A 57,671-nucleotide genomic window follows, 5' to 3' on the forward strand; every position below is an offset into this window, starting at 1 on the left:
TGACGTTTATGTACACATGATAGGTATAGACAACAGTCTGGATTTTACACAAGGTACTGTAAATGCCACAAATATAGTTACTACACTAAGTAACCTTAATCAGCGAACTCTTGGCATCGCCGCCGACTGGAAGTCTCAATGGAATGAAACTCACAGCAGTAATTTTGGTATCTACAGCTCATATTATAATGTAGATGGAAAAAATGAATCATTAGAATCGGGAGAAGTCGTAAAACAGCAAAATAAAATACAGGCACATGGTTTTCGGTTTAGCAATGTTACTATGCTCACCAATATGTACAGGTTGCATAGCGGTTATCAGTTTGACCAGTTGAGGGTAGAAAACATGGATATTATCAGTAATCCTGAATCGTTGCGGAATACTAATCAGGTATTGCGTACGCATGCTGTTATCGGGGAGATAGAATATAACCCTGATGAAGAAAAAGTATATGTACGAACAGGCTTACGGTTTAACTATATAGAAGAACTGGAAGCTATATATATGGAACCTCGCCTGCAATTTAATTATAAAATGGATGCTGCCTGGCAAATGGAAATACTTGCCGAACTGAAGAGCCAAACCACATCTCAGGTTGTAGAGCTTCAGGGTGATTTTTTGGGCATTGAGAACAGAAGATGGATACTGGCAAATGATATTGACGTTCCGGTGCAACACAGTAGTCAGATATCATGTGGATTTGCCTACAGGGATAAAGGATGGCTTATATCTATCGATAATTTTTATAAAAGGGTAAATGGTATTACTACCTATAGTCAGGCTTTTCAAAACCAGTTAGAAAAAGTAGAAGCCAGAGGTAATTACAGCGTTTATGGCACCGAATTTTTGATACAAAAACAGTATAGCAACTTTTATGCATGGCTAAGCTATACCTGGAATAATAATAAGTATCGTTTTGATGATATAGAACCGCAAAAATTTAGCAATAATTTTGAAATCAACCACAGTATAAACACAGCCGCTATATACGAATGGTACAATTTTAAAATTGCATTGGGGTCTAAATGGTTTACAGGTCGCCCTATAACCCAGCCCCTGCTCAACATACCCGTTTATGATAATAACGGAAACCCGTCAATATTATACGAATACCCTAACTCTGAAAACCTGGATAATTTTTTTCAGTTTAATTTCTCAGCTTCCTATCGTTGGGATATAAACCCTCAAGTGCGCATGCAGTTCGGGTTATCGGTGCTCAATATCTTTAACCGTCAAAACATTATTAACCGTTACTATCGTATTAATGCTAATGATGATATTGAGGTAGTAAATACTTATGCGTTAGAGCGTACGCCCAATGCTTTGATAAAAATTACTTTTTAATTGCATTACAAAAAGTCTGTCAAATAAAAATCCGCCACATTGTGGCGGATTTTCGAAACGTAAAATTAGCTAAAAAACTTTCTTACTTCTTAACAATTTTTCGTGTAGCCGTATTGCCATTGGCAAATGTTGCCTGTATGATATAGATACCGCTTTGTAACTGAGAAAAATCGGCGGTAGCTGTAGTGCCTGTATATACTGTTTGTCCTAATGTATTAGTAACATTTACTGCTTTTACCATTGTACCGTCAGTACTGTTTATAGTAACCAAATCTACAACAGGGTTAGGTGAAACACTAAATGTTGTAGCCTCAAAATTAGTAGTATTAAGCATTGGTGCAGCACCTTGTAGATATACTGACATTGGGAAATACCCCTGCCCGTCTGCAAACTGTGCATCCGGAACTTCTATCCTGAAACTGTGTTCTCCTGCGCTAAGATCTCCAAGTTCTATAATACGAATCGGGATTTTATCGCCGGGGCACCAGTTGTTCCAACTCCATGCAGCATCATTATCAGGTCTTGGATATGCCGGGGTAGTAGAACAATCATAATATATACAACTTGGCTGTGTGTTGTACTCAAAGAAAGGCGCACATGAAACACCTCCCGGTTTATACATTAAAACCTGCTCATCATCAAAATACACAAAGTGGTTACGTCTGATGTACTCCTCGCCTCCATTATTAGAGCCGTGATTGGAAGTTATAAGATAAAGTTTTACATCAGGAACATCCTGCTCTAAAGTAAAATTAATAGTCTTTACCGTTTCGCCTAATACATCAGTCCCGTCAAGCGTATAATTTTTTAGTTCATATTTATATACCAATGATTTTATGTAGTTATCCGTATCATCAATGGTATCGTCATACGTTGATGTAAACTCCAAACTACCCATATATACATCATTTCTGCCTTGACATCCGGGTATTTCTACCGCAGCACCACCCTGACCGGGACCGCCCTGATATCCATATACCTCAAGTTCTACCCAAAAATCAAAGTTTGATGTAATCGATTCATTATGAAACAGTTTTGTAAGATGATTTAATTCATATACATAAGGAACTGAATCCGGGTCAGTAACGTTTTTATCCATAAAAGGAGTAATAAAACGTCCTATTTCCAATCTTCCAACTTCTCCGTAAACGTATGAGGTTTGACCTTTAGGTACTAATACCAAGTTTACGTTACCAATCCTGTCATAATTATCGCAAAGCGGATTCAGGGTAACAGTCATTGTAAGGGTATTACCGAAAGAAGCCAACTGCTCTTCGGTTAGCATCTTGCCGTAAGATGAATTACTGTTTCTGATAGCTCCCTCAGGAACAGGTTCATCTACAGTAGCTTCATACATGCCGTAGTAAATAGCTTGGTCAAATACGGTAAGCGTGTAAGGGTCTTGTGCCCAAACTGTTGTAACAGTAAAAAACGATACGCAAAACGTTAATAATAGTAATGTTCTTTTCATTATATAGAAGTTTAAAGGCGTAATTTAAGAATTTTTTTAATTATTCTTTCTCATACAGTCCAATAAATTATACTATCAACTAAAAAGAAACTAAATATTTAAAATCTTTATGATTAAAACTGGAAATAAATAAAGGGTTGCGACTCCGCCGATGCAGTTGCATATACCAACCAGTAAATAAAACCAAGCAGTATCGCCTTGCCTATCAATGGAGTTCGGTTAAAAGATTGGCGTAAAGTATTAATTATGCTATCCGGCGTAAAATGCCATACATAACCTATAAAAATGAGTAAAAAAACATTTTTATATCCCATAATTATAGTTTTCCATTGCTCAGGGTCAAAGGTTACTTTCCCTATATTATTTATAACATCCAAGGCAAGGGTAAAATCTTTAGCACGGAAAAATATCCAGCAAAATGCCACAAAGTGAAACGTTATAACCACCGCTATAATTTTCCATACTGCGTCAAAAGCAGTTTTCTTGCCACTTGTTGCAGGGAAAAACTCGGTAACCATTTTATGTACCGCAAGCCCCATGCCATGCAATGCCCCCCATACTATAAAGCGAAGGCTGGGGCCATGCCACAAACCACCTAACAACATGGTAGTCATAAGGTTTACATTCGTAACCATTGTTCTTTGTTTATCCTTAACAAGTGCAAATGAGAGGATAAACAGTGCTAATGCACCACTACTTATAATAATAGGGTAATAACTGACATCGAGCATTATTATACCCCAAGCCATAGTGGCTATAAAAAACAATATAGGGAATAAAAACCCGGCAAAAGAACCGCGACGATTACCCCCTACAGAGATGTAAAGGAAATCTTTAAGCCAGGTGGATAACGATATATGCCACCTGCGCCAAAACTCGGTTATACTTGCCGATTTATAGGGCGTACGGAAATTGGGCGGAAGCTCGAAACCAAGCAGTAATGCTATACCGATAGCCATATCGCTATACCCCGAAAAATCGCAATATATCTGTATGCTATAGCCATATACCGCCATCAGGTTTTCGAAAGCAGTATAACTGTTAGGGGCATCAAAAACCCTATCGACAAAGTTGACAGATATATAGTCGGATATTATTGCTTTTTTGATGAGCCCTCCCACAATGAGGAATAATCCATAATTTACCTCCTGTTTTGTAATAATTAACTTCTCATAAATTTTAGGAATAAAATCTTTGGCACGCACTATAGGTCCTGCTACCAACTGCGGGAAGAATGATACGAAAAACAGGTAATCAGGAAAACTTCTGGCGGGTGTTATCTCTTTACGATAAATCTCCACCGTATAACTTATAGACTGAAAAGTATAGAACGATATACCTACAGGAAGAATTACATCTGAAAATGAAAAGTTACCGCTAAAAAGATCATTATATGTACCTATTAAAAAATTGGTGTATTTAAAATATCCTAAAAGGGTAAGGTTAATTACCACACTGAGTACCACATATACCTTTCGCTGCAACTCGCGTGTTTCGCGGTATAGAAAATAGCTCAGTGTATAATCTAATGTAGAAGTAAACATGAGCAGTAAGAAATACATACCACTGGACTTGTAGTAAAAGAACAACGAAAAGCATATCACGTAAAAAATACGGGCATGAAATGTTTTTTTCAGTGCAATATATAAAGCATAAAATACTACAAAGAACCCAAGAAACAATCCCGAATTAAATAACAAAGGACTTTTAGGGTTATAAGTAAACCACTGCTGTACATCCTGCCAACTCAACTGTGGCAAAATATCATTCCACATCACTCGCCATTGTTTTTAAAGTTATTATATGCATTCATAAAAGCTTCGGTAAACAGCATCCCCTGTTTTTGATATCCTTGTACGGAATAGTGTACTTTATCCGAAGACATTAACCCTTTTGCTGCATTCTTGTTTACACCATACAACCCGCCAAGCTCCGAGAACATATCCCATGAAGCATAGTTTTCATCTGCTTCCTGTAACACTATGTTTTTAGCATAGGCAGCTACAAAAGTATTAGGATATTTTCGTTTAAATAAAGATGGTGGTGGTGTCATTACCAACAAACAGACTTCAGGGTTTTTAGCCCGTATATTATTGATGAATGTGTTTAATTGTATAATATAATCTGCCACTTCAATTTTATCGAAAGACTCATTAGTACCCAACGATATAATAATAAGATCGGGGTTTAAAGCGGGTAGCTGTTCAAAAAAGAGGGGGTATTTATTATAATCAGATGCTTTTGCCCCGTTTACCCCTATATTATGGTATAAAACACCCGGAGCATCTTTTTCCAGTACCAAGCCGTTAAGGCTGTAAATTTCTGAAGAAGCGTTTGGCAGCAGGTATATTTTTGACAAAGGCGCATCGCTGTGGTAACTGTAAGCCGTGCCATCATTTTCGAGCGGTAGCGGTATAAACTCAGAACGTTTTACCTTGCGCTGCTCCATCTCGCCAGTGGGTATTTTTAATGTTTTACCTGCCCTGATGTTATCAGAACGCAGACCGTTAGCTTTTTTTAGCTGTGCTACCGTTACGTGATATTTACGGGCTATCGTGCCCAGTACTTCACCGCTTTTAATCTTGTGGTTAATTACCTTTGGCGCATCCGATTCGAGAATTATGGTCTTAGAGCTTGTGGCAGCATCAAAACAGCTTATGTTTACGGGAGTTATAATTTTTAATGTATTGAAAGCATAGGCAGTATCGCGGAGGCTCACCTCTATTACAAAATCCTTTTGCGTGGTGAGCCCTATACCGCTCAACCCGATGGGTATGCCGTTTTCCGGATAAATATTACGTCGGCTCTCCCATGAGGCATTGGAGGTGTATCGAACATAGCGACTGCCGTTGGTCTTTGCCATACTGTGCGGGAAAGAAAATCCAAGCCCCCCGTTCCCAAAGCGGGTTTGCAAATTTTCACGAATTGTTCCGCTAAAAAGATCTGCCTGTATATGCGAGTCCCCTATATGTACTATATTTATTTTTCCTGATTTTTGCTCTTCCAGCATTTGCAGCTTCTCAAAAAAAGCCTTCATAGCAGTGCTATTGCTAATAATGTTGGTTAGAGTGACTATCTCTGTTGTATCAGCAGATATACTGTCAATAACCACCTCGGTGGTATCAACCTGAGCGCACGCGGTTAAACTTATTGTACAAAAAAAGATACTGAGCAATTTATTCAGCATGGGTAGAATCGTTTTTACGTTTTAAAGAGTCCTTTTTTGCAGCCTGTGTTTTTGGCTTCGGTTGCTTTATACCTTTCATTTTTTTGTATTGCTCATAGCCCTGATTAATCTGCTCATAAATCAGCCCGCCTATTTTCTCCGAGCCACGAAAATTAAAGTGGGTATAATCTTTATTGGCAAGTGCCGGCACTTCTTCAACCCATTTTACCATAGAGCCTTCGCCACCCATAAGGGTGTAGAGATTTACAAATGCAGCGTCTGACTGTACTGCATAACGTTTTTGTGATAGTGCCAAAGGCATAACGGCACTATCGGTTTTCATCTCCATATCATATTTGGTAGATTTATCGGCGGTAGAAACTATAAGTATTGCCACACCGGGAAAACATTCCCTAATATGCTTTACTACTGTTTTCATGCGCTTCTCATACCAACTGTAATTATAGGTACCATAGTTTAGCACATTGGCACCATAATGCAGCACAATAAGGTCGTAGCCCAACTCTTTGTTAAATGCCTGCATTACCTTAGGATTGAATATGGATATGGGTAACCCTGAATTACCCCTGCTCGAAAAGTTATCTACATGCACGCCCTTGCCATCATCAAAATTAAATCCGTAAAACGGAATAGAATCCGTAGCTATAAACTCCGCTTTAAAAGCTTTCAGGTCATAAGGTGCAATGGTAATCGTGTTAAGCAGTTTATTGCCTTCAAGAGCTTTAACTATAGTATCTTTACCCGTTGTAATTACCACCTCTCCCTCTTTATTTTCAGACTTACCATAAAACAAGGTAGGGTCATTAAGCAATAAAAGATTATTAAAACGGTTCGCCCTGTACTTTACCCATGCGGGGTTAACAGTATCATGCTTTGTAAAAAATACTTGTCCGGTAATCCCGAAAGGGCTTTCGGGATGCTTTACATTAAGGTAGGAAACCGTTTTCCAATTATTGGAAAACTCATGTTTGAGGGTACTTCTTGACGAAGCCGACTCTGATGTTATATTGACAAAGCCAACCCCCATACCGCCGAAGCGTTCCTGTAGCTTAGCGCGAAAATCTTTTACAACCAAATCACCATCGGTCATAGAGTCGCCAAAGTAAGCAATCCTGACTTTACCTTTATCCTTCGTTTCAAGTTGCAATAATTTTTCATAAAAAGCGATAAGGTGCTGATATCCCCTATAGTCTTCAAAATCTTCGGGAGGAAACTGTATGCCTTTTTGCTTTTTGAATACTATTTTTTTCTCGCGCAGGGTATCCTCTGCAGTATCAACAATAGTAGTATCTACAGCCTGTACTGCTTCAAGGGCAAGGCTGTCTATCACTATATTTTTAGAAACGACTGTGGTTTCAGGAAAAATTTTTCGGGGTAAAAATTGTTTAAATACCGCGAACGCCGCTATAGACAATACTACGATTGTAAACGACTGGTAAAAATAAGGCTTATTGCGGTTCACAAAAATTGTGGTTTATTACATTCGTTCCGGTACATCGATACCCAGCAAACCAAAAGCAGATTTTATAGTATCGCCTACTTTTTTGGAAAGCTGTATTCTGAATACCTTTTCATTCATCACTTCCGAGCCTAATACGGGTACGCTTTGGTAAAAAGAGTTATACTCCTTAACCAAGTCATAAGTATAGTTGGCTATTAAAGCGGGGCTGTGTCCTGCTGCTGCATTTTGCACTACATCAGGATATTGTGCCAGTTGTTTTAATAACTCTTTTTCTTTTTCGTGCAGGGTTACATCCTGCGGTTGCAGGGTTATTGCATAATCAAAATCTGCCCTGCGTATTAAGGATTGTATCCTTGCATAGGTATATTGTATAAACGGTCCTGTATTCCCTGCAAAATCTACCGACTCCTTAGGGTCGAACAGTATTCGTTTTTTAGGATCTACTTTCAGTATATAATATTTCAACGCACCAAGCCCGATAATCTTATACAGTCTTGCTTTTTCTTCTTCCGAATAATCGTCGAGCTTACCCAATTCTTCCGATATTTTTTGAGCTGTTTCGGTCATTTCAGCCATCAGGTCGTCAGCATCTACTACTGTACCCTCACGGCTTTTCATTTTACCCGAAGGTAAATCTACCATTCCGTAAGACAGGTGATACAGACTATCTGCCCAGTCAAAACCAAGTTTTTTAAGAATAAGGAATAATACCTTAAAGTGATAATCCTGCTCGTTACCCACTGTATATACCATACCGCCTACATCGGGGAAATCTTTTACCCTTTGTATTGCCGTACCTATATCCTGTGTCATATATACCGCTGTACCATCTGAACGGAGTACTATTTTACGGTCAAGCCCGTCTTCGGTAAGGTCTATCCATACCGAACCGTCAGGGTCTTTTTCAAACACGCCTTTTGCCAGCCCGTCTGCTACAACATCTTTACCCAACAGGTAAGTGTTGCTCTCGTAGTAGTAACTATCAAAGTCCACACCTATATTTTTATAGGTTTCTTCAAAACCTTTATATACCCAACCGTTCATCATTTCCCAAAGGGCTACAACCTCAGGATCGCCTGCTTCCCATTTACGAAGCATCTCCTGCGCTTCTTTTAAAATTTCTACTCTTTGTGTTATATATTTTTCACCTTCTAATTTAGAGAGCAGTTTTTTATTTGCTTTTTTTATGTGTATGTGTAAATATTGTTCATCTTCATCAAGCTCTAATTCTGTATCTGTATCTAAAAAAGGTAATTTAGCAACTAACTCTTGCATTTTATCTTTTAAATGTTGAGCTAATTGATTAAGTTTCGTTTCCTTTAAAGTAGTATTTACTTCCCAAAAGACGTTCTTTTCAACTTCTTCTCTAGATACATTTAAAGTCTTTAAAATATATTCTCGGAATATTTCCTGATAGCTATTTTTAATTTTTGATATTAATTGAGTACTTTCTTTACTATCTATCGACTCAGATATTCCTGATCCAAAAACATAATCTACGTGAGTTGTAAATTCCTCAAAGGCAATTTTTTTTAGTTCCTCTTTATAAGCTTTATCAAAAGCCACATAATAATTCCCTACCAGTTTATCGCCTTTTATATTGGCACTTTCAGGTGTTTCGCCATGTCCGAATTTTTGGTAAGCCAGCATCGATTTACAGATATGGATACCCCTGTCGTTAATAATCTGGGTTTTATATACTTTTTTACCTGATGCTTTTATAATCTCCGCTACCGAATAACCCAACAGTACATTACGCACGTGCCCTAAGTGCAGGGGTTTATTAGTATTGGGCGAAGCATACTCTACCATCATGGCTTTGCCGTCTTGTTGCGATGATACAAAGCCATAGGCTTCGTTATTTTTTATATCGTTAAAGAAGTTAATATAATAGACATCAGAAATTACGATATTAAGAAATCCTGAAACTACATTAAAACCTTCTACAATATCTGAATGTGCAGTAAGGTACTCGCCTATTTGGTTACCCAACGCTACAGGATTGCTCTTTACCTGCTTCAATAACGGGAATATAACCATAGTAATATCACCTTCAAACTCCCTGCGGGTTGCCTGTAACTCTATCTTTTCTAAAGTTATACCAAACAAAACCGTAACTGCGTTCTCAATATGGGAAGTTAAAATTTGTGATAATGCCATTTTTATATTGTTTTTTAAGCGTGCAAAGATAAACATATTTTAGTAACGCCCTGAAAAGAGCAGCTTTAAAAACAGGATTAATCTTTAAAAACAATAATAAAAAATATTTTCAGCTTTTAGTGTAACAAATTGTTATTTCGGTTGTCTTATGGGTATCAATCATCAATTAAAAAAACGAAATAACAGTACAAAAAGTAGGTTGCTCCGGCATCTACCACAATCATCAATCAACAACCACATGAATTTTAAGTTCTTTTTACTGTTCCTTATAGGGAGCTTAGCTACTATGCATGCCCAAAACCCGGGTAGTTTATCAGGTAAAGTTATCGACAAAACATCTTCAGAGCCATTACCTTATGTAAGTATTGTTGTGAAAGAAAACGACAAGGTAGTTACAGGGGGTATTACAGACGATAAAGGAGAGTTTGTCATAAAAAACCTTCCGCTTAATACCTATACTGTAGAGATACAGTTTATGGGTTATAAAACCAACAGCCTTTCTGCCAATATTAATAACGATAACAAAGCCGTATCGATAGGCACAATAGTACTTGCCGAAGCGGCAACAGAACTGAATGAGGTAGAAATTGTGAATGAAATATCGACCATAGAGCAAAAAATAGACCGTAAGGTTATTACTGTGGGGCGCGACCTTACTACGGCAGGCGGTACGGCATCGGAAATTATGAACAACATTCCATCGGTTAATGTAGATCAGGATGGTAATATATCGCTGCGCGGTAACCAAAACGTTAGGGTACTGGTAGATGGCAGACCTACCAATATGTCGCCTGCGCAACTGTTAAAACAAATACCCTCTACCTCTATTAAAAAAATAGAACTGATAACCAACCCAAGTGCCAAATATAACCCCGAAGGAATGTCGGGTATTATAAACATAATACTGCACAAAAACGCAAATGATGGCTTTAACGGAAGTTTTAATGCGGGTATTACCTTTGGTGAAACACCGAAGTACAATAACTCTGTTGATATGAACTACCGCACGGGTAAAGTAAACTTCTTTACCAATTTGGGTTCGAATACCGGTAAATATTTTAATGACGGTTATGTAGCCCGTGAAGACATTAATTCCAGACAGGTATTTGATATAACGAATGATAATGATGGGTTTTTGGGTAAAATAGGTATGGATTACTACATAAACGACAACAACACCCTCTCGGTATATACCAATCAAAATTACGGAGAAGGTTTAGGTAATGTGGGGATTGATATTACATATCCTCCCGGCTCGGTGTTTACCGATACCTACCAGCTTGCAGTATATGATACCGATAACCGAAACAATGCCTATAACATAGCTTATAAGCATAAGTTTGAAAAAGAAGGACATACACTGGATTTTGAAGGAAATTATAATGACGATGCTTCTAATCAGGATGCGGAATTTACCACTACGGTGGGCAACATAACTACGGTATATAATGACAAAATTGAGGATGACGGGAAAAATATTACTATGAACCTTGACTATGTAAACCCGATTAATGAAAAATCTACGCTGGAACTGGGTGCGGAGGCACGAATTATAGGCTCTGAAAATAATTATACAACCACTAACCCGAACGTAACTAACCCGGCACTGCAAAACTCAAATTATACCTATGATTTAAACATTTATTCGGCGTACGCGACATTCGGGCAGAAATTTGAGAAATTCAGCTACCAGTTAGGGGCGCGTTTTGAAAGTTATAAAGCAGAGGCTAACTTTAACAGAGGCGATGTTACTTTTAATGACGACTATATTACAGTATATCCATCGGCATATTTGACTTATACGCTTGACGAAAAAAACATGTTCCAGATAAGCTATAGCCGTCGTGTGGACAGACCGAGCCTGCAACAGACTAAACCTGTAAGGGAGTTTGCTACACCGCTTGTTACCTCTTTAGGTAATCAATATTTAAGACCTCAGTTTACCAATTCGGTAGAGTTGAACTATACCAAAATGGTAGGGCAGGGTTCATCAATAACTGCCGGTGTATTTTACAGATTGATAAACGACGAGATAAGCAGAATACTGTATCCTGACGAAACTACCGAAAACACACAAGACCAAATTATGAGCTTTGGCAATTTTGACAGAAATACTGCGTTTGGATTTGAGGTGTCTGCCAATTATAAAATTACAAAGTGGTGGAATATACAACCTGCTATAGATTTTTCGAGTATCTCTCAAAAAGGGGTTGTATCGATGCTTGTAGATGGCACAACCGACGAATATGAATCGGTTATTAAAGAGGTAGATGTTGCTGCCTTTAATGCAAGGCTTAACAGTAACTTTAGTGTAAATGAAAGGTTGAGTTTTTTGCTTTTCGGTTTTTACAGGGGCGCTGTGGATGGCGTGCAAAACAACTCAAAAGATATGCATAAAATAGATTCAGGAGCGCGATATACGCTGCTGGACAATAAAATGTCGCTAAGCCTTCGTTTTAATGATATGTTTAATACTATGCGTTATGGTTTTGATTCGAATAATCCGTTTCCGCAAAATGGTGAATTCCGTTGGGAAAGCCGTTCGGTATATTTCGGACTTAATTACAGGTTTGGCGGTGGTAAAAACAGAGCCATGCAGCGCAAGCAACGTGACGACAACACAAAACAATCCGGCGGAGGAATGTTTTAATTAATTTGTATTCCATCAATCAGGAATGATTTTCATATTTTAAGTTTAGTTAGTAGTAACCCTCACGGTGGAGATCGTGAGGGTTTGTTTTTTTATACCCAACTTGATTAGGGGTAAATTTCAATTACGGCATTTTGCTTTACTGTTTTATATAGCTCGTCAACTTCTCCATCGGTAACGGCTATACAGCCTGCTGTCCAGTCTTTCCAACGATGAAATTTACCAATATAGCCTTTACTGTTAGGCAACCCGTGTATTTTGATTTCTCCTCCTGCCGGCTTCCCCATTTTTTGGGCAAATGCTATATCATTTTCATTAGGATAGGATACACCCAAATTTTTGTGATAACCGCTGTTAGGATTTCGGTCGTTTATAGTATATATACCTTCAGGAGTTTTGTTATCGCCTTCGTATTGTTTATGTCCTATTGGTTTTTTACCTAACGAGATGGTATATGTTTTTAACAGCTCATCTCCCGAATAGGCGTGCATTTGTCGCTTACTTTTATAAACAATCAGTTTATCTACTGTTTTTCCCAACGGTAGTTTCTTTTCGGGATAAAAATAATAAGCTATCAAACCTAGGGGTAACAGAAGTATTAAAAACCAAACCATAATTTTTCGTTTCATAGTCGAAATATACAAAAAAAGCTACTCTGTAAGGAGTAGCTTTTGTATAGTATCTTGGTTATTTAGTATGTGATACTACCATTTTATAATAGCACTTCCCCATGTAAACCCGCTGCCGAAAGCTGCGAGTACTACAGTATCGCCTTCTTTTATTTTACCTTGCTCCCATGCTTCGGTAAGTGCTATAGGTATAGAGGCTGCGGTGGTATTACCATATTTCATAATATTATTATACACCTGGTCGTCATTTAGTCCGAACTTTTGTTGTATAAATTGTGATATTCTCAGGTTTGCCTGATGTGGTATCAGCATATCAATATCCGATACTTGCAGGTTATTGGCTTTTAAGCCTTCCATAATCACCTCGCTAAAGCGTACTACTGCATTTTTAAATACAAATTGCCCGTTCATATATGGGTAGTAACTCTCATCATTAGGGTCGTTATCAGCAATTATATCGGTAACCCAACGCTTACCCATACCGGGTGCTATTAATGATAATTCTTCTGCGTGCTGCCCTTCGGAATGCAAATGGGTAGATAGTATGCCTTTACTATTATCTTCTGTTCGAGATAGTACCGCCGCGCCTGCTCCGTCACCAAAAATTACTGATACGGCACGCCCTCTGGTAGTCATATCCAACCCTGTTGAGTGCAACTCCGAACCTATAACCAGTATATTTTTATACATACCTGTTTTTATAAACTGGTCTGCTACTGATATAGCATATACAAATCCTGAACACTGGTTACGTACATCGAGTGCACCAACAGTACGTTTCATTTCTAAATCGCGTTGTACCAGTACACCGGGTCCGGGAAAATAATAATCGGGGCTGAGGGTGGCAAATATTATAAAATCAATTTCATCTTTATCAATTCCTGCACGCTCTATAGCTATTTTAGCTGCTTTTACTCCCATAGTGGTGGTGGTATCGCCATCGCCTTTCACTACGTGCCTTCGCTCTTTTATACCGGTACGTTCCTGAATCCACTCATCATTAGTATCCATGATTTTGGAAAGGTCATCATTTGTTACAACATTTTCAGGGACATAGTAACCCAGTCCGGAGATTTTTGAATTATACATAAATATTATTTTAATAAAAACATAGGTGTAAAAATAAACATTCCTTAAAATTAAAAAGACATTTATCTTACTAATTTGACATTCTGTAATTTAGGAACTTATCCAAAAGCATTTCTGTTTACCGCCAAACCCACTTCTTTATCAACGGGAAGTGCTGTATAATGTTCGAAGAAAATAACCTGCCTGCCTAATGCCGATTTTATGAGGTAGTGATTTCCTTTAAAGTAGCATTGCTTTACCACAACTTTTAGAGGCCCGTCTTCGGCTATTTTAAGTTGGTGTGGATATATCAGTACAGTTTCCTCTGTTTTTTGGGTAAGTGTAAGCTGCTCCAGTTTTATTTCGTTCACCTCGCCAAATAATGAGGCTGTGTATTTGTCCTGAGGGTTATAGTATATTTCTTTGGATGGTGCTTTATGCAGTAATGTTCCATTTTTAATAACAAGGGTTTCATCTGCAAATGAAAGTGCATCAACACTGTCATGTGTTGCAATTATACATATAATTCCCTTTTGTTTGAGGTAAGCAAAAAGGTTTCTCCTCAAAGCATTTTTCCTGAAATTATCTATGTGGCTAAAGGGTTCGTCTAGCAGCAACACCTCCGGTTCTAATGCGAGTACTTTTGCCAGTGCAATGCGTTGTTGTTGCCCTCCGCTAAGGTATTGCGCCTTTACATCGGCAAACTCGCTCATCTCTACAATTTCCAATAGCTCCTTTATGCGTTGTTGCTTCTCTTCAGGATATATATTGGAAAGGTATTTACCTACATTTTCGGCTGCTGTTATATAGGGCATTAAGTCGAAATCCTGCGCTAAATATTTCATATAGGGCATACCCGGAACCAAGTTGAATTTTGGTCCTAATACCTGTTCGTTTTTATAAAGTATCTCACCTTCATCAAGATCATACAGTCCATATATTAGCTTTAAAAGTGTACTTTTTCCGCAGCCACTTTCGCCGATAACGGCAATATTTTGCCCTTTGGTTATTGTAAAATTTATATGGTGTATAATTTTGGTGTCGGTGTATCCGAAAGATATATTTTTAACTGCAAGCATGTAACGGAAGTAAATTAGTAAGCAAAAGTATTCAATTACAACCAAAGATTAAATGTGCTTTGATAAAAATAAAAAGGACATTACCGAGAAGCAATGCCCTTTTCAACCTAACCAATAAATAAACACACATTTATAAGAAAAAAAACGTATTCTTATTTTTTCATGAACCATTTTTACCCTATTTACGTAAATGACTGAGACTTGGATTTAGCTATAAAGTAAAAATTTATATTTTTTTTTCGTAACTTAATCTGTTAAATTTAGTTACGATTTAAATTTTAGTTATAATTTAAATTTTAGTTACAATATATTTACACAGAAATTAAAACTTTTACTTATGACAAAGAAAATTATTTTATTACTGCTATTTTTATCTCTTTGTGTCAGTATCAATGCTCAAAGAAGATTTGATCAGTATTCGCTCGAAGCTGGTTATGGTTTAGGTATATCGGGAGCACCCGGTATAACTGAATTTTCCCATTTTGAAATCGGTTTCAGATATATGGTCGATGAATATTGGGGGGTTAAATTTGATTATGGTTCGGACAGATTCAGGACTGACGGCTCGCCGGAACTGGGTACGGATTATCAAAGATACTCTGTACAGGGAGTGTATAACCTGGGAAGAACATTAGCCCTTACAGATTATGCAAATGGCTATTTTAACATGCTGGCGCATGGTGGTTTGGGATATTCATCCTTAAAAAACATTAATAAAAACGGTACTGATAATATTGGAAATGTTATAGTTGGTATAACCCCGCAATTATACCTTAGTGATGATTTTGCGCTTACGCTGGATACATCATTAATACTTAACTTTTCGCAACATTATGACTTTGATGGTACTTATCCTGACGGAAAGCCTACCAATAATGCCTTTGTGGGTAATGTTATCAATGCATCTATAGGAATAACTTATTATTTCGGCAGAAACAAAAACGGTTCTGACTGGAATTAACAAAAAATAAAAAAACTTCACCCCAAAAATCAAAAAGAGGCAGCCAAATGGCTGCCTCTTTTTTTATTATTTATATAAAATTTATTGTTTGGCTTCTTTTTGGGCATCCTGTATCATTTTCTCGTTTGCTGTAATCGCAAATTCTACACGTCTGTTTTGGCTTCTTCCTTCTGCGGTTTCATTGGTAGCAACAGGGTCTTCTATACCCCTGCCTATTGTGGTAAATCGTGAAGAACTAAGCCCTTTACCTGACAAGTAGTTTTTTACTGACTGCGCTCTTTGTTCAGAAAGCTTTAAGTTATAATCTACAGCGCCTGTGCTGTCGGTATAACCAAAAATCTGGATGTTAGTATCAGGATACTCGTTAAATACATTTACCAGTTTGTCAAGGTTTTGTTTTGCAGTAGCTGTAAGGGTCGATTTGTTAGTATCAAATCGTACAGAATTTTCTCCTAATACAAGTTTTATACCCTCTCCTACTCTTTCTACCTCGGCTCCGGGTAATGTTTGCTCAATTTTCTGAGCTTGTTTATCCATCCTGTTACCAATTACTCCACCTACAGTACCGCCTACTACACCACCTATAATGGCTCCAAGAGCAGTATTACCGCCTTTACCCAGATTATTACCCAATATACCACCTATAACAGCGCCCGAAGCAGCACCTATACCTGCACCACGTTGTGTGTTATTAGTATTTTTAACCGCCTCGCATGAACTTATGCTTATGCTTAGTATAAAGGCTAAAGCCAGTAAATAAATTTTAGTCGTTTTCATATCCTATTACTTTTGTTTTTGTTTAATCTCTTTTTAATAATTCTGTTTACTATTACATTTTCTGGAAAAGGTAAACTACCTCAACCGTGTTACCGCCTACATTTACATTATCTACAAGCTGAAAAGTACTTTCTGTCTGGTTTCTCATTTTAAGATAATATCCCTGTGTTACTCTTTTGCCCTTCTCACCTTCGGTTATTTTTAAGGTAAAATTCCCTTCTTTAGTAACAGTCCAAATAATAGGGCTGCTAAATGCAGGGCATCCGGCTTTGGTTATATTCATTTCACCTTTATTATTATTCGAAACAAATTTCCATGCGCTGCCTTCAAAACATTTAGAATCGGCAATATCAAAAGAGTTTACCTTAATGTATTCCGAACCCGGGTAAGAAACCTTAGTTATAGTCCAATTGCCCTTCAGTCCCGTTTGCGATTTTTGGTCAAGAGAGCCACACGAAACTATAAAAGCCATTAGCATACTTAAAAGAAATACTTTTTTCATAAATATAAAAGATTAGTTATTTGTTTTGCTCTATTGTTTGAGCGAATAAAGTTACTAAGAATATAGTTTACTTTGTATAGGCGTTTTTATAATTTTAACAGGAATTATAGCAATAACTGCCTATTACAGCAATCGGCTACCTATTAATTAGAATTATCAAAAATCAAAAAACGTAGATATGCCAAAAAAATGCCAATTTGTCACAACAAGTCGCTTGGTATCTTATTTGAGTAGCTAAAGCCAACGAACAATAATACTAAAACCATTCATACTATGACAACAGGAAAAATTAATGTTTCGGTAGAGAACATATTTCCCTTAATCAAAAAGTTTCTATACAGCGATCACGAAATCTTTTTACGTGAATTAGTATCAAATGCCACCGATGCTACACTAAAACTAAAGCACCTTACTAATATTGGCGAAGCAGGCGGTGTAACGTATGGCAACCCTTTTATTGAAGTAAAAATTGATAAAGAGGGTAAAAAACTGCACATTATTGACCAGGGTATTGGTATGACAGGCGAGGAGGTAGAAAAATACATCAACCAAGTTGCTTTTTCGGGTGCTGAGGAATTTTTGGAAAAATATAAAGAATCTGCCAAAGATTCAGGCATCATAGGTCATTTCGGTCTTGGTTTCTACTCGGCATTTATGGTGGCGGAGAAAGTAGAGATTATTACCAAATCGTTTAAAGATGAGCCTGCGGTGCACTGGGTGTGCGACGGCAGCCCTGAGTTTACCCTTGAGCCTGCTGACAAAACTGAAAGAGGAACAGAAATCATTTTGCACATTGCAGAAGATTCTACAGAATTTTTAGAAGAGTACCGCATAAGGGAGTTACTTAAAAAATACAACAAGTTTATGCCTGTGCCCATTAAATTTGGTACACGCACAGAGACATTACCAAAACCGGAGGATGCTCCCGAAGATTATAAAGCCGAAACAGTTGAGGTTGATAACATTATAAACAACCCTAACCCGGCTTGGACAAAACAACCCAGCGACTTAAGTGAAGAAGACTATAAAGACTTCTACCGTGAGTTATACCCAATGCAGTTTGAAGAGCCGTTATTCAACATTCACCTGAATGTAGATTATCCGTTTAACCTGACAGGTATTTTATACTTCCCGAAACTTTCGGCTGACTTGCAGGTACAAAAAGATAAAATTCAGTTATACCAAAATCAGGTATTTGTTACTGATAATGTAGAAGGCATTGTTCCTGAATTTTTAACTATGCTTCGCGGGGTTATCGACAGCCCGGATATTCCGCTGAACGTATCGCGCTCGTACCTGCAAGCCGATGGTGCGGTTAAAAAAATATCAAACTACATTACCCGTAAAGTAGCCGATAAGCTAAAATCGTTATTTACAGAAAACCGTGAGGATTTTGAGAAGAAATGGAACGATATTAAAATCGTACTGGAATACGGTATGCTTAGTGAGCCTAAATTCTACGAAAAAGCAGGAGCATTTGTACTATACCCAACAGTAGATGATAACTACTTTACACTGGATGAGTTAAAAGAAAAACTGGCAGCTACGCAAACGGATAAAGACGGCAAACTGGTAGTACTTTATGCATCCAACAAAGATGCACAGCACAGCTACATTGCCGATGCTAAAGACAAAGGTTATGAAGTTTTATTGTTAGACTCCCCAATAGTATCGCACCTGATACAAAAACTGGAAGCGGATAACGAGAACATTACTTTTGCCCGTGTGGATGCCGACCCTATAGACAAGCTGATACAAAAAGAAGAGGAGCAACTATCAAAACTAAGTGATGAGGAAAAAGAGAAACTAAAAACTACGCTTGAAGCGATTGTACCGAAAACGACTTATACCGTACAGCTTGAAGCTATGGACAGCAATGCTGCACCCTTCCGTATTACACAACCGGAGTTTATGCGCCGTATGAAAGAAATGAGCCAAAGCGGTGGCGGTGGTATGTTTGGTATGGGCAACATGCCGGAAATGTACAACCTTGTGGTAAACACGAACCATGAGCTTACCAACAGCATACTGCACACCGAAGACAAAGCGCAGCAGGAAGCACTGGTAAAACAAGCACTTGACCTTGCCAAGCTAAGCCAAAACCTGCTGAAAGGCGAAGAGCTTACAGCCTTTGTAAAACGTAGTTTTGAAATGATAAAATAATTTTTTTAGACGTTAGATAATAGAGGATAGATAAAAGACCTGTAGTGAATGCTACAGGTTTTTTTGTTTATATTTGAGAAACTAAAGTATTAACTATGGAGAGACCTTACGTATGGCAAATGATTAAAGAGGCTGTTGAAAACTTAGGAGGCAAAGCAACTTATCCGGAAATAAAAAATTACATTTTTGATAAATGGGGTGAGGTAAATAATTCAACTATAAATGCACAGTGTCTTGTTTTATCCGTAAACCAACCTTCAAGAATTCACTACACAGAAAACCACAAGCCACGTTTTACAAATGGTAACTTACCCTATGATGTCCTCTTTTCTACAGGAAAAGGTCAAGTTGTTTTATACAATCCAGAAGAACATGGTATTTGGGAAATTTACAAAAATGATTTTGATGGCTTGGAAATTCGGCAACAAATTAGCAATGATGATTTCGAAGAGATAATTGAAATTGAAGATGAAAAAAATTTTGTTTTTCCTCTGGAAGCAAATCTCCGTGATTTTTTAATTAAAAATTTAGATACAGTTAAAGGAAAAAAATTAAGCCTTTATATTGATGAGAATGGCAGAGATGGAAGGGAATATCAAACAAAAGTAGGTTTAATTGACATATTGGCTATAGATGAAAAAGGAAATTTTGTGGTATTTGAGCTAAAATTAAATAGAGGTATGGATAGGGCATTAGGTCAATTACTCAGATATATGGGATGGATAAAGAAAGAACTTGCAGGAGATAAAAAAGTTAGTGGTATTATTGTAGCTAATAAAATGGATGAAAAAATAAAATATGCTGTATCTATTATTCCCGACATCTCGCTTTGGGAATACCAAATGACTTTTGAATTAAATAAATTAGACAATTAATAGCATTCTCAATATGCAACTCTCCATAGAAACCCCTGCTCTACTATTTTCGGCAACATCTTTAATACTGCTTGCCTATACTAACCGTTTCCTTACCATAGCAGGCATAGTGCGCGGGTTGAAAAAGAATTATGAAGAAAACCAAACTAAAAGCATACTCCTCGAAATCAAGAACCTTAACCTACGGCTAACGCTTATCCGCCACATGCAAATGTATGGGGTGTTAAGTCTGTTCTTTTCAGTGTTTGCGCTCACACTGCTTTTCTTCGATATTCAAACGTGGGGCATGTATATGTTTGGGCTTAGCCTGTTGCTCATGCTGGTATCGTTGGCGGTTTCCTTTTGGGAAATAAGCATTTCGGTACGTGCGTTACAAATTCACCTCAGCGACCTTATAGAAGAAGCCAACAGAAAGAAATAGTTAGTCTGTTATCCAAAGTAAAACAGGCTTTTGGGTTTGTTTTAGCTTAGCATCCAATTTTCGCATAAAGTTATCCGATACCGCAGGGCAACCCCAACTTAAAGGGCTGTATGTAGGATATATTTCCACATCAGGAACGGCATCCCACGAGTGTAGCACTACCACCCTATCTTTAGCATTGCTGTTACTTTCCTCCAGCCCGTGCAGCCAATACTTTACATTAATGCCCCATGAGCTGTAGTCTCTGCTCCCCACTTTATATTTTCCTTTACTGGTACAATGGCTCTCGGCACGGTTACTAAATTTAGCTTTTTGGTATTTAGTATCGTTAGGTTCATAGGCATCGCAACTGCCATGCGTTACTACGTTTTTATCCGTTATTTTTCCTTCGTCAAAACTATATACATAAAAACGATTTTTACCTGAGTGAATACTCATATCGATAAGAAAATAATAATCGGTACACATCCCTTTTTCTTTACAAAATTTCAATGCTTCATTATGAGTGGCAGCATAATCTTTTTCGGGGAGTACTTCTCCTTTTTTAGGAGAGTCGGCACAACTAAAAAAACTTATTAATAGCAAAATAAAGGCTCTTATCATATCATAACAGTATAGGGTATTACTTATAACTAAAAATATAGTTGACTTAGTATAATGATAACATTTAACCACCTGATTAATTTTACCATACCAATGCATTACCCTATCTTTGCAGGCTTTTTTAATTGTAAAAATAATGTCGCAAAATAATATAGTAAAAGGTGTTTTATTAGTAGGGCTTGGTGCTGCCAGCTATGGCATGCTTGCCACTTTTGTAAAACTTGCCTATGGCGAGGGCTACACCACTGCTGAGGTTACCTCATCGCAGTTTATACTGGGCATACTGGGTATGTTGCTGATAAATGCTTTTCAGAAAAAACGTAACGGCAATAAAACGGTAAAAGCATCAAAAAAAGATGTGTGGCAACTTATGCTTGCCGGTACTTCGCTGGGGCTTACCAGTTTGTTTTATTACTTAGCCGTAAAATACATTCCTGTATCTATAGGTATTGTAATGCTTATGCAAACCGTATGGATGGGCGTAGTTTTGGAAGGGGTACTTACCAAAACATTTCCTTCGGTTCGAAAAGTAATCGCTGCATTGATTGTACTTACAGGTACGGTACTTGCCACTAACTTAATAGAAAGCAGTGCCCTACCCGACTGGCGCGGTATAGGTTGGGGGTTGCTTGCAGCAGCCTCTTTTACCACCACAATGTTTACTTCTAACCGTATTGCAATACACCTATCCTCTACCCAACGCAGTTTGTTTATGCTATTGGGTGGGGCTGTTATAGTATTTGGTTTTGCTGCTTATAACTGGACAGGGACTTTTAATACTGCTATTTTCCTAAAGTGGGGTATTGTATTGTCATTATTCGGTACTATTATCCCGCCTATACTTATGAATGCAGGGTTTCCGCATACAGGGCTTGGGCTGGGCAGTATAGTATCGTCGTTAGAGCTGCCTGTATCAGTAATGATGGCTTATATAATATTAAATGAAAATGTTACTGCACTGCAATGGATAGGTATTGTATTGATTATTGCTGCCATAATAGTAATGAACATTAATACCCGAAAGAGAGTATAATTTTGGTTAACTTTGGGTAAAACCAATGTTTATGGAATTCCCCTGGCACTTATACCTCATGGCATCGCTGTATATACTGGCGGGTATTAATCATTTCCGTGTACCCAAAATGTACCTGCGTATTATTCCGCCCGTATTTCCTGCTCCAAAATTGCTAAATATAATAAGCGGACTTGCAGAAATAGTACTGGGCATAATGCTCTTAGTACCCGAAACCTCAACTTGGGGAGCTTGGGGTATAATAGCCTTACTTATAGCTATATTTCCTGCCAATATTTATATGGTAACCCATAAAAAAGCCGGTTTTGGTTTGCCCAAATGGGTGCTGCTGATGCGCCTTCCTTTACAATTATCACTACTATATTGGGCCTATCTATACACCTGAGCATTAAATATTGTTATTTTTAACAGTTTTATAACTTTCACCAAGCATCAATTATCAAAAAGTATTGCAATATTTATCTGTAATAAAATCATTTAATTGATTATTATAAAAAATATTTTAGCATATAGGTGTGTTTATTACATGATTTTAAAAAAATCATAAAAAATATTTTTTGTTTATTACTAATTAAATTTTTTAGTAATATTGGTTATACAAATCGTAAACATTAAAAATAATATCTGATTAAATTTTTTCATCTGATGAAAAAGAGTAACCGTGTAGAATTGGAAAAGGAAGCAATTGACAGAATTGTAACGTTGGCTCAGGAAGAAAAAAAGCCCTTCCAGGAAATAAAAAAAGAGTTTGGTTTATCTGAAAAAGAAGTAACCGAGATTATGCGTAAAAGATTATCAGCAGATAACTTTGAGTTGTGGAAAAAGAAAGTTGCCGGCAAAAAACCAAAACCAAAGCCGCAAAACTTCAATGCTATCGAAGATGACGATCTTGATAATAAGTATTATATCAATAAGAAATTTTAGTAAACGGCTCCTTACACAAGGGGCTTTTTTATTGAATAAACCCAAGTATCTTTGATAAAATTAGAAATAATCTAACGGCTTAAATATAATAACATTATTATTCATGAAAAAAATCGTTACCCTACTCACCCTACTCATTACTACGGGGCTATTTGCCCAAGACATAACCGGTTCATGGCACGGGCTGCTTACATTTCCCGGAGGAAAGCTGCGTATAACTATAAATGTGAAACAATCAGAAAACAATTATGTTATTACAATGGATAGCCCGGATCAAGGCGCAACAGGCATCCCTACAGAGAAAGTAAAATTTGAAAACAATGCCTTGAGCTTTACTATACCCGCAATTAACGGAGATTATAAAGGCACGTATGAAAATAATGGTTTTACAGGCACATTTACACAAAACAATTACCCTATGCAGCTTAACCTGGGGCGTGAGGAAATAAAAGCTGAAAAACCCGAAAGACCCCAAGAACCTGCCAAACCCTATCCGTATTATAGTGAAGAGGTTACTTTTAAAAACGAAAAAGCGGGTATAACCCTTGCCGGAACACTAACTATGCCTAAAAAAGAGGGCAACTTCCCTGCCGTAGTGCTTATAAGCGGTAGCGGATCGCAAAACCGTGACGAGGAACTACTGGGACACAAACCTTTTTTGGTATTGGCAGACCACCTTACAAGAAACGGTATTGCTGTATTGCGCTATGATGACAGGGGCGTAGCTGCTTCGGGGGGTGAGTTTGAAGGTGCTACTACTGATGATTTTGCTACTGATGCAGCAGCGGCTTTTGCCTACCTGCAATCGTTACCCTCTATCAATAAGAAAAAAACAGGGCTTATAGGACATAGCGAAGGAGGTACTATTGCACCTATAGTAGCTTCAAAAAATAATGAGGTTGCCTTTATTGTACTTATGGCAGGTACGGCAATACCGGGAGATGAACTGATGATGCTGCAAAACTACCTGCTGGGCAAAGCTAACGGAATGCCTGAAGAGGAATTGACAAAACTGGGTAACATAAACCGAAAAGTATATGATGTGATTAAAGAAGAAAAAGACGGACAAGTGCTTAAAACAAAACTGCAAAGTATGTTTAACAGCGAGTTGAAACCGCTATTTATATCCAAAGGTATTCCTGCCAATCAGGTATCACAATACATCAATATGCAGGTGGCAGAGCTTTCTTCGCCTTGGTACACCAATTTTATACGCTATAACCCTGCTCCTGCCTTAGAAAAAGTACAATGCCCCATACTTGCTCTTAACGGAGATAAAGATTTACAAGTTGCAGCTATTGCCAACCTTGATGCTATAAAAAGAGCGGCTGAAAAAAGCGGTAATAAAAAAGTTATTACTAAACAACTGGCAGGACTTAATCACTTATTTCAGGAAAGCAGTACAGGCTCGCCATCAGAGTATGGTAATATCGAACAAACCATAGCACCTTCGGCATTAAACGAAATTTCGGAATGGATAATTAAGCAAGTAAAATAATTTATTTTCAATAAATTACGTTAATTTTGAGTTTAGCTGTAACAATATGATATTTTAATCTACTTATGAGTATCAAAAAACGTAATATGAAACAATTTATCTATTCTTTTGCTTTTACAGTACTCGCTTTCAGCAATGTTACAGCACAAAAAAATGATGATGTAAAGGTAGCGATAGACCTTAAAACCATTACTAATGACAAGGTAACCGTTACGGTAACGCCACCTGCTTTTAAAACGAATAGCACAACCTACTTTATCCCGAAAATCGTTCCCGGTACCTACTCGGCAGATAATTACGGTAAGTTTATTGAGAACTTTAAAGCCTATGACAAAAAAGGCAGAGCGTTAGAAGTCGTAAAAGCGGATGATAACTCATGGAAAATAGATAATGCCAAAAAATTAGTAAAAATTACCTATGAAGTAAATGATACTTATGATACGGAAGGTACGGGGGCACACGAAATATTTTCGCCTGCGGGAACTAATATTGTCGCTAACGAAAATTTTGTACTGAACACACACGGTTTTATAGGCTATTTTGAAGATATGGGTGAGCTGCCTTATGAGCTTACCATAACCCACCCTGCTACACTATGGGGGGCAACTTCTTTTGTAGATACTAACGACAGTAATGAGATAGATGTTTTTAACGCTCCACGCTATCCGGAGGTGGTAGATCATCCGATAATGTATTCTAAACCGGACTATACCAGTTTTATGGTAGATGGTATGGAGATACTTATCAGCGTTTATTCGCCAACAGGCAAAGTAACTGCAAAAGACATTACTCCTGAAATGGAAACCATGATGCGTGCACAAAAGAGATTTTTAGGAGCTATAAACAGCACCAAAAAATACAGCGTATTAGTATATCTTTCTGATATAGAAGGTAATGATGCCAAAGGTTTCGGAGCGTTGGAACACACCACATCCACAACAGTAGTAATGCCTGAGGCTATGCCGCTGGAACAATTACTTTCTTCTCTTAAAGATGTAGTATCACACGAGTTCTTTCATATTGTAACACCGTTAAGCGTACACTCAAAAGAGATCCATTTTTTTAATTACAATACGCCTAAAATGTCTGAGCATTTATGGATGTATGAGGGTGTAACCGAATATTTTGCTAATTTGTTTCAGGTAAATCAGGGACTTATTACTGAGGAAGAATTTTACATCCGTATGGCAGAGAAAGTAGCACAGTCAAAACAATTTGATGAGACTATGAACTTTACCAAAATGAGTAAAAATATATTAGAAGCGCCTTATAAAGATGCTTATTATAATGTTTACCTGAAAGGAGCACTTATAGCCATGTGTATTGATATAGAAATGAGGGAAAGCAGTAATGGTGAAAAAGGAATTCTTGACCTGATGCAGGCTTTATCAAATGAATACGGCAGTAATAAACCTTTTAATGATGAAGATTTATTTACAAAAATAACAGCATTAAGCTATCCTGCTGTTGGCGAATTCCTGAATACTTATGTGGCAGGATCTACCCCAATACCCTATGATGAATACTTTGCCAAAATGGGAGTAACTAAAGCTATTGTAGAAAAACCCGGCAATCCTTTCCTTAAAAATGAGCAAACACCCTATGTTACCATAAATGCCGCTAAAGAAATTGTAATATTACCTAATATAGAAGGAAATACCTTTATGAGCAGTCTGGGCATTCAGGCAGGCGATGCATTACTTTCTGTAAATGATACTGCATACAATCTGGATAATATTTACGACCTGATTATGAACAGTATGAGCTGGAAAGAGGGAGAGCCTATAACGGTAACCATAAAAAGAGATGAAAAAGAGCAAGTACTTAATGGAAAGGTACAATTGCCTACGGAAGAAATAGAAGGCTACCAAAGTGGCAATGATGTTAAAGTACAGCTAAGAGAATCTTGGCTTAAAGGATAAATCAACTCAAGGTTGCCCTTTTCGGGGAATCTTGATTTTTATAGACTACTAACAAAACCTACTTATTATGAAAAATGCGTTATTACTATTTATGCTTGCCTTTAGTGCAATAGCCATGGCAGGTACTAAGGAAAAAGAAACAACTAAAAGCAAAACAAATTCTGTTCATACATCTTTTATATACCAAGTTGAAGATGGAAACGGAGAAACTAAAAATGATACCATAAAAACCAAAAAGAGTGAAACCTCTCTTGCCAGCCAAATAAGCGGTGGCGATGGTTCTCGTTTTGATATCAGTGTACTCATTGTTGATTTTATCAATCGGAATAATATTAAAATAGCCAAACGCATTTTAAAAGATTAAACAAAAAGCTGCCTGTTGGCAGCTTTTTTACTTTAACCCCTATAGCATAAAGTATAATTTTCATTACTTTGCGAAAATTTTAAAAATAACATTTACACGTATATGAAAAGAATTTTCCCGCTGCTTACTGCTGCTATATTACTGCTTACCGCCTGTAATGATAAAAATGAACACGCAGATACCAACCTGCATATTACCGGATATGTAAAAGGGTTAAAACAGGGTAAACTTTATATACAGCATGTAAGAGATACTGCTCTGGTAACTATAGACTCGATTATAATTAACGGACAGTCATCTTTTGAAAGCCATTTAAAACTGGAATCGCCTGAAATGTTATACTTGTTTTTAGACAGAGGGCAAACCAACTCGGTAGATAACAGCCTGCCGTTTTTTGCCGAACCCGGCGAAATGACTATAGAAACTACCATTGATGCGTTTTTTTCAAAAGCGAAGATTACAGGCTCTGAAAACCATAAGATGTATGAAGAGTTCCTAAAAATGAAAAAACGCTTTACAAGCGATAATCTTGACCTTATAGAGAAGAATGTAAAGGCAGCACAGGAAAATAACAGAGAACAACTTGACAGCATTTCTCAAAAAATGGATCAGCTTTTAAAAAGGCGTTACCTTTTTACAGTGAATTTTGCACTCAATCATGCTAAATATGAATTAGGTCCGTACTTAGCACTCTCTGAAATATATGATGCGAATGTTATCTACCTTGATACTATACAAAAAAGCATGACTCCCGAAGTGGCAAAATCGCATTACGGAAAATTACTTACCAAATATGTAGCAGATATAAAAGCTGAGGAAACTGATTCGATTGAATAGAAGAAGAAAACATAATACAAACAAAAAAACGCTTCAGTTTCCTGAAGCGTTTTTTTATTATTGAGCCGATGGAGGGACTCGAACCCACGACCTGCTGATTACAAATCAGCTGCTCTAGCCAGCTGAGCTACACCGGCATCTCAATTCGGGTGCAAATATAATCTTGAAACCCAAATTTCCAAAAAAAATTATATACTTTTTACAACTTATTTTCTACTAAAGTGCATTCACTTTTTCAACAAGCTGTTTAGCAGACTGTTCTAATTCCTGGTTTATTTGTTTAAAGTGTGCTTTTTGATTTTCTACGTCTTTTTGATTCACTTTTTTGATAAGTGTATCAAAAGTTGCAATAGCTTCATCTATTACAGCCTCCGATTCTTGTGTTGGTTTACCTGTAGTGGTCATCTCCCAAATGTAAACTGCCTCAATAATATCGCCTAATACATAGTTAATATCCTTTTTTAAATTTTTTACGCTTGCCATTTTCTGTTTTTATTAAAATTTCGGTACAAAATTACAACTATTACTTTAAGAAAGGCTGTTAAGAAATATATATTTCTAATAACGTTGCCTCTCCCGATAGCGAGTATTGTTTTAATCCCGCAGGAACAAGTATCGTATCGCCTTTTTTAAAGCGGTATTCCGTTCCGTTAACCATAAGGGTATATGTACCCTCAGTACAAATATAAACCGTAAAACTACTGCCGTCTTTCTCAACCGCTGCTTCACCCATTAATGGGAAATATGCTGTAGTAAAATAAGGGCAATCTACCATAATATTACCCGTGTTGGGCACTTGGGTATATTCTTTTTTAGTATCGGTAGTATTATAGTTCATCGCATCGAGAGCCTGTTGTACATGCAACTCGCGTGAGTTACCATTGGCATCTACCCTGTCCCAGTCATAAATACGGTAGGTTATATCGCTGGTTTGTTGTATTTCGGCTATAACAATACCGGCACCAATGGCGTGTATGGTTCCTGTTTCTAAAAAGAAAACATCGCCTGCTTGTACAGGAACTTCATTCAGTATCTCAATAAGGTTTTTATTTTCCAGATGTGCCACATACTCTTCAGGGCTTGATTTTTCTTTGAAACCTACAATTATCCTTGCACCTTCATCAGCCTGCATTACATACCACATTTCGGTTTTACCAAATGAGTTGTGGCGTTCTTTTGCCAGTTCGTCATTAGGGTGAACTTGTATCGATAAATCGTCGCGTGCATCCAGAAACTTAAACAATAACGGAAACTGAGCACCATATTGTTTATATACTCTGCTGCCCAAAATAGCTTCAGGGTAAGTATCCATTAATTCCGTTAATGGCTTACCTTCATAAACACCGTTTTTTACCACACTCACATCACCCGAAACATCCGATAGCTCCCAGCTTTCGCCGGTGGTTTCAGTAGGTATATTTTTGCCTAAATCACTCCTAAGCTTAGTACCTCCCCAAATCCTGTCTTTCAGGATGGGTTCAAAAATTAACGGATACAATTCCATATTACTCTCCTTTATAGGTTACAAAATTTCTCGGGGTTTCATATAGTACTACTTCCAGTTCCATAGCCACGTCTATGCGTTTTCTTATCCTGTTCCATATTACTACTACAATATTCTCGGCAGTAGGGTTCAAGTCTGCAAATTCAGGTACATCAAGGTTCAGGTTCTTATGGTCAAACGCATCCTCTACCTGGTCCTTAATAATATCTTTCAATACTTTTATATCTATAACATACCCCGTTTCGGGGTCTATATCGCCCGTTACACTCACAATAAGTTCGTAGTTATGACCATGAAAGTTGGGGTTGTTACACTTCCCGAAAACAGCATCATTACGCTCCTCCGTCCAGTCAGGACGGTACAGGCGATGCGCGGCATTAAAGTGGGCTTTTCTGCTTACGGTTACTTTCATAAAGCTTTATTGAATTGGATTTTTATGTTCTTCGAGATAATGATAAAACTCATCAAATATTATTTTAAACCACGCGGTGTATATATCCGGGTTGGCTTTCATATCTTCCTTTACGGCTTCTATACCCATCCATTTCCAACTCTCTGCTTCCTCCTTGTTAATATTGGGGGTATCATCATAATAGCCTATCATTACATGATCCAGTTCGTGCTCAGTAAGACCGTTATCAAAAGGAGCTTTGTATATAAATGAGAATAATTCTTTCAGTTCAGTCTGTATCCCCATTTCTTCCATCAGTCTGCGGTTACCCGCCTGCAAGTTGGTTTCTCCCTCGCGCTGGTGGCTACAAGTGGTGTTAGTCCATAGCAAAGGCGAATGGTATTTTTGCGCTGCGCGCTGTTGCAGCATAATTTCATTTTTAGAGTTGAGTATAAATACCGAAAAAGCTCTGTGCAACAATGCTTTTTCATGTGCCTCCATTTTAGGCATGAGCCCTATTTGCTCGTCCTTCTCATTTACCAATATTACTTTTTCTTCTGTCATAGTATGCTTATAGCTCTCAAAAATAAGAAATTATTCGGGGAAATACAGGCGATATACCGCTAACCTTTATCGGTTGTAAAAAATTAAAAACATATTGTTTAAATAGTATCAGTATTTTATTTTGCTGTAAAGAAAAACCCGCATGTAGCGGGTCTTCAATCAATATAAATTCTAAAAACATAAAGATTATTTATTACGGCAGGCATCGCTGCAATATTTTACCGCCTCCCAGTTTTTTGCCCATTTTTTACGCCAGGTAAACTCCCGACAACAAACAGGGCATATCTTAGAGGGAAGATACGATTTATTCCCTTTACTTGAGGTATTTTTCGAAGGCATAAATATCAATCCGCGACCTGAGGTCGAACAACAAACTGTATAGTCCGAAAAAGGTACGGTTTACATATATAAAGTGTTTTGAACCCCGATTACCATTCATTTTGCGTAATGTTTTATCATTAGCAAATTTCTCGCTTAGTGCTGCTATTGCATTACTAAAGTCCGGTTTACCAAAATCGAAATGTGTATGGTTATAAGGCTCTACAAATACGGTTAATAATTCTTTAAATAAATTGAAGAAATAAGCCTCATCTTCTGCCGAATCTTCTTTATGCAATACATCGAGCTGATATAGCTTTTCTTTAAAAATAGCATCATCTGCAAGAGTAGCCGGTTGTATCAGTTCAAAATACGGCTCATAAAAATCTTGTGGTAATGCCTTCATACAGCCAAAATCAATAGCGATAAGGTTCCCTTCGTTGTCAATAAGGAAATTGCCCGGATGCGGATCAGCATGAAATTTTTTAAGACCATGTATTTGGTACATATAAAAATCATACAGCGTTTGCCCTACTTTATCGCGCTCTTCCTGCGAGTGTTCTTCCTTAGTCCATTCCGATAAATGTTTGCCTTCCATCCAGTCCATCGTAATAATCTTTTCGCACGATAGTTCGGGATAGTACTGCGGAAATTTTAAGTCAGGTAATATACCGCAAGCCTTTCGCACAGCTTCACTTTGTTGCAGTTCCAGTGTGTAATTGGTTTCTTCCATCAACTTCCCTTCAATTTCCTGAAAGTACTCATCAGATGTTCCCTGTAGGTTAAACATACGTATGGCAATAGGTTTTACCATTGCAATATCAGTACCTATACTCTCCCTGATACCAGGGTATTGTATTTTTACGGCAAGGTCTTTACCACCCTTTTTTGCCTTGTGTACCTGCCCTATGCTGGCTGCGTTTATACTTTCTGAATCAAACTCATCAAATAATACATAAGGCTCTACGCCAAAGTATTTTTTAAAGGTTTTCATTACTAATGGTGCCGAAAGTGGCGGTACAGAGAATTGGCTTAGCGAAAACTTATCTACATAGCTTTGCGGCAGCAGGTTTTTTTCCATACTAAGCATTTGCGCTACCTTTAGGGCACTACCTTTTAGTTCTTTAAGCCCGTCATAAATATCAGCAGCATTATCTTCATGCAGCTCATCTTTGGTAAGCTCCGGGTTTACCATTTTCTTACCATAATATTTCAGGTAATTACCACCTACTTTTACTCCGGTGGTTACCAGTTTGCTAACCCGTTCTATTTTATTAACGGGAATGGAATCCAGCCTTTTCATATATTAAGCTGTAAATTTTTCTTTCCATAAAAACTTGCCCAAATCAAACAGGCTTTGCAATGGTGTGTTATACACCAAGTCTGACGATGCTTTTACCGATTTTTCGATAAATATATCTGTTTTTTCAAAACCGGGCGAGGTATCCTTCATCCAGAATTTAAATACCGACAGGAATTGTAACCATGCCGCTTCGCGAAGTGCATTACTTTGTGCCTTGTCTGCACGTTCATTTTGCATCTCAAAAGGTTTATCCAGCACTTCGGCAGCATAGGCAGTAAACACTTTTCGAAGTTCTTTCATTTTAAGCAGGCTACGCAACGATGAATTGTCGTTGTCCATAAGGTACATGATGAAACTGCGATTTGCTGTTGCCAATTCAAAAAAGGTAAAGTAAAAAGCAGATAGTTTTTGTGTGCCGCCATACTCCGCATAATTGGGCGATTGCTGCAACATTTCGAGTGTATAGGTAAACATCTCTGTAAAATAGTGATGCTCTAATGTTTCGAAAGAATTGAAAAAGGCATAAAAATCAGCCTCCTCAAAGCCATTATCTTTAGCAAACTTATATACCGTAGCCGGGCGACTGCCATTCATAAGGCAATAGTCCGTATATCTCGCTATAATGTCTGATTTAGTCGGTGTTTTTATTTTTTTTGTTGCCATAGTAGTACGTATTTTGTTCAACAAATTTACTAAATGGTAAAGCAACAATATGTTGAACGCGTGTTAATTATCGTTCAAAAATTTTGAAAGTTCAGAAAGTTGATTACTGTTCATGCAATATTTTAAACACACTTCAATGCGCACTTCTCTCCGTCTATAGCTGCCGAGATAATACCGCCCGCGTAGCCCGCCCCTTCACCACAAGGATACAGCCCTTTTATTTGTACATGCTCCAGTGTTTCAGCATCGCGCGGAATGCGTACCGGCGATGAGGTTCTCGATTCGGGTGCGTGCAGTATGGCTTCGTTAGTAAGGTAACCGCGCATTGATTTACCGAACTCTATAAAGCCTTCGCATAAGGTTTGTGTAATAAAATTAGGAAACACCTGCCCTAATTCTACCGAAGTAGTACCCGGAACATAGGAGGTTTTAGGAATATCTATCGATACTTTGCTTTGCGTAAAATCGACCATACGCTGTGCAGGCACACGTTGCGTTTCGCCCGCCAAATGCCATGCCTGTTGCTCGATAGCTTTTTGGAATTCCATTCCTGCTAAAGCACCAAATTTGGCAAACGGCTTAAAGTCTTCGAGTTTTAATTCTACTACTATACCCGAGTTGGCTGTTTCCTGGTCGCGCTTGGAGGGCGACCAACCATTGGTTACCACCTCGCCGGGGCTGGTAGCACAGGGCGCGATAACCCCACCGGGGCACATGCAGAAAGAGTACATTCCTCTGCCTCTTACTTGTTTTACAATGGAGTAAGGCGATGGCGGTAAATAATCGCCCCTGCCTGTAGTAATATCACAACTGTATTGAATGCTGTCTATCAAGCTCTGCGGATGCTCGGCCCGAACGCCAAGCGCAAAGGGTTTTGCCTCTATATATATCTTTTTTCGGTCTAATAATTCAAATATATCCCGAGCAGAATGTCCTGTGGCAAGTATTATTTTATTTGCTTTAATACTATCATTATTTTGGGTAGTAACACCTTCTACCCTATTGCCTTTTACTACTATATCGGTAACTCGGGTATCAAATAATACCTTTCCGCCATGTTCGATTATTTTTTCGCGTATGGCTTTAATAATATTCGGTAGTTTGTTTGTCCCAATATGCGGATGTGCCTCTACCAGTATATCGGGCGATGCACCAAAGGCTACAAACAGGCGGAGTATCCTGTCAACATCGCCACGTTTTTTAGAACGGGTATAAAGTTTTCCGTCAGAATAGGTTCCGGCACCGCCTTCGCCATAACAGTAGTTAGAATCTTGGTTTACAATATGGTCGCGGTTAATGGCTTTCAGGTCGCGGCGGCGTGCCTGTACATCTTTACCACGCTCTAAAACAATGGGTTTTATACCCAGTTCTATCAACTGTAATGCTGCAAATAGCCCCGCAGGTCCTGCTCCTATAATAATTACCTCACGAGCATTGCTTACATCTTTATACTCCGGCAGGGGTATGGCTGTTTCCTGATACTCTTCATGATAATATACCGCTACTTTCAGGTTTATTTTTACTGTTTTTTGGCGGGCATCTATAGAGCGTTTTAGTATTACCAAATGGTTTATTTCACTTGGGCTGATATGCATTAGCTTAGCAACATGATCGGTAAGTAACGGCATTTGTGCAGCAACCTCCGGGGCAACCTGTATCTGGAGTTCTCTTGGCATGGCGCAAAATTAAGACATTTTTTGTCATTGAGAAGAACCAAGCACTCTTTTCATATCATAGATATTGCCACGCCCCAATGCGTTACACTCGCAATGACGGGAAGGAGTTTAAACTGAATGCTGAGACCGATTACTGAAAGCTACTTGCCCTTCTCCTCAAAAGCATATAATGCAAAACTTGCCAACCAATGCTCGCCTGCATAATCGCCATCTACTATAGCGGGTAATGAGTGCATAAGGTGTTTATTGGCAAGGGCTTTCAAGTGCCCTAATTGCTTAGGGTATTGGTTGGCAAGACGATAAAAGTTCCAGGCACGGCTAAAGTTAAGCCCATCAAGGTGTACCAAATGCCCGTCGCTCCTGTCAGATACTTTACCCGGCTCCCAATCGTAATTTTTATTGAAAAGCGGGGGAGCAAAATCTTTCAGCCATTTCAGGAATTCCTTTTCAGGCAGTATGCGTTGCATAATCCCTGCCTCTTCCATACAAGGGGAAAGAAAATCAGTACCGCTGGGTTCCCATATAAAAGGGCAATCCACATCGTTTTTAAACAGTCGTAACGCATTTTCCCTAATACTGTTTTGTAACGGAACATTCTTGGTATGAATGGCATAGTCCCATGCGAACGACATCCCAAAAGCAGTATTGGTATGTGTACCCACCCTTAGCGGATAGTTTAACTTGGGTAAAAACTCAATATAACGTTCAGCAATTATATTACTTAAGGGTCGTAAGTTATCGGCTATTTTTTTTGCAAAAGGTTCATTATACGTATCCAGTTCCTGTTGCAATTTTAATAGCCATGCCCAGCCATAGGTACGCTCAAAAGACTTTTCGTGCTTTTTACTCAGGTATGCTATTTCCTGTGCGATATTCTCTTTAGATAAGTTTATTATGAGTTTGCTAATAACTTCTTCTTTCCTGTCAAGATTTGGGAATTGTTTTAATAAATATACTAAACTCCAATGCCCATGTACTGAGGAATGCCAGTCGAAACAGCCATAAAAAGCAGGGTGCAAAACTTTAGGGCCGGCTATCTCTGTGGAGTCGGCAAGTAACTGGCTTAATTTGTTGGGATATTCCTGCTGGAGGCATTTAAGCGGTAAGCCGGCAAGACCATTGGCACGTTCTATGGTTAACTCCTGAGAAAAGGAAAGTGTTGTAACTAATACAACCAGATAGTATGTATATCGCATAAAGAATCTGTTTACTTCAAAGATATTTATTTTGATGACAAAGTTTATAACTTTACAGCTTTAAACTTTGGGATTTATAATGAGAAAAATAAAACTAATATGGGATTTTCGCGGTCCTGCCTCGGCAAAAACTGCCGAACATCACGAAATACACCTTAAAGAATATATTGCTATAGAAAAATTACCGCTCAATATTACGGGTTTTGATAGTATAAATGAGATGCATGCTATTGCATGGATGGTAGTAACTGATGATTTTATGATACCCGTGCGCGATGCTTTAAAACCGCATAGGGGGGAGATAGCCCCCTGACCCCCAAAGAGGGAAAATCGTATCAATAAAAAAGCCGAAACTTAGAGTTTCGGCTTCATATCATGTTATTTCATCTTCAATCGTTAAAAATTCCCCTTTGGGGGTTAGGGGGCTTAATTAGCTACTTCGCTGATAAACTTAATACGCATCAGTCGCAGCTCTTCGGTATCATAATCGCCGTCAAATTCTTTAAGGGCAGCTTTTATATTATCTGATTCCGATTCCATGAAATAATCCTGAATTTCCTCTTGCTGGTCTTCGTCCAGTATTTCGTCTATCCAGTACTTAATATTAAGTCGTGTTCCGGAATATACTATCTGCTCCATTTCCTTAAGCAAAGCATCCATATCAAGCCCTTTTGCCTTTGCAATATCATTTAAAGAGAGCTTCCTGTCAATATTCTGGATAATATACAATTTAAGTCCCGAATTTGCTCCTGTCGATTTTACTACAAGGTCATCGGGTCGCATAATATCATTATCCTCTACATAACGGGCTATAAGTTCCACAAATTCTTTACCGTATTTCTTAGCTTTACCTTCGCCTACGCCATGCACGCCGCTTAATTCCTCTACCGTAATAGGATATTTTAACGCCATATCTTCCAGCGAGGGGTCTTGGAAAACCACAAACGGCGGTACACCCAGTTTTTTAGCTACTTTTTTACGCAAGTCTTTCAGCATTCCGATAAGTACCTCATCTAACACTGCCGAAGATTTTGATGTAGTTACCGCAGTTTCTTCATCCTTTTCACCATAATCGTGATCTTCGCTCATCATAAAAGATTCAGGGTTTGCTATAAACTCTTCTCCCTTAGGCGTAAGTTTTATAACACCATACGATTCTATATCTTTAGAGAGGTATCCCTCTACCAATACTTGTCTTATGAGTGCCATCCAAAATTTTTCATCAAAGGCTGCTCCTTTACCAAATATAGGATGTGCATCTGTTCTATGAGATTTTATAACCGCATTTACTTTACCCAAAAGGGTAAATATAACTTCTTTAGCTTTATAGGATTGGCGTGTTTCCCTAACGGTTTCCAGTAAAGTTACTACCTGGCCTTTTGCCTCAACTTTCTTTTTCGGGTTACGCACATTATCATCCATATCGGCACCTTCGCCTGTTTCTTCATCAAATTCTTCTCCGAAATAATGGAGCAGGAATTTTCTTCGTGACATTGAGGTTTCTGCATACGCTACAACTTCTTGCAATAATGCATAGCCTATCTCTTGTTCCGCTATGGGTTTGCCCGACATGAATTTTTCAAGCTTTTCAATATCTTTATAGGAGTAATAGGCTAAACAATGTCCCTCGCCCCCGTCGCGACCGGCACGACCGGTTTCCTGATAATAACTTTCGAGCGACTTGGGTATATCGTGATGAATAACGAAACGTACATCGGGCTTATCGATACCCATACCGAAGGCAATGGTTGCCACTACCACATCTACATCTTCCATAAGGAACATATCCTGATGCCTGGCACGGGTTTTACCATCTAATCCTGCATGATAGGGCACCGCGCTGATACCGTTTACTTGTAGTACCTGTGCTATTTCTTCTACTTTTTTACGGCTAAGACAGTATATAACTCCTGATTTGCCTTTATACTGCCTGACAAAGCGGATGATGTCCGACTCTATATTTTTTGTCTTAGTCCGCACTTCATAGTATAGGTTCGGTCTGTTAAATGATGCCTTAAAAGTATTGGCATTGGGCATATCAAGGTTTTTCAGTATGTCTTCCTGCACTTTGGGCGTGGCGGTTGCCGTTAGCCCTATTACAGGCACATCGCCCAGTTGTTTTATTATATTTCTCAGGTTACGGTACTCCGGGCGAAAATCATGCCCCCATTCTGATATACAATGCGCTTCATCAATAGCTACAAAAGAAATATCAACACCTTTAAGGAAGTTTACATACTCCTCTTTTGTAAGAGATTCGGGAGCAACATATAAAAGTTTTGTAAGCCCTGAGGTTATATCTTGCTTAACTTGATTTATTTCGGTTTTGGTAAGCGAGGAGTTTAGCACATGAGCAACCCCGAACTCTGAAGAGAGGCTGCGAATAGCATCTACCTGATTCTTCATAAGGGCAATTAGGGGCGAAACTACAATGGCAGTACCATTCAGTACCAGCGCAGGCAATTGATAACACAATGACTTCCCGCCGCCTGTAGGCATGATAACAAATGTATTGTGACCGGAAATTATACTCGTAACAACATCCTCCTGTAGGCCTTTAAATTTGTTAAAACCAAAATACTTTTTTAACTCTTTATATAAGTCAATTTCGGTTGATTTCATTATTTATTAATAGTAATTTACATAAATTTGCAGAACCTAAATATACAAAAATCTTTAATACGCACAACTTTTTAAACATTAACAAAGTTTGACAAATACAGACTCCATAATGGCTTCTGCCAAAAAAACAATACTTTCTGAAAGTCAGAGCATTGCCGCTTTAGTACAATATATCGACATTGATTTTGTTAAAACTACAGAAACAATTTACAACAGCAAAGGTCGCGTTGTAGTTACCGGAATAGGCAAAAGCGCTATTATTGCTTCAAAAATAGTGGCTACTTTCAACTCAACAGGTACACCTTCACTTTTTTTGCATGCATCAGAAGCAATACATGGCGACCTTGGCATAGTACAGCCCGGCGATGTAGTTATATGTATTTCTAAAAGTGGTAACAGCCCTGAGATTAAAGTACTCGCACCTTTGTTAAAGCGTTATGGTAATGTACTTATAGGTATGACTGCGAATAAGGATTCTTTTTTAGCCAAACAATCCGATTATGTACTGCATGCGTATGTAGAAGCGGAGTCTTGCCCAAACAACCTGGCTCCTACCAACAGTACAACGGCGCAGTTGGTAATAGGCGATGCTCTGGCGGTATGCCTCATGGAACTAAGGGGTTTTACGAGCGAAGATTTTGCAATATACCACCCGGGTGGCGCACTGGGCAAAAAATTGCTGTTGCGTGTAGGTGATATGCTGGACGATACCCACAAACCGCAGGTAAGTCCTGATTGCAGTATTAAAAAAGCAATTGTGGAAATATCTGAAAAAAGGCTTGGCGTTACAGCGGTATTAGAAAACGAAAAAATAGTAGGTATAATTACCGATGGCGATATAAGGCGGATGCTTAATGACAGGGATAATATAGCCGGCGTTACCGCTGCCGATATTATGACCCGAAACCCAAAAACAATAAAAACAACTGCAATGGCAACAGAAGCCCTTAACACCATGGAAAACTTTGCTATTACACAACTTGTAGTGGCAGATGATGGTATATATAAAGGAATATTGCATCTGCACGATATACTAAAAGAAGGAATCATCTAAAAAATGGCAAAAAAAGAGAAGAAGAATCTAAGCGAAATGTCTTTCATGGATCATTTGGAAGAGTTGCGCTGGTTATTAATAAGGAGCACATTAGCCATAGCTATTTGCGGTGCAGTGGCTTTTACTTTCAGCAATTTTATTTTTGACGAAATTATTTTTGCCCCTGTAAATGGTGATTTTGTTACCTATCGCTTTTTTTGCGACTTGGCAAATAAATATGATCTTGATAAGAGCTTTTGTATGGAAAAACTGCCGTTTGAGATACAAAGCCGTACTATGGACGGGCAGTTTTCTACCGATATATGGACCTCTATAGCAGCAGGTTTTATACTCGCCTTTCCCATCATATTATGGGAGTTTTGGAAATTTATACGACCTGCACTATATGATACGGAACGTAAATATGCCGTTGCCTTCTTATTCTCAACATCCATACTTTTCTTTTTAGGAGTATTATTCGGCTATTATGTTATTACACCGTTATCACTTAATTTTTTAGCCAATTACCAAATAAGCAATGTGGTTAAAAATGATATCGACCTACAATCGTACCTCAGTATTATAAAAACAACAGCTATATCGTGTGGCTTGATTTTTGAGTTGCCCATTATAATGTATTTCCTGTCTAAGGTAGGGTTGATTAGTGCGGCTACAATGCGAAACGGAAGGCGATATGCCTATGTTATTATGCTGATATTGGCTGCCGTAGTAACACCGCCTGATGTAGTGAGCCAAATAATTGTTAGTATCCCTTTAATGATATTATATGAACTAAGTATCATTATAGCTGCACGAATGGAAAAAAGAGCTAAAACCCAATAATGTATGGCTGATATAGTAGAAGAATTTAATGAGTACCGCCAAAAAATGAACGATAAGTTATTGGCGGATAATAATAAAATTATTAAACGTATCTTTAACCTTGACACCAATGCCTATATGGAGGGCGCACTTGATGTAAAGACGAAAGAACTGCTGGGGTTGGTAGCTTCGGCAGTACTGCGTTGCGACGATTGTATTAAGTATCATTTGGAAACCTGCCATAAAGAGGGATTGAACAAAGAGCAGGTTATGGAAGCCTTGAGTATAGCCACGCTGGTGGGCGGTACTATAGTAATACCACACCTGAGGCGAGCTTACGAATTTTGGGAGGCATTAGAAGATAATTCCAAAGCATAGGCAGTTATAAACCTTACACAACTATGATTTTAAGAGCAGATAATTTAGTAAAGACATATAAAGGGCGTAGTGTTGTAAAAGGCATTTCGGTACAGGTAGAACAAGGCGAAATTGTTGGGCTTCTTGGTCCTAACGGTGCCGGTAAAACCACTTCATTTTACATGATTGTAGGGTTGGTAAAGCCTAACAGCGGAAAAATTTACCTTGACGATATGGAAATTACTAATTTCCCGATGTACAAGCGTGCCCAAAACGGTATTGGCTACCTAGCACAGGAGGCTTCTGTTTTTCGTAAGTTGAGTATTGAGGATAACATATTAAGTGTATTACAGCTTACTAAACTTTCTAAAAAGGAACAGGAGGCAAAAATGGAATCGCTTATTGATGAGTTTTCGCTACAACATATTCGTACCAATCGTGGCGATTTACTATCGGGTGGTGAGCGCAGGCGTACCGAGATAGCACGTGCACTGGCTACCGACCCGAAATTTATTTTGCTCGATGAGCCTTTTGCAGGTGTTGATCCTGTAGCGGTAGAGGATATTCAGCGTATTGTAGCACAGTTAAAAAATAAAAACATCGGTATTCTTATTACTGACCATAACGTACAGGAAACCCTTGCTATTACCGATAAAACTTATCTGATGTTTGAAGGAGGTATCCTAAAAGCAGGTATGCCGGAAGAACTGGTAGAGGATGAAATGGTGCGTAAGGTGTACTTAGGGCAAAACTTTGAGTTGCGTAAAAAGAAACTTGATTTTCAGCATCGTATCGAAGAGGCTGAAATGAAGGAAGAGGATAATATTTAGTTTATATATTTACCTGCAAACTCGTCAAAAGGTATATCTGCTTCTTCCATAGTTGTAAGTATTTCACGTGTAATGGGAGCTATAGGAGCCGTTCTGTTAGCATGCTTTGTAAAACTTGTCCCAAAAACATTCCGTGCAAGGCGTGCATTTCCAAACTTATCTCCTTTATTAGCATATAAAATTGTAAATAACTCTTTTACTTTAGTATGCGCTGCTCCTGTTAATATAAAACCGGCTTTCTCTGCCATCTTTGAGTATATCTGCGTCAGTTCATCCCCATCATAATCCTTAAAGTAAAAATACTTCCCAAAACGAGATTGCAAACCAGGATTTGAATTAATAAAATGATTCATTTCATTCTCATAACCAGCTACAATTACTGCAAGATCTCCCCTATGGTCTTCCATTCTTTTCAAGATAGCAGCTATTGCTTCCGGTCCAAAATCATTACTGCTATTACTTTGGCTCAGTGCATAGGCTTCATCTATAAATAAAACACCATTCATAGCTTTTTTAATAACTTTATCTGTTTTTATAGCAGTTTGTCCAACATATCCGGCAACTAAACCACTACGGTCAGTTTCAACAAAATTATCTCCTGACAAAACTTCCATCTCACTATATATCCTACCTAGAATTCTGGCTATGGTAGTCTTTCCCGTACCCGGAGACCCCATAAAAACTGCATGAAGGGAAGATTTAAATTGAGGAAGACCTTCTTTATCCCTAAGTCTATTAATTTTTATAACATTTATAAGTGATTTAATATCCTCCTTAATATTATCTAAACCTATAAGATCATTAAGTTCATCTAATGCCGATATATTTTCAGTCTTTTGGGATTTAAAGTTTTTCTTTTTATCTAATTTAGACTCTTCTTTATTAATGTGGTCAAGATAATTGTTATTTATTTCCTTTAGATTTTCTATCTCATCTTTTGTTACTGTACCATCAGCCTTTACAACTATTTCAGCAAACTCATAAAGAGCTTTTTTTATAACATTAAGCTCATCTTCATCAAATAAAGGAAATGAATTTAAAGTAAAATCGCAATCGTAGGTCTCTAACATAGAGAAAAAAACTTTTTGACTATCATAGATTTTAATAAAAATTTCTACTATTTCTTCCTCCGGCAATGTTTTTAATGATTCCAGCGAATTACTATCTTCATCCCCAACAATTGTACTAGATAAAAGAGCAAAAGCAAATTTATACAATATTCCAAATTCTTCTCCTTTAGTAGCCAAAAGCAATATTTTAGTAAAATCCTCAATCACATAAGCACGATGATTAACTTCCATATCACTAATAATAGGATTAATATCATCTATTATACTCTGTATGTTGTTTACAAGTTTTTTATATGGACTTTCAAATATCTCTGACGATTTATACTGTGGTTTAAACAGTTTTATTATTTCTTCATTTTCAGATTGAATCGCAAAATTAGAAGCTGTCATTCCCTCATGATTTTCCATATCTATATTTGCGCCTCTAGAAATAATAAACTTGGCAAGCGACGTATGTCCATATGCACAGGCTATCATTAGAGATGTATTGCCATCTTCGTCTGTAATATTAATATCATCAACTTCTGTGAGACTTTGACGATATGAACGTATATTACCTGATTTTGCTGCTTTAAATAACTTTGAATTCATAACTATCTAAAATATTCGTCCAGCATTTGTTCGTTTGTAAGCCCACTAAACTGCTGCGCTTTGTGCTGTATTGTTTTAACTTCTTCTTCGGAAACTTTAAATAATTCTGCCAGTTTTTTAAATGCCTTTTCTTCCTCCGCAGTTGCCTCTTTGTTGCTAATAGCGCAATGCCACGCAAAAATCAGGCTTCTCCTGTCTTTCCTTACACCTTTTATATATGGTCTTATCTCGTCCAGGCTGTAGGTTCTTGTAAGGCCGGAAGTTACTTTTTCCTTTTTCGATTTACTAATCTTCATTTCATCTAAAAGGTTATCAAACAGTTCTTTCTCGGCAGCCTGCGTTTCATTATCTGCCCTAAACATATAACCTGCTATGTACATAAAGGCAGCCTGCCTGCTTTTTTTGGTAAAATTGCTTATCAACCGGCTAAACCAGCCTTGCTTATAAGTGTGGCTTTTAGGAAGCTCTGTATAATAGCAAATATTGTTTTCTCCTAATACATATAGCGTGTAAGGCTTCCCTTCAAATGAAAATGAGACTTTTGTAATGGGTACATTTTCTAAAGAAGAGCTTACGCGACCCAATCTTGTATTTTTATATTGTTTTGTAAAATCATCAAGTTCATTAAATACATCTTTTACATATTCGTTTTCTGAGATTAAACTATCGCGGTTATCATATATTATTTCATCTTCCTTACTCCACTCTACCAAATCATCATCAAAAAAGGAGGTGTTTTCTGTTTTTTTAAGCGCATCAATCAGGTTTGAATCGTTTACAAAATAATAATCTTTAGTATAATTTTTAAAAGCTGTCCTATATCCTTTAAAAGTCTGGTAATAACTTGTACCATCGCACTTAGGGCATATAATCCGACCCATGCCGGCACAGCCTGTACATTGTCCCATACCATTGCAGCTACTGCAATCTATATGTCCATCGCCACTACACCAAAAGCAGTTATCTCCCATTAATATGTCCAAATCACTTTTTGGTCCGGGCTTACGCTTTTTTAAACCAGTGCCACGGCAATGTGTACATACTTTGCTCCTCTTGCCACGGCATGTATTGCAAACGCCATTACCATTACAGCTAGAGCACTTGCTCTCGGGTGAGCATGTATGTGTTACAACAGTATCCATAAGTGCAAACTTCTTTTCATCATATTCCCCCGCAACATCCGGCAAATTATAATCAAAGTCAAATAAGCCATATTTGGCTTTAGTGTTTGTTCTTTGCAGTTCATTCCCTGCCTCCTCACCATCAAAATAGCAGCGCTCTACAAGCATATATTTTAATAGTGCCTTGCAGGCAGTTTCGCGTGTAATTTCTACATCGTCGGCAAATGCTAAAAGATATTTTATAGAGTCAAAGTCTGCACTGTTTGCATTAATAAATTCTATTAAATTCTTATTATCGTCAGCGTGTAAGCCTGCAATATCTTTATAGGGCTTAGTAATTGTAGGTTTTGGCATATGTTATAATATTGTCAAAAAACAAATATAAATAAATAGATTTATAAGGCGGGCAATAATGTTCGCACTCATCTAATTTGTTTTTGAAAATAATATCCGATTTAAAGAATATTCGGAAGATTGTGTTAATACTATTGTATTCTACACGTGGTTAAAAATCTTATTTACCAGAAATTACCAACTCCATCAAACTCTCTAAGTTTCCATTATAAATATTTACATCCACATTCCCGTCAATACCTTTTATTTGGGCTTTATCGGTAAATTGCCAAAAAAGCCATTCTTTGTGTATCTCCTCTTCAAAAAAGCTGTAATTGGCTATCCACAGGTTATAATCGGTAAATTCTTTTTTCAAGAAATCGGTATAAAAACTCTCTCCACTATATATAATAGGTTTAACGCCATAGTGGCGCTCTACTATGTCCAGCCATCGTTGTAAACCTGTTTTAAGGCTGTCCAAACTTTGTGTTCTGGGTATTTTCTCAATATCAAGCACGGGCGGTAAGTCGCCTTTGGTAAGTTGTACCGTTTTAATAAAATTATTGGCTTGTATAATAGAATTCTCATCAGGACGATAGTAATGATATGCTCCACGCAAATAACCGTTTTCTTTACTGTGCTTCCAGTTCTTCTTAAACTTGCTGTCTGTTTTATCTTTACCTGCTGTAGCACGGATGAATATAAAGTGTAAAGGAAATTCTTCTTCGGCTTGCTGTAGCTCATTCCAGCCTATTGTACCCTGATATTCTGAAATATCAATACCAAATATTTTATCTTTATGACGTCCTACTATTTCATAAATACGCAGGTCGGCAAGTTTGCGTTCTTCTTTAGTTAATGCTTTACTGTGCTTATCTGTTTTAAAACCCAGATAATACAACAAGCCATTACGGTATTTATAACCGGCAAGGAGAATAACCGCGACAAAAAAAACAATCGTCCACCGTTTTACCTTACTCCAAACAGAAATTTTCTTCTTCTTTACAGGCTTTCTTTTGGTTTGAGGTCTTTTAGGCAAAGGTGCTTTTTTGGATGGCGCAGGACGCTTCATGTACTATACAGACTTTTCTATAAATTTATTATTAATATAAGAAAGTATAACATACGAAAGTATGATAAGCGGGATACCTAAATACTCAAAAAAGAATAATAACAATGCTGAAAACACAAGAAAAATCAACTGTATTTTATTAGTATGCCAGTTAAAGTATTTTACTTTGAGCGAAAACAGGGGTATCTCGGCATTTAACAAAAATGCACTAAGCAGGCTAATACCTACCAGTATATACGGGTTGCTAAGCGATTCGAATATAAACCCTGAACCATCAGAATGGTTTAGTATTACAGGAAGGCTCAGTATAAACAGTGCGTTTGCAGGAGTAGGCAACCCTATAAAAGAATCTGTCTGTCGGGTATCAACATTAAATTTTGCCAGCCTGTAACAGGATGCTAACGTGATTATAAACCCAACATAGGGTAACATACCCAGATAGTAATTATCCGCACTCAGGTTATAATCATCATGCAATTCCTGTATATTTTCAAGCAACTTGTACATAACCACTCCGGGTACTACTCCACTGGTAACCATATCGGCAAGCGAATCGAGTTGCAGCCCTATAGCGCTTTGCGCTTTTAAAATACGGGCAAAAAAACCATCCCAAAAATCGAAAAATATACCTATACACACCCATATAAATGCCATTTGTAAATTGGTATCAAAAGCATATACAAGGGCAACAAGCCCTGCAGTAAGGTTAAGGAGCGTAATGAAATTGGGTATTTGTTTGATAACAGACATTGTATATAATTTTTTACAACGCAAAGTTAACACAATAAGTTAATTGAATTAGAGTTTAGTAATTGAGATTTTTATGTAATATTTGCACAAAATAACAGCGTTGAGAAAGTTTCTTTTAATTATATCATTTTTTTTATCACTATATACTTATGCCCAGTCTGTTGCAAAGTATTCTAACGAGTTTATGAATATTGGGGTAGATGCGGCTGCATTAGGTATGAGCAATGCCGTTACAGGGCATACTAATGATGTGAACTCAGGATACTGGAACCCTGCAGGGCTTATACATGTAGAAGATAAACAGATTGCCCTTATGCACGCCAGTTACTTTGCCAATATAGCACAGTATGATTATGCAGGCTTTGCCATGCCTATAGACAATCGCTCGGCATTTGGTATATCAATAATACGTTTTGGGGTTGACGATATCCTGAATACTACTCAACTTATAGACAGCGAAGGTAATATTGATTATAATCGAATAAGCCTTTTTTCTACTGCCGATTATGGTGTTACACTATCTTACGCACGGTCGCTACCGCTGGATGGTTTAAACTACGGTATTAATGCCAAAGTGATACGCAGGATAATTGGCGATTTTGCCAACTCATGGGGCTTTGGTTTCGATATCGGGCTACAATATCAAACTAAAAATGAATGGAAAATAGGCTTAATGCTTCGTGATATAACTACAACTTATAATGTATGGAGCATTGATGAGGAAGAGTATGCCACCATTCGTGATGCTGTGCCGGGCGAAAATCAGGAACTGCCCGAAACTACCGAAATAACATTGCCCAAAGCACAACTTGGCTTTGCAAAAAAATTCCTGATACGCTATGATTACAGTATTTTGGCTGCCGCCAATTTAAATATGCGCTTTGCACAAACTAATGATATTATTTCTACCGAAGCGGTAAGTATAGATCCTGCTGTTGGCTTTGAGTTTGGGTACATCGATTTGGTATTTTTAAGAGGTGGTGTGGGCAACTTCCAGACCATTACACAGATAGACGGCTCAGATAAATTAGGCTTTCAGCCTAATATTGGTTTGGGTTTTAAATACAGGGGAATTTCTATAGATTATGCCCTTACGGACATTGGGGATCAAAGTGCTGCTCTTTATTCAAATATTTTTTCTCTTAAAGTAGATTTGGGTAACTTTATACGCTAAAAACCAAATCCTGATGCAACGTTTTATTACTATCCTACTCCTGCTGTTATCATTTTTCATATCTTCAAAAACTTTTGCACAATTACCCCTTTCGGAACAGGCAAAAATAACATTACTAACCTGCGACCCGGGTGAAGAATTGTATTCCGTTTTTGGGCATACGGCTATTAGAATAGCCGACACAAACACAGGAATGGATGTGGTATATAATTTTGGTTCATTTGATTTTAGTACTCCTAATTTTTACCTGAAATTTATAAAGGGCGATTTACAATATTTTGTATCCATCAGCTCGTATAATGATTTTATTGCAGAGTATATTTATTTAGAAAGAGCTGTATATGAGCAGGAGTTACTTTTGAGCACTGCACAAAAACAGCGCATTTTTAGTGAGCTAAACAGCATACTGCTATCAGACAGGAGGTTTTATACTTACAAATTCATAGACCGTAACTGTACCACTATGGTTGCCGATATTATTGCTGCAAATATTGAAGGAGAAATATCAATGGAAACACCTGATAAGGGTAAAACCAATCGGGAAATTTTATATGGCTATCTCGATAACCATTTCTATGAAAAACTGGGTATCAATCTCATTTTTGGCTATAAAACGGATAAAACAGCCGATAAGCTTTTTTTGCCTCTGGAGTTGAAAGAAGGTATAGAAAACACCTCCATTAATGGAAAGCCTCTGGCAAAACCTGCTGTTACAATAGTGGAAAGTAATGGTAAAATTCAGGAAAGTTCAGTATGGAATAGCTTTTACAGTTTTGCCTTTGTAATGATTATATTAATGCTTTTTGTCAAGAATAAGACTGTTAGGCTAACATATATGATTATAACAGGCTTATTGGGTATATTTTTCTTAACTGTGGGGTTCTATTCTTTCCATAATGAGATAACACAGAATTACAATACACTACTCATAAACCCACTATTTTTATTATTAGCTTTCTTTAGTATAGCTAATAAAGCAAAGGCTATACAAATTACTGCATATGCATGCATGGCATTATTGCTAATCTATATAATATACATGCTTAACAAGCCTCATATTTTTATTATGATACCTATTATACTATTAAATGGCATAGTGCTTTTACACGTTATACTAAAAGCTAAAAAACAGTTACTTAAAACAACCTAAAACACTATACATAGTTATTTTATTTTACTTTTGCTTAGTATAATTAAAAATTTTTGGCATTTTGTTTTTATTTAATAAACCTAAAACCCGACTTACTGACCTTATACCTGATGGATATGTAGATATCCACTCGCACTTGTTGCCCGGTATAGATGATGGCGCAAAAGACGAAGAAGATTCTGATAGGTTAATAACTACATTAATGGATTATGGCTTTGGTCAGTTTATAACCACTCCGCATATACTGACAGGGGTATGGAACAATACTGCCGAAGGTATCAGGACTAAGGAAAAAATAACGATAAACCATCAGAAAGAAAACAATATTAATGTGCCTTTTAGGGCTGCTGCTGAGTATTTAATAGACGATACTTTTGCTTCGCTATTTAAATCGGAACAACTGCTTACTTTAAAAGATAATTATGTACTGGTAGAGATGTCTTACCTAAACCCGCCAATGCAATTGTTTGAGGTACTTTTCGAATTGCAACTGGAAGGTTATAAACCAATACTGGCACACCCGGAGCGATATGTTTTTTACTATAATAACCTGGAGGCATACAAAAAACTGAAAAAAGCAGGTTGCTTGTTCCAAATCAATCTATTGTCAGTCACGGGCTACTACGGAAAGCAAGTTCTGGATATATCCAAAATGCTCCTTGAAGAAGGTATGATAGATTATAGTGGCTCTGATGTACATCATACCCGTCATGCAGAGTCTTTAAAAAATACTGTTTTACTAAAAAAGTATTCAAACTTAGAAAAGGTACTAAATAATAACTCCCGTTTTAAACTTTAAAACAGGAGTTACTTTTTATAAAGAGTAAATTTTACATTTATTTATTTTTTCCAAAAATTCGATCTAACAAGGATCTCTTTTTAACTTCAGCTCCATAGCCATATCCGTAGCCATAACCATATCCGTAGCCATAGCCGTAGCCATAACCATAGCCGCGTTTTTGGTGTGTATCATTAAGCAGGATTGCCATATTAGGAAGTTTTTTATCTTCATACAGCATTTGCGGTATGTTAAGCATTTGTTTATCGAGATGTCCATCTCTCGCCACATATACTACCGAGTGGGCATACTTAGCCACAACCAAAGTATCAGTAACTAAGCTAACAGGGGCAGTATCAACAATAATATAATCGTATTCTGATTTTAATCTGTTAAATAGTTCGCTGATTTTTGAACTCATAAGCAATTCTGCAGGATTAGGTGGTATAATACCCGGAGGCAGTACATCAAAGTTATCAAACCCTTGTTGTTTAACAATATAGCTTTCCAAATTTGTACTATTGGTTGACAAATAGTTACTTAAACCTTTTGAAGGTAAATCAATATATTCATCCAATTTAGGATTTCTGATATCCATACCTATAAGCATAACTTTTTTACCCGATAATGCAATGGTTGTAGCAAGATTTACTGATATAAATGTTTTTCCTTCTTTTGGTATTGTAGAGGTAACAAATATAGTTTTTGCAATACCCTCGGGTACTTGGCTCAGCATAAATTCAAGATTGGTTCTCACAATCCTTAATGACTCTGCAGTACTTGATCTACTGTTTAGGCTTATCAACTCATTGCTGGATTCCGTTCTCGGAACGTCACCCAAAAAGGGTATTGATAAGTTTTTGAGGTCTCTTGATCCATGAATTTTAGTATCCAATAGATTTCTGACAAACAGAATTGAAAAAGGTATAACGCCTCCTAAGAAAAATGCAAAAAGATAAATTAAACTTCCTTTGGGAGAAACCGGTATGTTTGACGCCAAAGCAGAATCAATAATTTTTGAATTGGGTGCTGTCGATGCTAAAGATATAGCTGTTTCTTCTCTTTTTTGAAGAAGAAACAGATACAGTGCTTCTTTTATAGTTTGTTGTCTTTGTATAATGTTATACTCGCGCTGCTGTGTAGGAACTTCGGAAATTTTACTACTGGTTTTATTCTGTTGCCTTATCAGTTCTCTTTGGTTTATTTCCAAGGTATTGATTAATCTGTCAAGACTGGAAATTATATTATTCTTGAGCGCTTCGAGCTGCGTATCTATCTCTCTTACATTTAAGTTATCAGGTCCTGCTCCCGGAAGATATTTTTCTCGTTGTAATATAATGTTATTATATTCCTCTATAAGCAATGGAGCATTACTTGCATCCGCAGCATTTGTGGTAAGAATGTTACCGGGTATAAGCTCTGTTTTAGGGTTTTTAATAACATCTTCCTTCAAAGATTCGACTACTTTTATTTGAGTACCGGCATCTATTAACTTCCTTTCAAATTCTGTAGCATTCTGTAAGAATAAACCTGCTTCAGATATTATATCTGTAATTCGATTTTCTTTTTTATAGTTCTCTGCTTTCTTCTCGACAGTATCTAATTCTGTAGAGATTATCTTCAATCTTTCTTCTATGAAACGAGAGGTGTTTTTAAAAATCTGGTTTTTATCTTTAACTGCATCCTCATTATAGTTTCTAATCACAGAGTTTAAAAAATCTTCTGCTCTTGCTTTTACCGGATCAACAATACTTAGTTCAACAACACTGGTATTATCACTTAATGTTTTAACAGACAATTTTCTATAATAACCTTGTATTGTATTTGCCAGAGACTTGATTACAACATGGGTATCTATATCCCTATTTTTGTCATCAATATTAATAACCGCAAAATTTAATTTATTATAAGTAATAAACTGCCCGAATTTATATTCATCAATTAATTTATCCTCTTGGTTGTATAAAGAGTAAATTCTGCCATCTGTAGATTTTACTTTAAAAGCAGTTAAATTTCTTTGTATTGTGTCTTTAAATATAATTCGTATAGGTGTGTTATTATAAAGATCTGAAGTTTTTAACCTTCCTTCATTAAAATAACTTACATTAAGTTCAAGTTCCTTAACAGCCAATCCTACAATGGTTCTGGATTTTATAATCTCTATTTCGTTATCTACAGTACTTTTAATTTTACCTAACATATCGAACTCAGAAAAGGATGCCATTTCTGAAACCAAACCACCTTTCTTATCATCCTTAACTAGTAAAGTTGCAGTAGCACTATAATTTGGAACTGTATATCTTAAATAAAGAAAAGCTACCAAAAGGCATATTATTATGCTCAAGATAAAATAGTACCAATAGGCAAGGTATTTAAATAGCAGTTCTTTAATATTAAACTCAGAATCCTGCTTAGTAAAACTTTGATTATTATCCATTTATATATTTTATTTACCTGGTGGCAAATGCTATAATTGTTATTAATAAAGAAATTGCAGAAATACCTACTGTTATATTAGGACCTACTGCAGAAGAATTTATTTTAGTTTTATTCGGCTTTACATAAACTACATCGTTATGAGTCAAGTAATAAAAAGGTGAATTAACAAAATCACTGCTGGTTATATCAACTTCATTTACTGTGACAACACCATTATCATGCCTAATTACCGTAACATTTTTGCGTTGCCCATATATTGTCATATCTCCTGCTCCGCTTAATGCTTCAAATAAAGTTATACGTTGTCCGGATATTATCTGATTACCCGGTCTGCTAACCTCTCCTATTACAGAAACTTTATAGTTTAAAAGCCTTATAACAACTCCCGGATTAACCAGATAATCCTTAAGCTTATCTTTGATTTCCATCTCGGCTTCTATAGTAGTTAATCCTGCTAATTTAATTTTCCCTAATCCGGGGAAGTTAATTTCGCCATTTTGGTCAATCAAATAACTTATAAGCGCATCGTTATTAGGAGTTGATCTCATCTCAACACTCCTCATGTTAATATACATTAAATTATATCGGGATGCAAGTTCTGGCTGATCAGATGTAACCGTTATCAATAGAACATCGTCAGGCTGTAATTTACTTTCATATTTAATAGTATCGCTTGCTTGTTGTGAATTAACATCCTGCTGTAAATAAATAATCTTTTTTTTTGACACACAAGAAGTCAATAGAAGGAAAAATGTAAAACAAAATAAAAGTCTTTTTAACATTCAATATTTTTTTAAAAGTAAGATTATAAATTAGTGCCCAAATATAGTCCTTTTAATTAACTATGATGAAAATACAATAACAATTTATTTTTATCAATTTACGGCTTTATCAAGCTCTTCAAAAGCTGAATTCATACTTATAAATTCGGGAACAATCTCTTTCATTTTAGTTACAACTGCTGTAACTGAATAACTTGAGGCACATTCTATTAAATCATTAGTAAGGCACTCCAAACGCGAAAAATCATCATACACCTCTTGTGCTATCATTATTTTTTCATGATGTGTCGGTAATGTTTTAGATGTGTCATTAAGTAACTCCTCATAAAGCTTCTCTCCCGGTCTGAGTCCTACTATTTTTATCATTATATCCTTATCTGGTATAAAGCCTGCAAGTCTGATCATCTTTTTGGCAAGATCTATAATCTTAACCGGTTTACCCATATCAAAAATATAAATCTCGCCTCCTTTACCCATAGCTCCCGCTTCAAGAACAAGCTGACATGCTTCGGGTATGGTCATAAAATATCTTATAATATCAGGGTGAGTAAGTGTTATGGGGCCGCCGCTCTCTATTTGTTTAGTAAATAAAGGTACTACGGAACCGTTAGACCCCAGTACATTACCAAAACGTGTGGTAATGAATTTTGTATTGATATTACCTTCGGCAAGTAATTTGTTATGCAGTGCCTGTACATATTTTTCAGCTATTCTTTTGCTTGCTCCCATTACATTACTTGGGTTTACAGCTTTATCTGTAGAAACCATTACAAAGCTATCCACATCATACTCACAAGCAAGATCTGCTACATTTTTAGTACCCTGCACATTTACAAATATAGCTTGAGACGGATTTCCTTCCATCAACGGAACATGCTTATATGCTGCAGCATGATATACTACATCCGGTTTATAAGCTTTAAAAACCTCATTAAGCTCGTTCCTGTTTTTAACATCGCCTATTATAGTAACTAGTTTTGTTTTGGCTTCAACCTTGCTTATCTCAAGACCGAGATGATGTAGTGGTGTTTCAGCTTGGTCGAGCATAATAACGCATTGCGGATTAAACTGGATTACCTGTCGCACGATTTCGCTGCCTATAGAGCCGGCAGCACCTGTTATTAAAACTTTTTTACCTTTTAATTGTTGAGATATCGAATTATTATCAAGCACAATAGGTTTTCGCTCTAACAAATCTTGAATTTGAAAATTCTTTATCTTTTTAGAAATTTCTTTTTGATCCTCCCAGTCAGATACTAAAGGAACGGTATAAACTTTATAGTTAAATTCAAGACATTCATCTACAATAGCAAGTTTTTCATCTTTCGTAAGGCTCTTATCGGCAATAATTAGTGCTTGTGCACCAAAAACCCGCATAAGTGTAGAAGTCTTTTTCTTATGTTGCAGAATAGGCAGCCCCAAAATCATTTTTGATTTATTTTGGCTGTATTTATCAATAAAACCTACAAGTTTAAACCTTCCCGGTACTTCTGATTTTAATGCATTAGCTACTGCAATAGCATTTGCGTCAGTACCATAAATTATAGCTTTGGTAAGGTGTTGTTTTTTAGTTTGGTTAAGGTAGTTTTCAAAAAACTGTTTAACTAAAACCCTGTATAAGAAAAGGCTTGCAAAAGAAAAAACAGCATTAATGAGTATGCCAATATTTAAAAAAACTAAATCATCTGTAAGGGACTTGTATGCACTGTTAAATGCAAGTAGCAGAAATGCTGCTGTAAATTGCGAGAAAAATATTTTTACCGCGTCTATATAAGACGAGTGTCTAATGATTCCGGAATATGTCCTGAAAACACGAAATGTAGCAAGGCTGATAAAGAGATAAACGGGAATACTTATAACATACAACCTAGGATTAACATATAAAATCCCGGTTCTGTATATTAACACATATGACAGAATACCTGTAACAGAAATAACAAATAAATCTATTACCAGGATAATCCATCTTGGTAAATAACCCAAGTTATCAAAAACCTTCCAGATCTTCGTATCGTTAAGTGCCTTATCAACAGCATTTAACGCATTTTTTTTAAACTTCTTCTCCACTACATCTTTGTTTAACTAAGGTAACTAATCTAAAAACATTGATAAATATATAAAATTTTAACAAAAAATCAACCTCTACATAAAGAAAGATAATACTGACTCTTTTATTCTTGCTTTATCTTCTGCTGTTAAATTAGAGCCTGATGGTAAGCATAACCCATTTTCAAATAATTTCTCAGACACATTACTTCCAAAGTACGGAAATTTCTCAAAAACAGGCTGCATATGCATTGGTTTCCACAATGGTCTGGATTCTATATTATTTTCTTCCATACTTATTCGTAACTCTTCCCTTGTGCGACCATTGGCTTTTTCTGGATCGATTAAAATGGCACTAAGCCAATGATTAGAGAAATAGTCTTCGTTAGGTTCTTTAAAAACAGTTACTCCTTTATTTTCCTTAAATAAATCAGTATAAAAAACATTCATCTCTCTTCTGTTGGCAACATGCGAATCTAATACTTCCATTTGCCCCCGACCAATACCTGCACATATATTACTCATTCTATAATTATACCCTACTTCGCTGTGCTGATAATGAGGTGCATTATCTCGAGCTTGAGTAGAAAGGAAAACTGCTTTATCTTTCCATTCCTGTTTTGCTGTTACGAGCGCGCCTCCGCCTGAAGTAGTTATAATTTTATTTCCATTGAAAGATAATACGCTAAGGTCGCCAAAAGTTCCGCATTTTTGTCCTTTATAAGTACTTCCTAAAGCCTCGGCGCTATCTTCAACAACAGGTATTTCATACTTTCTGGAAATCTCTAAAATTTCATCTATTTTAAAAGGCATTCCATATAAATGTACGGCAATTATTGCTTTTGGTTTTTTTCCTGCAACAATTCTTGCTTTAATAGCATCTTCTAAAGCATTAGGGCAAATATTCCATGTATCAGGCTCACTATCTATGAAAATAGGTGTAGCCCCCAAATACATTATAGGATTTGCAGAGGCTGAAAAAGTCATGCTTTGGCATATAACTTCATCACCCGGTTGTACTCCCAATAAAATCAAACTAAGGTGCAATGCGGCAGTACCTGAGCTTAATACAGCCACATGCGTTTTTTTTTCAAGATATTTTTCAATATCCTTTTCAAAACCATTAACGTTAGGTCCTAAAGGAGCCACCCAGTTGCTATCAAAAGCTTCCTGTACATATTTCTTTTCGTTACCTCCCATGTGAGGTGAAGATAACCATATTTTGTGCTGCATGTTATGATTTAAGATTTTAATTAGCAAATTTAAGTTAAATGAACAAGCCTTAATATTTATTTTTAAAATTTATCAGAAGCTTAATCAAAAGGTATAATTAATTTATAAATAGTATGAAGTATTATTTTAACGTCCAAAGCAAAAGACATTTTTTCCTGATACTCTCTGTTAATTTTTACCTTATCCGGAAAAATAATTTCATTATTATATTTCTCGGCATCATCTTGTTTTGATAAAAGCTCCTCCTCATTTCTATATTTTAAACTGGCAGGACCTGTAATCCCCGGTTTAAGTAGTAAAAGTTTTCTGTCATCACCTTTAAGATTATCGTAATAACCTTTTATATCGGGGCGTGGACCCACCAAACTCATACTACCCAATAGGATATTGAATATTTGTGGCAGTTCGTTAAGCTTACTTTTTCTTAAGAAACGTCCTGCTACCGTAGGTTTGCCGTTTTTCATTGTTTCAAATTTATAGATATGAAATATCTTTCCGCACTGTCCAATTCTTTCCTGAAAGAATAGTCCGTGCGTATTACTGGTTATAGCGGCAACTATCCAGAAAATAACTAAAACCCATCCAAATAATAACACAAAAACAAGTGCTGCTACCACATCAAATATACGTTTCCCTTTATATCCCATATCATATCCAATACATTTTAGAGTGGTAACAGTATTATAAAGTTACTTTTGCAGCAACTGCTTTTCTTTCATCAAGATTGGCAAAGAATCTACATCTCTTAAAAATATGAGATCATCTTCAAATTCGTACATCTTATAGTTGTGGTCGAATGTACTGTCGTCATCAAGTAGCCTTACGGTATCAGCTGCAAAATTGGCTCCTCCGGCTGCAAAGCATTGTGTAAAGGCAACATGCCTCACGTTTACTTCTGTTATATATGGCTTTCCGTTTTCATCTTCTTTAAAATCTACAGTAAAGAAACCATGCTGGCTTGCACCTGTGTGTGCAAAAAGATGATCCATTGCTCTTTTTGCCTCTTTTACCAATTCAGGCTCATTAAGCAGCCTTCCGAAAGAGGTATTTCCTGTAATGCCCGAAGGGGCTACTTTAGCCATAATATAATTTACCCTCTCGGCACATGCGGTACGTAAAAGTTTTCCGTTATAATAAAGCATTTTGCAGGCAAGGTTACGCCCTGGTAAAAATTTACTGGCAATAAATTCTTTTACATTTGGGTTTATTTGTATCCAGTTTTTAAGTGCTGCCTCGTCTTCAACTTTTAATGAACCTAAGCCGCTTGTACCGCTGGTACTTCTAACCCAAAAGTTACCTGACAGTGTATTGAACACTTCGTCAAAATTATTAATATCTCTGGAGAATGTTACTGAAGGTGGAACAATATCAAGATCTTTAAGTATCTCGGTCATTTTGGATTTATCCACCAAAAGCTCAGCCATAGAGTGGTCTGGCAGCATAACCTTACAAGGAAGTTTTTCTCCTGCATTCTTTTTTCTGCTCCACTCCATTACTTCCATTTCCGGCAGTATTACAGCAATGTCAATGTTGTTCTCTGCTACTATTTTTTCAATAGCATTCCAATATTCAGGTGATGATGCCGGCGGTATCACATAGGTTTTATTAAATAGTTCGTTTTGATACAGACCTATGGATAGTGGGTTTATATCTGTACCAACAATATCAAACTTTTTATAAAACGAATATTTTTTTAAAGCTATTGCAAAACTTCTTGGGGTTGGCCCCCCTACTCCGGTAATTAGTATTTTCATTATTTATTTTATTAAGTCGTGTTGATATTTCAATAATACGTTTTTTAACCCTTTTTTCACAGGAAGTTGCCATAAAAGTTTACACCAATCATGATTACCTTCTATCAGCTCCGGGCCATTATTGGTAATGGCAACGTCCCAGCCTATAGATTTATTTTCCGGTACGGT

53 protein-coding genes, 1 tRNA gene and 1 pseudogene (2 of these 55 cut by a window edge) are annotated in these 57,671 nt (G+C 37.1%); 21 read left to right on the forward strand and 34 right to left on the reverse strand.

From position 1 onward, the window contains the following. Positions 1-1,345 carry the 3' portion of a TonB-dependent receptor plug domain-containing protein gene (locus tag E0W68_RS00310; RefSeq protein ID WP_135217421.1) on the forward strand. Its footprint begins 1,196 nt before the window's first position, so the window shows 1,345 of its 2,541 coding nt (coding positions 1,197-2,541); the start codon falls outside the window, past its left edge; it ends in the stop codon at positions 1,343-1,345. Between the two features lie 82 nt (positions 1,346-1,427). Here the strand turns inward: E0W68_RS00310 and E0W68_RS00315 are convergent, their stop codons facing one another. From E0W68_RS00315 to argS (E0W68_RS14045), 6 genes and pseudogenes are all read right to left on the reverse strand, one after another. Beyond that, complete coding sequence (locus E0W68_RS00315; RefSeq protein WP_135217422.1) at positions 1,428-2,816, reverse strand: peptide-N-glycosidase F-related protein; 1,389 nt, start codon at positions 2,814-2,816, stop codon at positions 1,428-1,430. Positions 2,817-2,929: 113 nt separating this feature from the next. Further along, the gene (locus E0W68_RS00320; protein ID WP_135217423.1) at positions 2,930-4,591 is read right to left on the reverse strand and encodes an MBOAT family O-acyltransferase; all 1,662 of its coding nucleotides are present in this window, start codon (positions 4,589-4,591) and stop codon (positions 2,930-2,932) included. Beyond that, entirely contained in the window at positions 4,591-6,003 is a 1,413-nt protein-coding gene (locus E0W68_RS00325) for a LysM peptidoglycan-binding domain-containing protein (RefSeq protein WP_135217424.1), read from the reverse strand. The genes E0W68_RS00320 and E0W68_RS00325 overlap by 1 nt, the downstream gene beginning before the upstream one ends. Further along, on the reverse strand, positions 5,993-7,465 hold the full coding sequence (locus E0W68_RS00330) for an SGNH/GDSL hydrolase family protein (protein WP_135217425.1): 1,473 nt from the start codon (positions 7,463-7,465) through the stop codon (positions 5,993-5,995). Before E0W68_RS00330 ends, E0W68_RS00325 begins: the two co-directional genes overlap by 11 nt. 15 nt (positions 7,466-7,480) lie before the next feature. Then, entirely contained in the window at positions 7,481-8,740 is a 1,260-nt protein-coding gene (argS, locus tag E0W68_RS14040) for an arginine--tRNA ligase (protein ID WP_449404225.1), read from the reverse strand. A gap of 66 nt (positions 8,741-8,806) precedes the next feature. Then, positions 8,807-9,625, reverse strand: a pseudogene (gene argS / locus E0W68_RS14045) (arginine--tRNA ligase domain-containing protein); the annotation flags it as partial. 238 nt (positions 9,626-9,863) lie between these two features. Here argS (E0W68_RS14045) and E0W68_RS00340 point away from each other — a divergent pair. Beyond that, entirely contained in the window at positions 9,864-12,275 is a 2,412-nt protein-coding gene (locus tag E0W68_RS00340) for a TonB-dependent receptor domain-containing protein (protein WP_135217427.1), read from the forward strand. A gap of 107 nt (positions 12,276-12,382) precedes the next feature. On the opposite strand, the gene E0W68_RS00345 is transcribed toward E0W68_RS00340, so the two are convergent. The 3 genes from E0W68_RS00345 to E0W68_RS00355 form a co-directional block, all read right to left on the reverse strand. Continuing rightward, complete coding sequence (locus E0W68_RS00345; protein ID WP_135217428.1) at positions 12,383-12,904, reverse strand: L,D-transpeptidase family protein; 522 nt, start codon at positions 12,902-12,904, stop codon at positions 12,383-12,385. 75 nt (positions 12,905-12,979) lie between these two features. Beyond that, a complete protein-coding gene (locus E0W68_RS00350; RefSeq protein WP_135217429.1) occupies positions 12,980-13,993 on the reverse strand; it encodes a 3-oxoacyl-ACP synthase III family protein in 1,014 nt (337 codons plus the stop codon). A gap of 98 nt (positions 13,994-14,091) precedes the next feature. Further along, on the reverse strand, positions 14,092-15,051 hold the full coding sequence (locus E0W68_RS00355) for an ABC transporter ATP-binding protein (RefSeq protein WP_135217430.1): 960 nt from the start codon (positions 15,049-15,051) through the stop codon (positions 14,092-14,094). 337 nt (positions 15,052-15,388) lie between these two features. On the opposite strand from E0W68_RS00355, the gene E0W68_RS00360 reads away from it, so the two are divergent. Then, positions 15,389-16,012, forward strand: coding sequence for a hypothetical protein (locus tag E0W68_RS00360; RefSeq protein WP_135217431.1), 624 nt, complete (start codon positions 15,389-15,391; stop codon positions 16,010-16,012). Between the two features lie 81 nt (positions 16,013-16,093). Here E0W68_RS00360 and E0W68_RS00365 read toward each other — a convergent pair whose 3' ends face one another. Both E0W68_RS00365 and E0W68_RS00370 read right to left on the reverse strand, forming a co-directional pair. Further along, complete coding sequence (locus E0W68_RS00365) at positions 16,094-16,789, reverse strand: OmpA family protein (protein WP_135217432.1); 696 nt, start codon at positions 16,787-16,789, stop codon at positions 16,094-16,096. Between the two features lie 52 nt (positions 16,790-16,841). Further along, on the reverse strand, positions 16,842-17,291 hold the full coding sequence (locus E0W68_RS00370) for a lipocalin family protein (RefSeq protein WP_225990317.1): 450 nt from the start codon (positions 17,289-17,291) through the stop codon (positions 16,842-16,844). A 273-nt stretch (positions 17,292-17,564) separates the two neighbouring features. Here E0W68_RS00370 and htpG point away from each other — a divergent pair, with 273 nt between their 5' ends. The 3 genes from htpG (at position 17,565) to E0W68_RS00385 (ending at position 20,750) form a co-directional block, all read left to right on the forward strand. Next, positions 17,565-19,454: a molecular chaperone HtpG gene (gene htpG / locus E0W68_RS00375; protein ID WP_135217433.1), complete on the forward strand. Its 1,890-nt coding sequence runs from the start codon at positions 17,565-17,567 to the stop codon at positions 19,452-19,454. 95 nt (positions 19,455-19,549) lie between these two features. Then, positions 19,550-20,329: an endonuclease NucS domain-containing protein gene (locus E0W68_RS00380; RefSeq protein ID WP_135217434.1), complete on the forward strand. Its 780-nt coding sequence runs from the start codon at positions 19,550-19,552 to the stop codon at positions 20,327-20,329. Between the two features lie 13 nt (positions 20,330-20,342). Continuing rightward, complete coding sequence (locus E0W68_RS00385; RefSeq protein WP_135217435.1) at positions 20,343-20,750, forward strand: DUF2721 domain-containing protein; 408 nt, start codon at positions 20,343-20,345, stop codon at positions 20,748-20,750. Here the strand turns inward: E0W68_RS00385 and E0W68_RS00390 are convergent, their stop codons facing one another. Beyond that, positions 20,751-21,353 (reverse strand): murein L,D-transpeptidase catalytic domain-containing protein, encoded by a 603-nt coding sequence (locus E0W68_RS00390; protein ID WP_135217436.1) that lies wholly within the window; start codon positions 21,351-21,353, stop codon positions 20,751-20,753. It lies immediately after the preceding gene. Positions 21,354-21,489: 136 nt separating this feature from the next. Between E0W68_RS00390 and E0W68_RS00395 the strand changes: the two genes are divergently transcribed. From E0W68_RS00395 to E0W68_RS00425, 7 genes are all read left to right on the forward strand, one after another. Beyond that, positions 21,490-22,386, forward strand: a complete 897-nt coding sequence (locus E0W68_RS00395; RefSeq protein WP_135217437.1) for an EamA family transporter — start codon at positions 21,490-21,492, stop codon at positions 22,384-22,386. Positions 22,387-22,417: 31 nt separating this feature from the next. Continuing rightward, complete coding sequence (locus tag E0W68_RS00400; RefSeq protein WP_135217438.1) at positions 22,418-22,771, forward strand: DoxX family protein; 354 nt, start codon at positions 22,418-22,420, stop codon at positions 22,769-22,771. A 260-nt stretch (positions 22,772-23,031) separates the two neighbouring features. Continuing rightward, complete coding sequence (locus E0W68_RS00405) at positions 23,032-23,310, forward strand: DUF2805 domain-containing protein (RefSeq protein WP_135217439.1); 279 nt, start codon at positions 23,032-23,034, stop codon at positions 23,308-23,310. 103 nt (positions 23,311-23,413) lie between these two features. Beyond that, on the forward strand, positions 23,414-24,808 hold the full coding sequence (locus tag E0W68_RS00410; RefSeq protein ID WP_135217440.1) for an alpha/beta hydrolase family protein: 1,395 nt from the start codon (positions 23,414-23,416) through the stop codon (positions 24,806-24,808). Between the two features lie 86 nt (positions 24,809-24,894). Further along, positions 24,895-26,730, forward strand: coding sequence for a M61 family metallopeptidase (locus E0W68_RS00415; RefSeq protein ID WP_135217441.1), 1,836 nt, complete (start codon positions 24,895-24,897; stop codon positions 26,728-26,730). 67 nt (positions 26,731-26,797) lie between these two features. Continuing rightward, entirely contained in the window at positions 26,798-27,094 is a 297-nt protein-coding gene (locus E0W68_RS00420) for a hypothetical protein (protein ID WP_135217442.1), read from the forward strand. Positions 27,095-27,196: 102 nt separating this feature from the next. Then, entirely contained in the window at positions 27,197-27,931 is a 735-nt protein-coding gene (locus E0W68_RS00425; RefSeq protein ID WP_135217443.1) for a DUF4369 domain-containing protein, read from the forward strand. Positions 27,932-27,994: 63 nt separating this feature from the next. Here E0W68_RS00425 and E0W68_RS00430 read toward each other — a convergent pair. The 10 genes from E0W68_RS00430 to E0W68_RS00475 all read right to left on the reverse strand — a co-directional run bounded on the left by E0W68_RS00430 (position 27,995) and on the right by E0W68_RS00475 (position 35,546). After that, positions 27,995-28,068, reverse strand: a tRNA-Thr gene (locus E0W68_RS00430). Positions 28,069-28,147: 79 nt separating this feature from the next. Next, positions 28,148-28,414, reverse strand: a complete 267-nt coding sequence (locus tag E0W68_RS00435; RefSeq protein ID WP_135217444.1) for a hypothetical protein — start codon at positions 28,412-28,414, stop codon at positions 28,148-28,150. A gap of 58 nt (positions 28,415-28,472) precedes the next feature. Beyond that, positions 28,473-29,435: a type I phosphomannose isomerase catalytic subunit gene (locus E0W68_RS00440; RefSeq protein ID WP_135217445.1), complete on the reverse strand. Its 963-nt coding sequence runs from the start codon at positions 29,433-29,435 to the stop codon at positions 28,473-28,475. A gap of 1 nt (position 29,436) precedes the next feature. Continuing rightward, positions 29,437-29,847 carry a 6-pyruvoyl trahydropterin synthase family protein gene (locus E0W68_RS00445; protein WP_135217446.1) on the reverse strand — a complete coding sequence of 137 codons (411 nt, stop codon included), beginning with the start codon at positions 29,845-29,847 and terminating at the stop codon, positions 29,437-29,439. A 6-nt stretch (positions 29,848-29,853) separates the two neighbouring features. Next, positions 29,854-30,390 (reverse strand): isopentenyl-diphosphate Delta-isomerase, encoded by a 537-nt coding sequence (gene idi, locus E0W68_RS00450; protein ID WP_135217447.1) that lies wholly within the window; start codon positions 30,388-30,390, stop codon positions 29,854-29,856. Between the two features lie 186 nt (positions 30,391-30,576). Beyond that, on the reverse strand, positions 30,577-30,729 hold the full coding sequence (locus E0W68_RS00455; protein ID WP_135217448.1) for a DUF2256 domain-containing protein: 153 nt from the start codon (positions 30,727-30,729) through the stop codon (positions 30,577-30,579). Beyond that, positions 30,704-32,011, reverse strand: a complete 1,308-nt coding sequence (locus E0W68_RS00460) for an ABC1 kinase family protein (RefSeq protein WP_135217449.1) — start codon at positions 32,009-32,011, stop codon at positions 30,704-30,706. The genes E0W68_RS00455 and E0W68_RS00460 overlap by 26 nt, the downstream gene beginning before the upstream one ends. Positions 32,012-32,014: 3 nt before the next feature. After that, positions 32,015-32,674, reverse strand: a complete 660-nt coding sequence (locus tag E0W68_RS00465) for a TetR family transcriptional regulator C-terminal domain-containing protein (protein WP_135217450.1) — start codon at positions 32,672-32,674, stop codon at positions 32,015-32,017. Positions 32,675-32,796: 122 nt separating this feature from the next. After that, a complete protein-coding gene (locus E0W68_RS00470) occupies positions 32,797-34,350 on the reverse strand; it encodes an NAD(P)/FAD-dependent oxidoreductase (protein ID WP_135217451.1) in 1,554 nt (517 codons plus the stop codon). A 140-nt stretch (positions 34,351-34,490) separates the two neighbouring features. Next, on the reverse strand, positions 34,491-35,546 hold the full coding sequence (locus E0W68_RS00475) for a DUF2891 domain-containing protein (protein ID WP_135217452.1): 1,056 nt from the start codon (positions 35,544-35,546) through the stop codon (positions 34,491-34,493). 76 nt (positions 35,547-35,622) lie between these two features. Here E0W68_RS00475 and E0W68_RS00480 point away from each other — a divergent pair, with 76 nt between their 5' ends. Continuing rightward, positions 35,623-35,859 carry a hypothetical protein gene (locus E0W68_RS00480; RefSeq protein ID WP_135217919.1) on the forward strand — a complete coding sequence of 79 codons (237 nt, stop codon included), beginning with the start codon at positions 35,623-35,625 and terminating at the stop codon, positions 35,857-35,859. Between the two features lie 113 nt (positions 35,860-35,972). On the opposite strand, the gene recQ is transcribed toward E0W68_RS00480, so the two are convergent. Further along, positions 35,973-38,168, reverse strand: a complete 2,196-nt coding sequence (gene recQ / locus E0W68_RS00485) for a DNA helicase RecQ (RefSeq protein WP_135217453.1) — start codon at positions 38,166-38,168, stop codon at positions 35,973-35,975. Between the two features lie 88 nt (positions 38,169-38,256). Between recQ and E0W68_RS00490 the strand changes: the two genes are divergently transcribed. Genes E0W68_RS00490 through lptB form a run of 4 tightly spaced genes read left to right on the forward strand, consistent with a single transcriptional unit; the run spans position 38,257 to position 41,210 of the window. Then, on the forward strand, positions 38,257-39,222 hold the full coding sequence (locus E0W68_RS00490; RefSeq protein WP_135217454.1) for a KpsF/GutQ family sugar-phosphate isomerase: 966 nt from the start codon (positions 38,257-38,259) through the stop codon (positions 39,220-39,222). Between the two features lie 3 nt (positions 39,223-39,225). After that, the gene (gene tatC / locus E0W68_RS00495) at positions 39,226-40,044 is read left to right on the forward strand and encodes a twin-arginine translocase subunit TatC (protein WP_225990315.1); all 819 of its coding nucleotides are present in this window, start codon (positions 39,226-39,228) and stop codon (positions 40,042-40,044) included. Between the two features lie 3 nt (positions 40,045-40,047). Further along, positions 40,048-40,401, forward strand: a complete 354-nt coding sequence (locus E0W68_RS00500; RefSeq protein ID WP_135217455.1) for a carboxymuconolactone decarboxylase family protein — start codon at positions 40,048-40,050, stop codon at positions 40,399-40,401. A 23-nt stretch (positions 40,402-40,424) separates the two neighbouring features. After that, positions 40,425-41,210, forward strand: coding sequence for an LPS export ABC transporter ATP-binding protein (gene lptB, locus E0W68_RS00505; protein ID WP_135217456.1), 786 nt, complete (start codon positions 40,425-40,427; stop codon positions 41,208-41,210). On the opposite strand, the gene E0W68_RS00510 is transcribed toward lptB, so the two are convergent. From E0W68_RS00510 to E0W68_RS00525, 4 genes are all read right to left on the reverse strand, one after another. Beyond that, a complete protein-coding gene (locus tag E0W68_RS00510) occupies positions 41,207-42,871 on the reverse strand; it encodes an AAA family ATPase (protein WP_135217457.1) in 1,665 nt (554 codons plus the stop codon). The genes lptB and E0W68_RS00510 overlap by 4 nt on opposite strands. A 2-nt stretch (positions 42,872-42,873) precedes the next feature. Next, positions 42,874-44,346 carry a molecular chaperone DnaJ gene (locus E0W68_RS00515; RefSeq protein ID WP_135217458.1) on the reverse strand — a complete coding sequence of 491 codons (1,473 nt, stop codon included), beginning with the start codon at positions 44,344-44,346 and terminating at the stop codon, positions 42,874-42,876. A 160-nt stretch (positions 44,347-44,506) separates the two neighbouring features. Further along, positions 44,507-45,397: a glycoside hydrolase family 25 protein gene (locus E0W68_RS00520; RefSeq protein ID WP_135217459.1), complete on the reverse strand. Its 891-nt coding sequence runs from the start codon at positions 45,395-45,397 to the stop codon at positions 44,507-44,509. A 3-nt stretch (positions 45,398-45,400) separates the two neighbouring features. Beyond that, the gene (locus E0W68_RS00525) at positions 45,401-46,147 is read right to left on the reverse strand and encodes a CDP-alcohol phosphatidyltransferase family protein (RefSeq protein WP_135217460.1); all 747 of its coding nucleotides are present in this window, start codon (positions 46,145-46,147) and stop codon (positions 45,401-45,403) included. Positions 46,148-46,247: 100 nt separating this feature from the next. Here E0W68_RS00525 and E0W68_RS00530 point away from each other — a divergent pair, with 100 nt between their 5' ends. The 3 genes from E0W68_RS00530 (at position 46,248) to E0W68_RS00540 (ending at position 49,270) form a co-directional block, all read left to right on the forward strand. Beyond that, the gene (locus E0W68_RS00530) at positions 46,248-47,321 is read left to right on the forward strand and encodes a putative type IX sorting system protein PorV2 (protein WP_394346277.1); all 1,074 of its coding nucleotides are present in this window, start codon (positions 46,248-46,250) and stop codon (positions 47,319-47,321) included. A gap of 13 nt (positions 47,322-47,334) precedes the next feature. Further along, positions 47,335-48,471 (forward strand): lipoprotein N-acyltransferase Lnb domain-containing protein, encoded by a 1,137-nt coding sequence (locus E0W68_RS00535; protein ID WP_135217461.1) that lies wholly within the window; start codon positions 47,335-47,337, stop codon positions 48,469-48,471. Between the two features lie 61 nt (positions 48,472-48,532). Further along, a complete protein-coding gene (locus E0W68_RS00540) occupies positions 48,533-49,270 on the forward strand; it encodes a tyrosine-protein phosphatase (RefSeq protein WP_162845781.1) in 738 nt (245 codons plus the stop codon). Between the two features lie 37 nt (positions 49,271-49,307). Here the strand turns inward: E0W68_RS00540 and E0W68_RS00545 are convergent, their stop codons facing one another. The 7 genes from E0W68_RS00545 to E0W68_RS00575 all read right to left on the reverse strand — a co-directional run. Next, the gene (locus tag E0W68_RS00545) at positions 49,308-51,686 is read right to left on the reverse strand and encodes a GumC family protein (RefSeq protein WP_135217462.1); all 2,379 of its coding nucleotides are present in this window, start codon (positions 51,684-51,686) and stop codon (positions 49,308-49,310) included. A 13-nt stretch (positions 51,687-51,699) separates the two neighbouring features. Beyond that, complete coding sequence (locus tag E0W68_RS00550; protein WP_135217463.1) at positions 51,700-52,470, reverse strand: polysaccharide biosynthesis/export family protein; 771 nt, start codon at positions 52,468-52,470, stop codon at positions 51,700-51,702. A 93-nt stretch (positions 52,471-52,563) separates the two neighbouring features. Then, positions 52,564-54,537, reverse strand: a complete 1,974-nt coding sequence (locus E0W68_RS00555; protein ID WP_368856526.1) for a polysaccharide biosynthesis protein — start codon at positions 54,535-54,537, stop codon at positions 52,564-52,566. A 75-nt stretch (positions 54,538-54,612) separates the two neighbouring features. Continuing rightward, positions 54,613-55,749, reverse strand: a complete 1,137-nt coding sequence (locus tag E0W68_RS00560; RefSeq protein ID WP_135217464.1) for a DegT/DnrJ/EryC1/StrS family aminotransferase — start codon at positions 55,747-55,749, stop codon at positions 54,613-54,615. 80 nt (positions 55,750-55,829) lie between these two features. Further along, positions 55,830-56,396, reverse strand: coding sequence for a sugar transferase (locus E0W68_RS00565; RefSeq protein ID WP_135217465.1), 567 nt, complete (start codon positions 56,394-56,396; stop codon positions 55,830-55,832). A gap of 42 nt (positions 56,397-56,438) precedes the next feature. Next, positions 56,439-57,503: an ATP-grasp domain-containing protein gene (locus E0W68_RS13890; RefSeq protein ID WP_205435305.1), complete on the reverse strand. Its 1,065-nt coding sequence runs from the start codon at positions 57,501-57,503 to the stop codon at positions 56,439-56,441. 3 nt (positions 57,504-57,506) lie between these two features. Beyond that, positions 57,507-57,671 carry the 3' portion of a sugar-transfer associated ATP-grasp domain-containing protein gene (locus tag E0W68_RS00575; RefSeq protein ID WP_135217466.1) on the reverse strand. It continues 849 nt past the right edge of the window, so 165 of the gene's 1,014 nt are visible here — the last part of the coding sequence; the start codon falls outside the window, past its right edge; its stop codon occupies positions 57,507-57,509.

Source organism: Flavobacterium salilacus subsp. salilacus (assembly GCF_004634195.1).
Taxonomy (GTDB): Bacteria; Bacteroidota; Bacteroidia; order Flavobacteriales; family Flavobacteriaceae; genus Flavobacterium; species Flavobacterium salilacus.

Coding starts and splice junctions, on each gene's coding strand:
- E0W68_RS00445 (WP_135217446.1), bottom strand. CDS start 29,847: ATGAAAGTAACCGTAAGCAGAAAAGCCCACTTTAATGCCGCGCATCGC.
- E0W68_RS00395 (WP_135217437.1), top strand. CDS start 21,490: ATGTCGCAAAATAATATAGTAAAAGGTGTTTTATTAGTAGGGCTTGGT.
- E0W68_RS00385 (WP_135217435.1), top strand. CDS start 20,343: ATGCAACTCTCCATAGAAACCCCTGCTCTACTATTTTCGGCAACATCT.
- E0W68_RS00350 (WP_135217429.1), bottom strand. CDS start 13,993: ATGTATAATTCAAAAATCTCCGGACTGGGTTACTATGTCCCTGAAAAT.
- E0W68_RS00390 (WP_135217436.1), bottom strand. CDS start 21,353: ATGATAAGAGCCTTTATTTTGCTATTAATAAGTTTTTTTAGTTGTGCC.
- htpG (WP_135217433.1), top strand. CDS start 17,565: ATGACAACAGGAAAAATTAATGTTTCGGTAGAGAACATATTTCCCTTA.
- argS (WP_449404225.1), bottom strand. CDS start 8,740: ATGCAAGAGTTAGTTGCTAAATTACCTTTTTTAGATACAGATACAGAA.
- idi (WP_135217447.1), bottom strand. CDS start 30,390: ATGACAGAAGAAAAAGTAATATTGGTAAATGAGAAGGACGAGCAAATA.
- lptB (WP_135217456.1), top strand. CDS start 40,425: ATGATTTTAAGAGCAGATAATTTAGTAAAGACATATAAAGGGCGTAGT.
- recQ (WP_135217453.1), bottom strand. CDS start 38,168: ATGAAATCAACCGAAATTGACTTATATAAAGAGTTAAAAAAGTATTTT.
- E0W68_RS00535 (WP_135217461.1), top strand. CDS start 47,335: ATGCAACGTTTTATTACTATCCTACTCCTGCTGTTATCATTTTTCATA.
- E0W68_RS00380 (WP_135217434.1), top strand. CDS start 19,550: ATGGAGAGACCTTACGTATGGCAAATGATTAAAGAGGCTGTTGAAAAC.
- E0W68_RS00320 (WP_135217423.1), bottom strand. CDS start 4,591: ATGTGGAATGATATTTTGCCACAGTTGAGTTGGCAGGATGTACAGCAG.
- E0W68_RS00365 (WP_135217432.1), bottom strand. CDS start 16,789: ATGAAAACGACTAAAATTTATTTACTGGCTTTAGCCTTTATACTAAGC.
- E0W68_RS00500 (WP_135217455.1), top strand. CDS start 40,048: ATGGCTGATATAGTAGAAGAATTTAATGAGTACCGCCAAAAAATGAAC.
- E0W68_RS00460 (WP_135217449.1), bottom strand. CDS start 32,011: ATGAAAAGGCTGGATTCCATTCCCGTTAATAAAATAGAACGGGTTAGC.
- tatC (WP_225990315.1), top strand. CDS start 39,226: ATGGCAAAAAAAGAGAAGAAGAATCTAAGCGAAATGTCTTTCATGGAT.
- E0W68_RS00360 (WP_135217431.1), top strand. CDS start 15,389: ATGACAAAGAAAATTATTTTATTACTGCTATTTTTATCTCTTTGTGTC.
- E0W68_RS00410 (WP_135217440.1), top strand. CDS start 23,414: ATGAAAAAAATCGTTACCCTACTCACCCTACTCATTACTACGGGGCTA.
- E0W68_RS00475 (WP_135217452.1), bottom strand. CDS start 35,546: ATGCGATATACATACTATCTGGTTGTATTAGTTACAACACTTTCCTTT.
- E0W68_RS00435 (WP_135217444.1), bottom strand. CDS start 28,414: ATGGCAAGCGTAAAAAATTTAAAAAAGGATATTAACTATGTATTAGGC.
- E0W68_RS00560 (WP_135217464.1), bottom strand. CDS start 55,749: ATGCAGCACAAAATATGGTTATCTTCACCTCACATGGGAGGTAACGAA.
- E0W68_RS00425 (WP_135217443.1), top strand. CDS start 27,197: ATGAAAAGAATTTTCCCGCTGCTTACTGCTGCTATATTACTGCTTACC.
- E0W68_RS00355 (WP_135217430.1), bottom strand. CDS start 15,051: ATGCTTGCAGTTAAAAATATATCTTTCGGATACACCGACACCAAAATT.
- E0W68_RS00545 (WP_135217462.1), bottom strand. CDS start 51,686: ATGGATAATAATCAAAGTTTTACTAAGCAGGATTCTGAGTTTAATATT.
- E0W68_RS13890 (WP_205435305.1), bottom strand. CDS start 57,503: ATGAAAATACTAATTACCGGAGTAGGGGGGCCAACCCCAAGAAGTTTT.
- E0W68_RS00325 (WP_135217424.1), bottom strand. CDS start 6,003: ATGCTGAATAAATTGCTCAGTATCTTTTTTTGTACAATAAGTTTAACC.
- E0W68_RS00405 (WP_135217439.1), top strand. CDS start 23,032: ATGAAAAAGAGTAACCGTGTAGAATTGGAAAAGGAAGCAATTGACAGA.
- E0W68_RS00370 (WP_225990317.1), bottom strand. CDS start 17,291: ATGAAAAAAGTATTTCTTTTAAGTATGCTAATGGCTTTTATAGTTTCG.
- E0W68_RS00455 (WP_135217448.1), bottom strand. CDS start 30,729: ATGCCTTCGAAAAATACCTCAAGTAAAGGGAATAAATCGTATCTTCCC.
- E0W68_RS00440 (WP_135217445.1), bottom strand. CDS start 29,435: ATGGAATTGTATCCGTTAATTTTTGAACCCATCCTGAAAGACAGGATT.
- E0W68_RS00520 (WP_135217459.1), bottom strand. CDS start 45,397: ATGAAGCGTCCTGCGCCATCCAAAAAAGCACCTTTGCCTAAAAGACCT.
- E0W68_RS00550 (WP_135217463.1), bottom strand. CDS start 52,470: ATGTTAAAAAGACTTTTATTTTGTTTTACATTTTTCCTTCTATTGACT.
- E0W68_RS00510 (WP_135217457.1), bottom strand. CDS start 42,871: ATGAATTCAAAGTTATTTAAAGCAGCAAAATCAGGTAATATACGTTCA.
- E0W68_RS00470 (WP_135217451.1), bottom strand. CDS start 34,350: ATGCCAAGAGAACTCCAGATACAGGTTGCCCCGGAGGTTGCTGCACAA.
- E0W68_RS00345 (WP_135217428.1), bottom strand. CDS start 12,904: ATGAAACGAAAAATTATGGTTTGGTTTTTAATACTTCTGTTACCCCTA.
- E0W68_RS00415 (WP_135217441.1), top strand. CDS start 24,895: ATGAAACAATTTATCTATTCTTTTGCTTTTACAGTACTCGCTTTCAGC.
- E0W68_RS00565 (WP_135217465.1), bottom strand. CDS start 56,396: ATGGGATATAAAGGGAAACGTATATTTGATGTGGTAGCAGCACTTGTT.
- E0W68_RS00515 (WP_135217458.1), bottom strand. CDS start 44,346: ATGCCAAAACCTACAATTACTAAGCCCTATAAAGATATTGCAGGCTTA.
- E0W68_RS00315 (WP_135217422.1), bottom strand. CDS start 2,816: ATGAAAAGAACATTACTATTATTAACGTTTTGCGTATCGTTTTTTACT.
- E0W68_RS00400 (WP_135217438.1), top strand. CDS start 22,418: ATGGAATTCCCCTGGCACTTATACCTCATGGCATCGCTGTATATACTG.
- E0W68_RS00465 (WP_135217450.1), bottom strand. CDS start 32,674: ATGGCAACAAAAAAAATAAAAACACCGACTAAATCAGACATTATAGCG.
- E0W68_RS00340 (WP_135217427.1), top strand. CDS start 9,864: ATGAATTTTAAGTTCTTTTTACTGTTCCTTATAGGGAGCTTAGCTACT.
- E0W68_RS00420 (WP_135217442.1), top strand. CDS start 26,798: ATGAAAAATGCGTTATTACTATTTATGCTTGCCTTTAGTGCAATAGCC.
- E0W68_RS00525 (WP_135217460.1), bottom strand. CDS start 46,147: ATGTCTGTTATCAAACAAATACCCAATTTCATTACGCTCCTTAACCTT.